Annotated in this window: 60 protein-coding genes, 3 tRNA genes and 1 pseudogene; 19 read left to right on the forward strand and 45 right to left on the reverse strand. The window is 29.6% G+C overall.

Annotated features, from left to right (window positions below):
* A partial coding sequence (locus BS62_RS12590; RefSeq protein ID WP_496491633.1) for a ferritin family protein occupies positions 1 to 501 on the forward strand: 501 nt, incomplete at its 5' end.
* Positions 502 to 658: 157 nt separating this feature from the next.
* Here the strand turns inward: BS62_RS12590 and BS62_RS12595 are convergent.
* The 13 genes from BS62_RS12595 to polA all read right to left on the reverse strand — a co-directional run bounded on the left by BS62_RS12595 (position 659) and on the right by polA (position 10907).
* Entirely contained in the window at positions 659 to 1168 is a 510-nt protein-coding gene (locus tag BS62_RS12595) for a fascin domain-containing protein (protein ID WP_496491634.1), read from the reverse strand.
* A gap of 119 nt (positions 1169 to 1287) precedes the next feature.
* Positions 1288 to 1791 carry a GNAT family N-acetyltransferase gene (locus BS62_RS12600; protein WP_496491635.1) on the reverse strand — a complete coding sequence of 168 codons (504 nt, stop codon included), beginning with the start codon at positions 1789 to 1791 and terminating at the stop codon, positions 1288 to 1290.
* Between the two features lie 5 nt (positions 1792 to 1796).
* On the reverse strand, positions 1797 to 2228 hold the full coding sequence (locus BS62_RS12605) for a MarR family winged helix-turn-helix transcriptional regulator (protein ID WP_496491636.1): 432 nt from the start codon (positions 2226 to 2228) through the stop codon (positions 1797 to 1799).
* A 133-nt stretch (positions 2229 to 2361) separates the two neighbouring features.
* Positions 2362 to 2622 (reverse strand): thioredoxin family protein, encoded by a 261-nt coding sequence (locus tag BS62_RS12610; RefSeq protein ID WP_496491637.1) that lies wholly within the window; start codon positions 2620 to 2622, stop codon positions 2362 to 2364.
* A 65-nt stretch (positions 2623 to 2687) separates the two neighbouring features.
* Positions 2688 to 2885, reverse strand: coding sequence for a hypothetical protein (locus BS62_RS12615; protein ID WP_496491638.1), 198 nt, complete (start codon positions 2883 to 2885; stop codon positions 2688 to 2690).
* A gap of 43 nt (positions 2886 to 2928) precedes the next feature.
* On the reverse strand, positions 2929 to 3222 hold the full coding sequence (locus tag BS62_RS12620; RefSeq protein ID WP_496491639.1) for a helix-turn-helix domain-containing protein: 294 nt from the start codon (positions 3220 to 3222) through the stop codon (positions 2929 to 2931).
* 214 nt (positions 3223 to 3436) lie between these two features.
* Positions 3437 to 3523 (reverse strand) — tRNA-Leu (locus BS62_RS12625).
* A gap of 107 nt (positions 3524 to 3630) precedes the next feature.
* Positions 3631 to 4542 (reverse strand): cysteine synthase A, encoded by a 912-nt coding sequence (gene cysK / locus BS62_RS12630; protein ID WP_496491640.1) that lies wholly within the window; start codon positions 4540 to 4542, stop codon positions 3631 to 3633.
* 170 nt (positions 4543 to 4712) lie between these two features.
* Entirely contained in the window at positions 4713 to 5432 is a 720-nt protein-coding gene (locus tag BS62_RS12635; protein WP_496491641.1) for an SIR2 family NAD-dependent protein deacylase, read from the reverse strand.
* A 29-nt stretch (positions 5433 to 5461) separates the two neighbouring features.
* The gene (locus BS62_RS12640; protein WP_496491642.1) at positions 5462 to 7081 is read right to left on the reverse strand and encodes an ABC transporter substrate-binding protein; all 1620 of its coding nucleotides are present in this window, start codon (positions 7079 to 7081) and stop codon (positions 5462 to 5464) included.
* A 28-nt stretch (positions 7082 to 7109) separates the two neighbouring features.
* A complete protein-coding gene (locus BS62_RS12645) occupies positions 7110 to 7649 on the reverse strand; it encodes a lytic transglycosylase domain-containing protein (RefSeq protein ID WP_496491643.1) in 540 nt (179 codons plus the stop codon).
* A gap of 1 nt (position 7650) precedes the next feature.
* Positions 7651 to 8271, reverse strand: a complete 621-nt coding sequence (gene coaE / locus BS62_RS12650; protein ID WP_496491644.1) for a dephospho-CoA kinase — start codon at positions 8269 to 8271, stop codon at positions 7651 to 7653.
* Positions 8253 to 10907, reverse strand: coding sequence for a DNA polymerase I (gene polA, locus BS62_RS12655; RefSeq protein WP_496491645.1), 2655 nt, complete (start codon positions 10905 to 10907; stop codon positions 8253 to 8255). The genes coaE and polA overlap by 19 nt, the downstream gene beginning before the upstream one ends.
* 129 nt (positions 10908 to 11036) lie before the next feature.
* On the opposite strand from polA, the gene BS62_RS12660 reads away from it, so the two are divergent.
* Positions 11037 to 11123, forward strand: a tRNA-Leu gene (locus tag BS62_RS12660).
* Between the two features lie 77 nt (positions 11124 to 11200).
* On the opposite strand, the gene BS62_RS12665 is transcribed toward BS62_RS12660, so the two are convergent.
* The 7 genes from BS62_RS12665 to BS62_RS12695 form a co-directional block, all read right to left on the reverse strand.
* On the reverse strand, positions 11201 to 12082 hold the full coding sequence (locus tag BS62_RS12665) for a toast rack family protein (RefSeq protein ID WP_496491646.1): 882 nt from the start codon (positions 12080 to 12082) through the stop codon (positions 11201 to 11203).
* A 45-nt stretch (positions 12083 to 12127) separates the two neighbouring features.
* Positions 12128 to 12502: a PspC domain-containing protein gene (locus BS62_RS12670; RefSeq protein WP_496491647.1), complete on the reverse strand. Its 375-nt coding sequence runs from the start codon at positions 12500 to 12502 to the stop codon at positions 12128 to 12130.
* A 145-nt stretch (positions 12503 to 12647) separates the two neighbouring features.
* Complete coding sequence (nhaC, locus tag BS62_RS12675) at positions 12648 to 14090, reverse strand: Na+/H+ antiporter NhaC (protein ID WP_496491648.1); 1443 nt, start codon at positions 14088 to 14090, stop codon at positions 12648 to 12650.
* An 806-nt stretch (positions 14091 to 14896) separates the two neighbouring features.
* Positions 14897 to 16285 carry an SLC13 family permease gene (locus BS62_RS12680; protein WP_496491649.1) on the reverse strand — a complete coding sequence of 463 codons (1389 nt, stop codon included), beginning with the start codon at positions 16283 to 16285 and terminating at the stop codon, positions 14897 to 14899.
* A 115-nt stretch (positions 16286 to 16400) separates the two neighbouring features.
* The gene (locus BS62_RS12685) at positions 16401 to 17798 is read right to left on the reverse strand and encodes an MFS transporter (RefSeq protein ID WP_496491650.1); all 1398 of its coding nucleotides are present in this window, start codon (positions 17796 to 17798) and stop codon (positions 16401 to 16403) included.
* A gap of 244 nt (positions 17799 to 18042) precedes the next feature.
* The gene (locus BS62_RS12690) at positions 18043 to 19407 is read right to left on the reverse strand and encodes a uroporphyrinogen decarboxylase family protein (RefSeq protein WP_496491651.1); all 1365 of its coding nucleotides are present in this window, start codon (positions 19405 to 19407) and stop codon (positions 18043 to 18045) included.
* A 1-nt stretch (position 19408) separates the two neighbouring features.
* Positions 19409 to 20047, reverse strand: a complete 639-nt coding sequence (locus tag BS62_RS12695; RefSeq protein WP_496491652.1) for a cobalamin B12-binding domain-containing protein — start codon at positions 20045 to 20047, stop codon at positions 19409 to 19411.
* Positions 20048 to 20332: 285 nt separating this feature from the next.
* On the opposite strand from BS62_RS12695, the gene BS62_RS12700 reads away from it, so the two are divergent.
* Positions 20333 to 20935, forward strand: coding sequence for a DUF4397 domain-containing protein (locus BS62_RS12700; RefSeq protein WP_496491653.1), 603 nt, complete (start codon positions 20333 to 20335; stop codon positions 20933 to 20935).
* Between the two features lie 53 nt (positions 20936 to 20988).
* On the opposite strand, the gene BS62_RS12705 is transcribed toward BS62_RS12700, so the two are convergent.
* The gene (locus BS62_RS12705) at positions 20989 to 21588 is read right to left on the reverse strand and encodes a DedA family protein (protein ID WP_496491654.1); all 600 of its coding nucleotides are present in this window, start codon (positions 21586 to 21588) and stop codon (positions 20989 to 20991) included.
* 209 nt (positions 21589 to 21797) lie between these two features.
* On the opposite strand from BS62_RS12705, the gene BS62_RS12710 reads away from it, so the two are divergent.
* Positions 21798 to 22457 (forward strand): cadmium resistance transporter, encoded by a 660-nt coding sequence (locus BS62_RS12710; protein ID WP_496491655.1) that lies wholly within the window; start codon positions 21798 to 21800, stop codon positions 22455 to 22457.
* Positions 22458 to 22573: 116 nt separating this feature from the next.
* Here BS62_RS12710 and BS62_RS12715 read toward each other — a convergent pair whose 3' ends face one another.
* Positions 22574 to 23395, reverse strand: coding sequence for an ATP-grasp domain-containing protein (locus BS62_RS12715; protein WP_496491656.1), 822 nt, complete (start codon positions 23393 to 23395; stop codon positions 22574 to 22576).
* A gap of 352 nt (positions 23396 to 23747) precedes the next feature.
* Here BS62_RS12715 and BS62_RS12720 point away from each other — a divergent pair, with 352 nt between their 5' ends.
* Entirely contained in the window at positions 23748 to 25106 is a 1359-nt protein-coding gene (locus tag BS62_RS12720; protein WP_496491657.1) for a nucleobase:cation symporter-2 family protein, read from the forward strand.
* A 228-nt stretch (positions 25107 to 25334) separates the two neighbouring features.
* On the forward strand, positions 25335 to 26546 hold the full coding sequence (locus BS62_RS12725; protein ID WP_496491658.1) for an MFS transporter: 1212 nt from the start codon (positions 25335 to 25337) through the stop codon (positions 26544 to 26546).
* A 59-nt stretch (positions 26547 to 26605) separates the two neighbouring features.
* On the opposite strand, the gene BS62_RS12730 is transcribed toward BS62_RS12725, so the two are convergent.
* The 10 genes and pseudogenes from BS62_RS12730 to BS62_RS12775 all read right to left on the reverse strand — a co-directional run bounded on the left by BS62_RS12730 (position 26606) and on the right by BS62_RS12775 (position 34334).
* Positions 26606 to 27139 (reverse strand): DUF4352 domain-containing protein, encoded by a 534-nt coding sequence (locus tag BS62_RS12730; RefSeq protein ID WP_496491659.1) that lies wholly within the window; start codon positions 27137 to 27139, stop codon positions 26606 to 26608.
* Positions 27140 to 27411: 272 nt separating this feature from the next.
* A complete protein-coding gene (locus BS62_RS12735) occupies positions 27412 to 29130 on the reverse strand; it encodes a type I restriction enzyme subunit R domain-containing protein (protein ID WP_496491660.1) in 1719 nt (572 codons plus the stop codon).
* The gene (locus BS62_RS12740) at positions 29081 to 29263 is read right to left on the reverse strand and encodes a hypothetical protein (RefSeq protein ID WP_496491661.1); all 183 of its coding nucleotides are present in this window, start codon (positions 29261 to 29263) and stop codon (positions 29081 to 29083) included. The genes BS62_RS12735 and BS62_RS12740 overlap by 50 nt, the downstream gene beginning before the upstream one ends.
* A 176-nt stretch (positions 29264 to 29439) precedes the next feature.
* Complete coding sequence (gene codY / locus BS62_RS12745; protein WP_496491662.1) at positions 29440 to 30225, reverse strand: GTP-sensing pleiotropic transcriptional regulator CodY; 786 nt, start codon at positions 30223 to 30225, stop codon at positions 29440 to 29442.
* Between the two features lie 257 nt (positions 30226 to 30482).
* Positions 30483 to 31394 (reverse strand): SH3 domain-containing protein, encoded by a 912-nt coding sequence (locus BS62_RS12750; protein WP_496491691.1) that lies wholly within the window; start codon positions 31392 to 31394, stop codon positions 30483 to 30485.
* A 294-nt stretch (positions 31395 to 31688) separates the two neighbouring features.
* Positions 31689 to 32261, reverse strand: a complete 573-nt coding sequence (locus BS62_RS12755) for a helix-turn-helix domain-containing protein (protein ID WP_496491663.1) — start codon at positions 32259 to 32261, stop codon at positions 31689 to 31691.
* 30 nt (positions 32262 to 32291) lie between these two features.
* A complete protein-coding gene (locus tag BS62_RS12760; protein ID WP_496491664.1) occupies positions 32292 to 32474 on the reverse strand; it encodes a hypothetical protein in 183 nt (60 codons plus the stop codon).
* 79 nt (positions 32475 to 32553) lie between these two features.
* A complete protein-coding gene (locus BS62_RS12765) occupies positions 32554 to 33015 on the reverse strand; it encodes a hypothetical protein (protein ID WP_496491665.1) in 462 nt (153 codons plus the stop codon).
* Positions 33016 to 33029: 14 nt separating this feature from the next.
* Positions 33030 to 33896, reverse strand: a pseudogene (locus tag BS62_RS12770) (HsdM family class I SAM-dependent methyltransferase).
* Between the two features lie 3 nt (positions 33897 to 33899).
* Positions 33900 to 34334, reverse strand: coding sequence for a type I restriction-modification system subunit M N-terminal domain-containing protein (locus BS62_RS12775; protein ID WP_496491666.1), 435 nt, complete (start codon positions 34332 to 34334; stop codon positions 33900 to 33902).
* A 148-nt stretch (positions 34335 to 34482) separates the two neighbouring features.
* Between BS62_RS12775 and BS62_RS12780 the strand changes: the two genes are divergently transcribed.
* Positions 34483 to 34557: transfer RNA gene (locus tag BS62_RS12780), tRNA-Asn, on the forward strand.
* 158 nt (positions 34558 to 34715) lie between these two features.
* Positions 34716 to 34871 carry a hypothetical protein gene (locus tag BS62_RS12785; protein WP_496491667.1) on the forward strand — a complete coding sequence of 52 codons (156 nt, stop codon included), beginning with the start codon at positions 34716 to 34718 and terminating at the stop codon, positions 34869 to 34871.
* An 83-nt stretch (positions 34872 to 34954) separates the two neighbouring features.
* On the opposite strand, the gene BS62_RS12790 is transcribed toward BS62_RS12785, so the two are convergent.
* From BS62_RS12790 to BS62_RS12820, 7 genes are all read right to left on the reverse strand, one after another.
* The gene (locus BS62_RS12790; RefSeq protein ID WP_496491668.1) at positions 34955 to 35215 is read right to left on the reverse strand and encodes a Mor transcription activator family protein; all 261 of its coding nucleotides are present in this window, start codon (positions 35213 to 35215) and stop codon (positions 34955 to 34957) included.
* Positions 35216 to 35238: 23 nt separating this feature from the next.
* On the reverse strand, positions 35239 to 36030 hold the full coding sequence (locus BS62_RS12795) for an ATP-binding protein (RefSeq protein ID WP_496491669.1): 792 nt from the start codon (positions 36028 to 36030) through the stop codon (positions 35239 to 35241).
* Entirely contained in the window at positions 35924 to 36787 is an 864-nt protein-coding gene (locus BS62_RS12800) for a DnaD domain protein (protein ID WP_496491670.1), read from the reverse strand. The genes BS62_RS12795 and BS62_RS12800 overlap by 107 nt, the downstream gene beginning before the upstream one ends.
* A gap of 11 nt (positions 36788 to 36798) precedes the next feature.
* Positions 36799 to 37533 (reverse strand): recombinase RecT, encoded by a 735-nt coding sequence (locus BS62_RS12805; protein WP_496491671.1) that lies wholly within the window; start codon positions 37531 to 37533, stop codon positions 36799 to 36801.
* 12 nt (positions 37534 to 37545) lie between these two features.
* Positions 37546 to 38307 (reverse strand): YqaJ viral recombinase family nuclease, encoded by a 762-nt coding sequence (locus tag BS62_RS12810; RefSeq protein WP_496491672.1) that lies wholly within the window; start codon positions 38305 to 38307, stop codon positions 37546 to 37548.
* 20 nt (positions 38308 to 38327) lie between these two features.
* Positions 38328 to 39116: a phage antirepressor KilAC domain-containing protein gene (locus BS62_RS12815; RefSeq protein ID WP_496491673.1), complete on the reverse strand. Its 789-nt coding sequence runs from the start codon at positions 39114 to 39116 to the stop codon at positions 38328 to 38330.
* Positions 39117 to 39195: 79 nt separating this feature from the next.
* Positions 39196 to 39387, reverse strand: a complete 192-nt coding sequence (locus tag BS62_RS12820; RefSeq protein ID WP_496491674.1) for a helix-turn-helix transcriptional regulator — start codon at positions 39385 to 39387, stop codon at positions 39196 to 39198.
* 163 nt (positions 39388 to 39550) lie between these two features.
* On the opposite strand from BS62_RS12820, the gene BS62_RS12825 reads away from it, so the two are divergent.
* Positions 39551 to 39937: a helix-turn-helix domain-containing protein gene (locus tag BS62_RS12825; RefSeq protein ID WP_496491675.1), complete on the forward strand. Its 387-nt coding sequence runs from the start codon at positions 39551 to 39553 to the stop codon at positions 39935 to 39937.
* Between the two features lie 20 nt (positions 39938 to 39957).
* On the forward strand, positions 39958 to 40386 hold the full coding sequence (locus tag BS62_RS12830; RefSeq protein WP_496491676.1) for an ImmA/IrrE family metallo-endopeptidase: 429 nt from the start codon (positions 39958 to 39960) through the stop codon (positions 40384 to 40386).
* 135 nt (positions 40387 to 40521) lie between these two features.
* Here BS62_RS12830 and hydG read toward each other — a convergent pair whose 3' ends face one another.
* Positions 40522 to 41940 carry a [FeFe] hydrogenase H-cluster radical SAM maturase HydG gene (hydG, locus tag BS62_RS12835; protein ID WP_496491677.1) on the reverse strand — a complete coding sequence of 473 codons (1419 nt, stop codon included), beginning with the start codon at positions 41938 to 41940 and terminating at the stop codon, positions 40522 to 40524.
* A 361-nt stretch (positions 41941 to 42301) separates the two neighbouring features.
* Here hydG and BS62_RS12840 point away from each other — a divergent pair, with 361 nt between their 5' ends.
* The 4 genes from BS62_RS12840 (at position 42302) to BS62_RS12855 (ending at position 43724) form a co-directional block, all read left to right on the forward strand.
* Positions 42302 to 42931 carry a DUF4397 domain-containing protein gene (locus BS62_RS12840; protein WP_496491692.1) on the forward strand — a complete coding sequence of 210 codons (630 nt, stop codon included), beginning with the start codon at positions 42302 to 42304 and terminating at the stop codon, positions 42929 to 42931.
* 117 nt (positions 42932 to 43048) lie between these two features.
* On the forward strand, positions 43049 to 43267 hold the full coding sequence (locus BS62_RS12845; protein WP_496491678.1) for a DUF1659 domain-containing protein: 219 nt from the start codon (positions 43049 to 43051) through the stop codon (positions 43265 to 43267).
* Between the two features lie 33 nt (positions 43268 to 43300).
* On the forward strand, positions 43301 to 43522 hold the full coding sequence (locus tag BS62_RS12850) for a DUF2922 domain-containing protein (protein WP_496491679.1): 222 nt from the start codon (positions 43301 to 43303) through the stop codon (positions 43520 to 43522).
* A 55-nt stretch (positions 43523 to 43577) separates the two neighbouring features.
* Positions 43578 to 43724, forward strand: a complete 147-nt coding sequence (locus BS62_RS12855; protein ID WP_496491680.1) for a YvrJ family protein — start codon at positions 43578 to 43580, stop codon at positions 43722 to 43724.
* A gap of 78 nt (positions 43725 to 43802) precedes the next feature.
* On the opposite strand, the gene BS62_RS12860 is transcribed toward BS62_RS12855, so the two are convergent.
* From BS62_RS12860 to BS62_RS12870, 3 genes are all read right to left on the reverse strand, one after another.
* A complete protein-coding gene (locus tag BS62_RS12860; RefSeq protein WP_496491681.1) occupies positions 43803 to 45464 on the reverse strand; it encodes a S8 family serine peptidase in 1662 nt (553 codons plus the stop codon).
* A gap of 80 nt (positions 45465 to 45544) precedes the next feature.
* A complete protein-coding gene (locus BS62_RS12865) occupies positions 45545 to 46951 on the reverse strand; it encodes an MATE family efflux transporter (protein WP_496491682.1) in 1407 nt (468 codons plus the stop codon).
* A 10-nt stretch (positions 46952 to 46961) separates the two neighbouring features.
* Positions 46962 to 47393, reverse strand: coding sequence for a MarR family winged helix-turn-helix transcriptional regulator (locus tag BS62_RS12870; RefSeq protein WP_496491683.1), 432 nt, complete (start codon positions 47391 to 47393; stop codon positions 46962 to 46964).
* A gap of 202 nt (positions 47394 to 47595) precedes the next feature.
* Here BS62_RS12870 and BS62_RS12875 point away from each other — a divergent pair, with 202 nt between their 5' ends.
* Positions 47596 to 48339, forward strand: coding sequence for a DUF4397 domain-containing protein (locus tag BS62_RS12875; protein ID WP_496491684.1), 744 nt, complete (start codon positions 47596 to 47598; stop codon positions 48337 to 48339).
* A 16-nt stretch (positions 48340 to 48355) separates the two neighbouring features.
* Here the strand turns inward: BS62_RS12875 and BS62_RS12880 are convergent, their stop codons facing one another.
* The gene (locus BS62_RS12880; RefSeq protein WP_496491685.1) at positions 48356 to 50029 is read right to left on the reverse strand and encodes a flavin monoamine oxidase family protein; all 1674 of its coding nucleotides are present in this window, start codon (positions 50027 to 50029) and stop codon (positions 48356 to 48358) included.
* A gap of 158 nt (positions 50030 to 50187) precedes the next feature.
* On the opposite strand from BS62_RS12880, the gene BS62_RS12885 reads away from it, so the two are divergent.
* The 4 genes from BS62_RS12885 to BS62_RS12900 are packed head-to-tail and all read left to right on the forward strand — an operon-like array spanning position 50188 to position 53169.
* Entirely contained in the window at positions 50188 to 50922 is a 735-nt protein-coding gene (locus BS62_RS12885; protein ID WP_496491686.1) for a DUF4397 domain-containing protein, read from the forward strand.
* An 18-nt stretch (positions 50923 to 50940) separates the two neighbouring features.
* Complete coding sequence (locus BS62_RS12890) at positions 50941 to 51669, forward strand: DUF4397 domain-containing protein (protein ID WP_496491687.1); 729 nt, start codon at positions 50941 to 50943, stop codon at positions 51667 to 51669.
* A gap of 20 nt (positions 51670 to 51689) precedes the next feature.
* A complete protein-coding gene (locus BS62_RS12895; protein ID WP_496491688.1) occupies positions 51690 to 52421 on the forward strand; it encodes a DUF4397 domain-containing protein in 732 nt (243 codons plus the stop codon).
* A gap of 13 nt (positions 52422 to 52434) precedes the next feature.
* Positions 52435 to 53169, forward strand: a complete 735-nt coding sequence (locus BS62_RS12900) for a DUF4397 domain-containing protein (RefSeq protein ID WP_496491689.1) — start codon at positions 52435 to 52437, stop codon at positions 53167 to 53169.
* 27 nt (positions 53170 to 53196) lie between these two features.
* Here the strand turns inward: BS62_RS12900 and BS62_RS12905 are convergent.
* On the reverse strand, positions 53197 to 54929 hold a 1733-nt coding region (locus BS62_RS12905), incomplete at its 5' end, for a PAS domain-containing sensor histidine kinase (RefSeq protein WP_496491690.1).

The raw sequence follows: 54929 nt of genomic DNA on the forward strand, positions 1-54929 counted from the left end.
GAAACTGCACCAGAAAAATGTCCAGTTTGTAAAGTTGGAGCTGAAAAGTTCATAGAAAAATCAGGGGATTTAGTTTGGGCTGATGAACATAGAATAGGTGTTGCTAAAGATGTAGATCCTGAAATAATAGAAGGTTTAAGAGCTAACTTCATAGGGGAATGTACTGAAGTTGGAATGTACTTAGCTATGTCTAGACAAGCAGATAGAGAAGGGTTCCCTGAAGTTGCTGAAGCTTATAAGAGAATAGCTTTTGAAGAAGCTGAACATGCTGCTAAATTTGCTGAATTATTAGGCGAAGTTGTTGTTGCCGATACTAAGGCTAACTTAACTGCTAGAGTTGATGCTGAATACGGTGCTTGTGATGGTAAGAAAAAATTAGCTACTCGTGCTAAAGAATTAAACTTAGATGCTATACATGATACTGTTCATGAAATGTGTAAAGATGAAGCTAGACATGGTATGGCTTTTAAAGGTTTATTAGAAAGACACTTTAATAAATAATATTATTTAGTTATTGCATAACTTACCATTTATTGGTTATAATCCTAATATATAGTTAATTAATCCACTATATAATTTGCTTTGCTACAGGAATAGGGCTAAGGTTAATACCTTAGCCCGCTTTTTTTATGTTAATTTTTAAAAAACATTTCAAATTCTATATTTGTGGAATTACTATTAATCTTGTTCTAGGGCCTGTTGCAACGCCATAAGCTGTTAAAAATCTAGGTTCATTGACTAATGCGAACATCAAAAGACCTTTTTCTGTAATAAAATTTGCCCTGTCAGGAGTTGCTCCTACTATCGTAAATTGTTCTTTTGAACCTATAGTTGTACCAGTAGCAGTTATTAAACCCTCTCCTCCATTTACAGCACTTAGATAATATCCTTTAGTTGTTCTTATAGCAACTTTGTCTCTATTCAATCCTTGTGGTATTAACAAAAAAGTCTCATTTGGGCCTATTGAAATAGCATTAACAAATACATATCCTCCTCCCCCATTTGCAGCAGATACGAAAAAACCACCATCAATTTTTAATGCTACTTTAACTATATTACCTGCTTTTAAAGTTTGGATTATTTTATATATAGGAAGTTCATATTGCTCTTGCAATTCGGTAGGCATTATAATTTGATCTAGCTGTTGTCTTTTATATATATTAAACATAATTACTCCCCTTTTAAATATCTCGTTTAATATAATATATGAATATAATATCTAATGTGAAATGTACAAATAAAAAACAACGCTATAAGCGTTGCTATTTATTTCTTATATTTTATTATTTATTCATTACCTAAAATTTTATCATAACAATAAAAAGGTTTTTCTTTTCCTAAAAAACTCATCTCCCCGATAAGTTTATATCCACATTTCTTAAATAATGAATTCATCTTTATATTTATTGAATAAGTATCTGTTTTTAAATATTTTACATTTTGTTCTCTTGCTAATTCTTCTGCAAATTTCATTAAATTTTTGGCAACTCCTTTATTCCTATGAGCATTATTAACTGCCATCCTATGAACTACCATAGATTTTTCATCTAAAGACCAATTTAATTCTTTATATTCATCTGGCTCTATGTAGTTAACACATATAAAGCCTGCAACCTCTTTATCTATATCTTCAACATATAATTCTTCTTTTTCTATATCATATGCGAAATTACTAGCTTGAGGATAGCTTTCATCCCACTGCGTATTATTATAAGAGCGCATTTCTTCTACTGTTTCTTTTATTATTTTCATAATACTATCTAAATCATTTACTGTTGCTTTTCTTATCATAATGATCACTCCTTATACTGTTTTGTTTTATACCATTCCTGTTCAATATTTTCTCTCATTTTTTTTACTAGTTCATACACAATTCTTTTTTCTTCTTCTGTAAATCCACAAAAGCAAGTTTCTATATTTCTATTTTCTTCTTCAACTACAAGATTGTAAATTTCAAGTGCTTTTTCTGTTGGATTTAATCTATATATTCTCTTATCTATTTCATCTTGTTCCTTGTTTATATATCCTTCTTTTATAAGCTTTTGTATAGCTTTTGTAGTTGTCGTTTTATCAACTTTTAAAATATTTGATAAACTAATTAGATTAATCCCCGGATTTTCACACACTCTGGTTAAAAATATAAACTGACCTTTTTGCAAATTTAATTCTTTGAACTTTAAATCACTTATTGAGTGTACTGTTCTAGATAACTGGCCTACTTCTCTCAAAATATTGCTTTTAAAATTATTAATGGCTATCACCCCTTATTTAGTTGAACATTCAACTATATTTATATTATCAAAATTTTGTTGAAAATTCAACTATATTTTTTCAAAAAAATAGCAACGCTTCTAAGCGTTACTATAAACTAGCTTCTTCAAAAACTTTATGTACAACATCTTTAGTGGTGCCACCTTCAAAAATTTTACGATTTTCTATATAGTAAGTTGGAACATAGTAGTAATCGTATTTACTCGCAATTTCAGGATTTTTTTCTTCATCAATTATTTCTACCTTAATGTCTTTATATTTGGGATTTTCTTGTTTCACTTCATCAATCCATTTAATTGCTTTTTTACAATGAGGGCACCAATCTGTTATAAGCACAGTAATATCTTTCATAAAATTACACCTTCCTATTAACTATTTTTCAAAAGTAATTAATCAAGCATTAGAATAAATTGAATTTAAATTACATAAATATCATTACTATTATCCTCTACAGTTTTTACATTATTATTTTTATGAAATCCTATTTTAATTAACTCATACATAGCCTCTGAAAAATCATCTATATTATTAGTTTCTTTATAATCTTCTACTTTCTCTATAATATCCCAAGGCATTATGAAGCTTTTATGTTTATTTATACTATTTTCTTCCATGCAATCACCTTTTTAATATGTAAATTTTTATATAAATATGATTTTACAGTGTTGTAGTTTCATATTTACCATTTTCATATGCTTCTCTATATTTATCAAAGGTACTTTTTCTACCTGATTTTCTTTTAATCTCCTGATTTTCTGTATTATCACTTAAAGGTATAAATCCAAACTCTCTAACTAAAGCTTCTTCTCTTATAAGCCAAGTCTTTCCAAACTTTTTTACATCTACACTATCAATAAATCTTTTACCTACATTTTGTCTAAAGGTAGATTGATCCATTTTATACATACTTGCTACATCTGCAAAGGTATATAATCCTTCAAAAGAACTCATAAAATCACTCCTTAAATTATATTTATATCGTGATTATTAACTTATATCGTGATTTTATACATTTATATAATATATAAATTTTTTTATATAGCTTTCTGGATGTCTTAAAAACATTATTTAATTTATTAGATTTCTTAGATTAGAAGGAGATTAGATAAACAGGTATTTTGATTTACTATAAAAAAATAGCAACGCCTATAAGCGTTGCTATTACTGGTGCGGAAAGGGGGACTTGAACCCCCACGAGAATACTCCCGCCACCCCCTCAAGATGGTGCGTCTGCCGATTCCGCCATTCCCGCATGTTTGATTTCATAACAATATTTTAAAGAATTTTCACAAAATAGTCAAGAAAAAGAGCTTATAAAAATTATAAGCTCTTTGATTTATATTTTATATTATCTATATATTATTGATATAATCCCATAGATAAATATTTTTCTCCTCCGTCTGGAGCTAATGTTACTACAGCTTTCCCTTTTCCTAATTCTTTAGCAACTTCAATTGCTGCAAATATAGCAGCCCCTGATGATATACCTACAAGCATACCTTCTTCACTTGCTACACGTCTAGCTGCATCAAAAGCATCTTCATCTTCAACAGTTATAATTTGATCAACTAAATCTGCTTTGTATATACCTGGTACAAATCCAGCACCTATACCTTGTATTTTGTGTGGTGATGGGTTACCACCTGATAATACTGGAGATTTCGCTGGTTCTACAGCTACAACTTTTATATCAGATTTTAATTCTTTTAATTTATTTCCAACTCCTACTACAGTTCCACCAGTTCCAACTCCTGCTACAAATGCATCTACATTTGGAACATCTTCTAATATTTCTTCTGCAGTAGTTGCATAGTGCTTTTCTGGATTTGCTATGTTTTCAAATTGTTGTGGTACGAAATACTCTTTTCCAGCTGATGCCATTTCTAAAGCTTTTGCTATAGCACCTTTCATTCCTAGTGCGCCTTCAGTTAATACTAATTCAGCTCCATAAGCTGATATCATATTTCTTCTTTCCACACTCATAGTTTCTGGCATTACTATTATAACTTTGTATCCTCTTAATTTTCCTATCATAGCTAAAGCTATACCAGTATTCCCACTAGTTGGCTCAACTATTACACTACCTTCTTTTAATAATCCCATTTCTTCAGCTTTTTCTATCATTCCAAGTGCTGCTCTATCTTTTACACTTCCGCCAGCATTGAATTTTTCTAATTTTACATATATATCAGCCATATTTTCATCAGCTATATTGCTTAATTTTAACATTGGTGTTTTACCTATCATTTCTAATACACTATTAAATATCATATTCTATTCCTCCTGTTTTTATCTATTTAATCCCTATCGATTTACTATGTTTTAATTATACATCTTAATACATTGTCCTGTCAATATAAAGAATAATAAATATATTATTTATTTTATACTATATCTAACAATAAAAATAGGGATTTATTTACATAAATCCCTACTTATATTTATATAGCTTCTTCAGTTAATTTATCTACATTACTAAGAATCTCGCCTATGTTTCCTTCTAAAAATAAATCGCAGTCTATATCATGACTTTTTACATCATCAATAACTACTAACTTACCTTTAGAAAGCTTTTTCACTTGATTTACAGGTGATATAAGTAAATTCGTCCCTATAACTACTACCAAGTCAGCCCCTTGTATATCCCCTATAGTTCTAAACCACTCAAATTCACGATAAGGATCTCCATATAAAACTATATCTGGTCTTAAATTAGATGAACACTCTCTACATTTTGATTTATTTAGAAAATCTTCAGAAGTGTGCTTAGTTTTACATGTTTTGCAGTATACATTATTTATTCTTCCATTTAAATGGTAAACTATATTACATCCAGCATATTCATGAAAATCATCTACAGCTTGTGTAGCTATTGAATGAACTAAACTATTTTCTTGCCACTTAGATAATATCTTATGCCCATTATTGAAATTACATTGTTGTAAATCAGCTACCCTTGTACTATAAAATTCATGGAATTTATCGTAATTATTATCCAAAGAATCTACTAAAGATGCTATTTTAGGGTCAGCGTCATTCCACCAACCTTCTTTCTCAAAGATATCAGGTATATTACTATCTTCATTTATTTTATAGCCTGTTATGACTACTGTATTTTTAGATTCCTTTAAATATTTAGCTAACAGTCTTTCATTAGTCATGATTATATCCCCCTTTAAAGTCTTTCATGTTATTTTTCTATATTGAGACTCTCTATTCCTTCATATATATCAAAATCATTTGAATTAAAATTACCTTTTATCCTTTTGTTTACAACTATATTGTCATTAGTTATAACTAATGGTATAAAAAGAATTTTATCTCTTACATACTTTTGGAGTTTGTGATAACTTTCTATGTCAGCTTGTTTTCCTTTATAAACCAAAGTATCTTGAAGATATTGACTTAATTTTTCATCTTGATAGTTTATTGAATTTATTATAAAGCTTGGATCTGGAACATGAGAAAGTTCCCATCCAATTAATGCTATGTCGTATTCCCCTTTTGATAAAGCTTCTGTCATTTCATCTTCGCTTAATTCCAGTGTAGTTACTTTTATACCTATATCAGCTAAATTATCTCTTATTGTATAAGAAGCTTTTATTCTTTCAAAGTTATCTTTATTTACTATAAGTTTTAGTTCTATTTTTTTCTTACTAGTAACTACATTTTTATTTTCATTATTATTTGTGTTATTTTCGTTATTTTTATTTTCTTCATTGTTTACATTATTTTGGGTACTTGTATTTTTTTCACTTACCTTTTTTAGAAATTCTTTTGCCTTTTTCTTATTATATGGATATGGTTTTAGATCTTTATTATAATATTTTGATGTTGGATATAGGGCAAAACCTGTTCTTTGGGCCTGTTCTATATAACCTTCTTTTACTATACTATCCCTGTCTATTGCATGAACTATAGCTCTCCTAAAGTTTATATCATTAATGTAGGGATTGTTAAAATTAAGAACCATATTTTCAAACCCTCTACCTTCATAGCTTATAGTTCTAAATTCATTATCTGTAAAACTAGCTAAGTCCTGTAGACTAACCTTTGTTATATCAGTTTCTAATGCCATAGTCATTGTAACCTGTGCTTCTTCATCAGGAACTATGCTAACCCTTATATCCCTTGCATCTTCTGGGATTTCATCGTAATAATCCTTATTTGGAGATAATAACATATAGCTTCTAGGTTCATACTTTTCTATTTTATAATGTCCACTTCCAATTAAATTACTTTTATCTGATTTCATTTTTTCATCATCTAATCCATCCAAAATATGCTTTGGAATTATAGGAAACGTAAGTGTTTCTACAGAAAATGCATATGAATCAGTAAAATTTATAGTTAAATCCTTTGAAGTACTTACTTGTACACTAGATATATTCTCTACCAAAGGCTTGTATGGACTTTCTTCAGATTGTTTTATTGTGTCTATAGTAAATTTAACGTCGCTTGCTACTAATTTTTGTCCGTCATGCCAACTACTGTCTTTCAAAGTTATATTAAGGGATGTTCCCCCATTACCAAAACTATAACTTTCAACAAGTTGTGGTACTACATTGTAATTTTTATCTATTTTGAATAAGCCTTCATACACCAATTTCATTACATAATCCACTGAAGTATAATTATTTAAAATAGGATTTAGTGTAGTCGGCTGAATCATAGACAAATTTATGTTTTCAGAGTTAATAGCACTTACAACTTCATTTTCTTTTTTATCATTATTTAATATATTTTTAGTACATCCGAAAAGTAGAGATGTTGTTAATATAATCATTAATATAACTCTAACCTTTTTCATTAGTTTCTCCCTTCAATTTCTTATCCTTCTAGCTATATAACTTTGTGTACATTTTGTAATTTTTTTGTACCTTTTCTAAATAGTTTTCCGTTTCTTTAAAAGGTATATAATCAATTACATTTCCGTCTCTGCTGTATTTTTTATTTTTAAGCCACTTAGCTACATTTCCAGAACCGCCGTTATATGCTGCTATTACTAGATTTGTATCTTTAAATTGAATATACAATCTATTTAAATACCAACATCCAATTTTTATATTTGTATTTGGGTCATATATATCTACATCTTTTAGCTTAAGCTCTTTTTGTGCCCATTTTTGAGTAATAGGACTTATTTGCATAAGTCCTTTTGCATCTTTATGAGATATGGCATCTTGGTCAAATTTACTTTCAGCCTTTATAATGCTAAAAACCAAATATGGATCTATATTATATTCATTTGCATACTTAAGTACATATTCATTGTATTTGGTTGGATATGCAGTTTTTAAAACTTCTTCATGTTCGTATAATACCCCCACTACCAAAGCTATGATTATAGCTATAATGACAAGGATTTTTTTCGTCACATCATATCCCCTCCATATTTTTTAAGAATTCCTCCACTTGCTTATTAAGTATTTCCAAGTCATATGAGTTATCTATTATATAATCTGCGTAAGTTTTTTTATCTTCTTGACTCATTTGAGATTTTATTCTAACAATAGCATCTTCCCTAGAACAATTATCTCTTTTTATTATTCTTTGTATTTGAACTTCTTCATCACAAATTATTAAAAGAATTTTATCCACTAAGTCATAAAACTTTGCTTCTATTAATAATGGTGCATCAACTATAACGATTTTTTCTTTATTATTTTTATATTCATTTATTCTGCCTTCAATAATTTTTTTAATTTTTGGATGAGTAATACTGTTTAATTTTATAAGTTTAACATCATCATTAAAAACTATATTACCTAGCTTTTTTCTATTTAAAGTTCCATCAGAGTTCTTAACTTCATCTCCAAAATAATCAAATATTTCATTTAAAGCAGTTGTATTATTAAGTATTTCTCTAGATATTTTATCAGCATCTATTATGTTAATATTTTTGGATTTAAGTACATTAGATACAGTGCTTTTTCCAGTTCCTATACTTCCAGTTAAGCCTACAACTAACATTTTTTCACCTACTTTGTATCGTACCATGATTTTCCTACATTTAAATCTACCTTTAATGTAACATCCATAGAAAATGCATTTTCCATTTCTTTTCTCATTATATCCTTTACTATATCTATTTCATCTTCATACGTTTCTATTATAAGCTCATCGTGTACTTGAAGTATAAGCTTAGATTTAAGGTTGTTTTCTTCAAGTTTGTTGTGAACATTTACCATAGCTATTTTTATTATATCTGCTGCACTACCTTGGATTGGAGCATTCATAGCAAGTCTTTTTCCTAAGTTTTTAAGAATATTATTTCTTGAATTTATCTCTGGTATATATCTTCTTCTATTTAATATCGTTCTTACATGGCCATCATTAATAGCTTCTTCTATTACGTTATCCATATACTCTTTTATTCTAGGATATTTTGCAAGGTAAGCATCTATATACCCCTTGGCCTTTTTTACTGGTATGTGTAGGTTTTGAGATAACCCAAAATCACTTATTCCATAAACTATACCAAAGTTTACTGCCTTTGCAGCACTTCTAAGCTCACTAGTAACTTCATCAAGTTCTACATCAAATACTTGAGATGCAGTTTTTGTATGTATATCTTCTTCATGTTTGAATGCATCTATCATACTTTCATCGCCACTAATACTAGCAAGTACTCTAAGTTCTATTTGAGAGTAATCTGCATCTACAAACTGACAGTTGTCATCTGCTATAAATACCTTTCTAAGGTTTCTACCAAGTTCAAGTCTTACAGGTATATTTTGAAGATTAGGCTCTGTAGATGATATTCTTCCTGTTGTAGTTATAGTTTGGTTAAAAGATGAATGAATTCTTTTACTTATTGGATTCATTATATTTAATAAGCCATCTACATATGTAGATTTTAGCTTAACTATTTGTCTATATTCTGATATTTTGTTTATTATAGGGTGCTTATCTTTTAATTTATCTAGTACTTCTGCATCAGTTGAATACCCTGTTTTTGTCTTTTTAACTACAGGTAACTCTAGTTTTTCAAATAATATAACTCCTAATTGCTTAGGTGAATTTATATTAAACTTATCACCAGCAAGTTCATATATATCTTTTTCTAAAGTTTGTATAGAAGCTGTAAATTCAACGTTTAACTCTTCTAATTTTTCTTTATCAACTTTAATTCCTTCATATTCCATAAATCCTAGTACTTCAACTAAAGGCATTTCTACATCATAAAAAAGACTATCCATATCCATTTCTTTTATTTTTTCTTCCATCATAGGCATTGTGTTATATACAACATATAATATATCACCTATGTGAATTTTAAGTGTTTCAAAGTCTAAGTCTACATATTTTTTTGCCTTTACACCTTTTCCTAGTAATTCTTCCTTTGATGTTAGCTTTTTGTTCAAATATTTAGCAGCTATATTGTCATATGAATAAGTAGAACTAGCTGAATCTATTAAATACTCAGATATAGTTATATCAAAATCCATGTTTTCAAGCTTTATACCATAAGATCTTAGTGCTATATAATCTTCTTTTAAGTTGTATCCATATTTTTTTATTTCTTTACTAGATAAAATTTCTTTGAAATCTTCTATATTTTCTTCATCAATATAGTATATGTTTTTGTCGTCTAAACTTAAAAACATATGTAATATATTTTTATTAAGTAAATTATCTGATTTAGTTACAGTTTTTAATAAAACATATTTTTTTTCATTTATTTCATTTATAAAATCATTTATATTTTCTAATTTATTTATACTTATATTTAATTCTTCTTGGACAGCTGGTGCGTTTTCATCACCTGATGCATTATTAGAAATCTTTGATATTAAGCTGTTAAATCCAAACTCACTAAACAACTTTATAACCTCATCAGTATCGTATTGTTCTAGTTTTAACTCATCTAAATCTATTTGTATTGGCATATCTCTAATTATAGTAGCTAGTCTTTTACTCATTATAGCTGATTCTTTATTTTCTTCTATTTTAGTTTTAACACTGCCCTTTAACTTATCTGTGTTTTCAATTAAGTTTTCTATACTTCCAAACTCTTTTATAAGTTTTATACCTGTTACTTCCCCTACACCTGGTACCCCTGGGATATTATCCGATTTATCTCCCATCAGTCCTTTTAGGTCTATAAATTGATTAGGAGTCATTTGATATTTTTCCATGACTTTATCAAAATCGTATTCTTCCACCTCAGCTATACCTTTTTTAGTTATAAGTGTTGTAGTGTTGTTTGATGCAAGTTGTATAGCATCTTTGTCCCCTGTAACTATGTATACTTTGTAGTCATTTTGTTCTGCTACCAATGATACTGTTCCTATTATATCGTCAGCTTCGAACCCTTCTAATTCAAGTCTATGTATTTTGAAAGAATCTAATAACTTCTTTAAAGGCTCCATTTGTACTCTTAGCTCGTCTGGCATTTTTTTTCGCCCTGCTTTGTAATCTTTATATTCTAAGTGTCTAAATGTAGGGGCTTTTTTGTCAAATGCAACACTTATATGTGTTGGCTTATATGTCTCTATTATTTTAAATAGCATTGTTGTAAATCCATATATTGCATTTGTATGTAATCCATCTTTGTTCATAAGTTCTGGAAGGGCATAAAATGCTCTGTTTATTATTGAGTTTCCATCTATTATAATTAATCTTTTGTTCAAAATTATCACTCCTAAAATTATTATGTACTTATTATAAACCAAAGTACTATATATTATATTATCATAATAATTACTATTATATTGCATAAAGTTTCCTGTAGTGCTATAATATATTTAGTTAATCGATAAGCCGGTTTGCTGGAATCGGCAGACGGGGCGGACTCAAAATCCGTTGTCAGCAATGACGTGTGGGTTCAAGTCCCACAACCGGCACCAATAAAGAAAAACTAGGTCATATGACCTAGTTTTTTTATGTTCAAATAATACAATATTAATAAAAAGTATTATATATGTTATTTCATTTTAAAATCTATTTTACCAGCACCCATATCAATATCAAATTCTAACTTTTTATTAGCTTCTTCATAATTAGAAGATAAATAATAATCTCCTGACTTATTTAAGTTTAAATCATCTATATTAGTTTTAGTTAAAGCAGCATCTAACTTTATTTTTATTCCTGCCTCTTTTGGAATTACTATAGTCAAGTTTGAAGCACCAGAATCAATCTTAATATTTGAATTATTATATTTATTCCCTAAAATCATATCTAAATCTCCTGCTCCGAAATCTAAGTCAATTGATTTAATGGGTATTTCTTCAAAATTAAGTTTTCCAGAAATAGCACCTAAGTCAAGGTCCAAATCCCATATTACGTCTTTATTCAAATTGAAGTTGTAATTACTACTTTTAGATTTATCCAAATTTGTTATACTATATTCTTTACCTTCAAATCTCAAATTTGCAGTTTCTTTACTATTTTTATATGCCTCATTATATAATAGTTCTCTTCCTTCTAAGTTTGCTCTTATAAGGCCTTCTTCTTCCGAATCTATATTAACTTTAGCAGCTCCTATATCTAAATCAAATTCTCCATAAGTAGTTTCTATAGGTTTTTTAACATTAATATTATTTCTAATTAACTCGTTTTTAACAATACCACCTTGATAAAAGACTCCATACAAAATTAGGATTACAAAAAATAGTGTCCAAGTTATAAAAGTGATAGATTTTTTCTTAAATAAAATATTAACTCCTACTACAATAAATATTAATGGCCACAAATCAAAAATCCCAAATAATATACTAAAACTAATATAACCTAGATTTACTAAAAAAAGAAAAATCCCTATGGTAATTAAAATAATACCATTAATCAACTTTCCATTATTCATATTTTCACCCCTTACAATAAGTATTACAGCACTTTGATATTATAGTTATTTTTTAAAATGCTTGCCTAGTACTACTACCCCTAATCCTATTAATAATATAGGAAATAAAAATCTAAAGTTTATCCAGTGAAAAACTGGAAATCTTTTAATAAATAATATTACTCCAATTAAAATAAATGAATATCCTAGGAATTTAGTATTTTTTTCTTCATTTATATTTACTGTACTTTCAAAATCTGTCCTCTCTGGAATTATTATTGAAGCAAGAATATATAATAATATTCCTGTACCTAAAGCAAATATACTAACTACGCAAAGTAATCTAACCATAGTTGAATCTACTTCAAAATATTCAGCTATTCCACCACATACCCCTGATATCTTTTTATCGTATCTTGAACGATATAAACGATTTTCCATTATCTTTTCCTCCATTAAAACTTAATATAATTTTATTATTCCTCTATATTAATAATACGCGAAATAGTTTTTATTGTGTATGAAAAATTGGCCATAAATAAACTCCTATACATAATGTATAGGAGTTTATTTAATAATTTATTGTTTATTCAGTAACCAAATTAAATTCTTTTTCAACTTCAGCAATTTCTTCAGGAGAAAGTTTTTCCATCGTTATTCCTGTAGCTCCATAAAGTAAAGAAATTAAAGGATTTATTAAGTTAAGGAATGCAAATGGTAAATAAGCTAGTGGAGAAACACCTAGTGTAGCAAACATATATGCACCACATGTATTCCATGGTATTAATGGTGATGTTAATGTACCACTATCTTCTAAACATCTCGATAAATTCTTAGGATGAAGTCCGCGTTTTCTAAACTCATCTTTATACATTCTTCCTGGAAGAACTATAGATAAATATTGATCCCCTGTAACTATATTAGTAAATGTACAAGTGAATAAAGTAGCAGCTACTAAGCCAAATGTACCTTTAGTAAATTTTAATATAGATGCTGCTATAGCTTCTAACATACCTGTTGCTTCTAATATCCCACCAAGAGTTAATGCACATAGTATAAGTGAAACTGTCCACATCATACTATCTAACCCACCACGAGTTAATAACTCATCAACAGCAGCAACTCCAGTTTCTGAAACGTATCCATAGTGTGCAGCATTTATTATATCTCCGAGTGATGCCCCTTGGAATACCCCAGCAAATACGGCACCTAATAATGCACCCGCTATAAGTCCAGGTATAGCTGGAACTTTAAGAACAACCATAGCTATAACACCTATAGGAGCTATAAATAAAATTGGAGAAAGAGTATTAAAGTTACTAGCTAGTGAATTTCTTATTAATTCTATTTGTGCAATATCAAGAGCTTGACCGGCATACTTCATGCCCATTACAGCGTATATAATCAATGCTATTAGTAAAGCTGGACCAGTAGTAAATACCATATGTTTTACGTGTTCAAACAGTGTAGTACCAGCCATTGCAGGAGCTAGGTTAGTTGTATCTGATAGTGGAGACATTTTATCTCCAAAATAAGCACCTGATATTATAGCACCAGCAACAACAGGAGCAGGTATTCCAAGGCCTTGCCCTATACCAATTAGTGCTATACCAACAGTACCAGCAGTTGTCCATGAAGAACCTGTAGCTAAAGCAACAATACCGCATATTATAGTTGTAGCAACTAAGAATATTCCCGGTGATAATATTTTAAGTCCCCAATAGATCATTGCAGGAACAACACCACTAAGTATCCAAGTTCCAATTAGTGCACCAACTACCATAAGTATAAGAATTGCCTGCATTGCCATATTAATTGTTTTAAGGATACCTTCTTCAAGCTCGCCCCATGAAAATCCTAATCTTGTTGTTGCAACTATTGCAGCTACTATTGCTCCAAGAATTAATGGGATATGAGGTGAAGCTTCATACTTAAAAATAGCAACTGATAAAAATACTATTAACGATAATATAGGAATAAGAGATTCTAATAAATTAGCTTTTCTTTTGATTTTTTGATTAGTACTCATAATTTACCCCCTAAGCTTTTGTTTATGTTTAGTCATTCTATAATTTAAGATTGTTATAAATATATTTTGTAAACGCTTTCCGAATTTACAACATTTCTTGCATTTATTTTTTTATTCCATAGTTTACAACCAATATTTGATTATCTTGTATTATCCCCTTCTAATGTAAACGTTGTGTTAAACAATAACACTATACTTTTACTTAGTTTCCTTAATATCATTTGTTCTTCCCCCTTTGAATTTAGTTTTGACATGATGGTTATAAATACCATCTATTTATAATGATACCATAATATAACACAAAAATCACATTTTTCGTTATTTTTTTATCATTGTTTTTTAGATTTTTTTTGGCTAGGCTCTTTAACTACCATCCCATCAACAAGAATATATGTTTATATTATAAACAACTTCATAATAATCTAGAGGTAATATTAGAAATCTATTACTTGTTATAAAATGATTAAATACTTTAATTAATATAATTTTTTTAATACACAATATTTTGTTATTATTCAGAATGTTATCCACTACATATTGTGGTTAATGTTGATAACAAAGTATATTTAGGATTTTTTTCATAAAAATGTATTGACTTATCCACAAAACATAGTAAATATTGGTTTTTTGCATAACAATACTCCTTAAAATAGAATTTCGAACATGTTTTTATCCACATTAAGAAGTTTAATTTATTTTCCATTTTATGTACTTTATTATAAACTTGTCTCTCTGATATTATCTATATAAACACTATAACTAAAAAGACCATATAGCCTAAACTATATGGTCCAAAACTAACTTTCCTACAAAATTCCCAACATCTTAAGAGCAAGTGGAGTCCACAAAGATGTCAACACTATCCAAGCTAAGGTAACGAAACTTCCGCTTTTGAACATATCCATCATAGAATAATATCCTGTAGAATATGTTAAAAGCGGAACAGAGTCAAGAGGTAGTAACATACAACATCCTGCATAAAATGCAGTAGGTACTCCTAAAAGAATTATACTTATACCCATATCATTAGCTATAGCCCCTAAAGGATATAACATTATCATAACAATAGCAGGTGCAATTGGTATTGGTAAATGAAGTAGAGCTATAAATATGCCTAAAAGAAGTAATAAGGTTACAGCATTAATATCAGTAGGTATATTAAAGAAGTTATTCAAAAGCCATTCCCCTACTCCAGTTGATATAACTGCACTACTTACAGAAATAACACTTCCTATCATAAGTATTACATTCCAACTTACACTATTAGAAAATTCCTTCCAGTCAAGTACATCAACACCTGGTAAAAACATAATAACAAGACCTAGAATAGATATTATAGTAACATCTAAAGCTGGAACCCATGAACTAAGTACCCAAAGTACCAACATTCCAATAATTATTGTACAAACCTTTTTATCTAAAGAATCCATATTGCCTCTCATTCTATAAGTTTCGATAAATCTATCTGTTTTTTGTACATTTATATCTTTAGGCTTACATAACTTAACCAAAACAAACCAAGTTATAGGTAATAAAACTAGTGCAATAGGAACTCCTACAACCATCCACTGAACAAAAGTAATAGTAGCATTGTTATATTCTTTCATTATACTAAGGGCAAGAATATTAATAGAACTACCTGCAGGTGTCATTATTCCACCTATCATACCTGCAAAGGGAATTGCAATCATAAAAGTCTTTCCTATATTTCTCTTGGTAATCTCATCCTCAGCAAGGTCTACTAATCCTAGAGCTAACCCCATAAACAAAGCTGTTGCTGGTACATTTGACATTATTGAAGAAATAAGACAAGTTGCACTCATAAAAGCAAACAATATTGACTTTATATTTGAGCCAAACTTTTTTAGCATAAAAAACAAAATTCTCTTTGCAATAGTAGATTTAGTTACTGAATATGATACACCAAAATTTGCTATAACAAAGAATATTACAGGACTTGAAAATGCAGCTATAGACTCTTTCAAAGTAACTATACCCATTATTGGCTGAAGTACCAATAAAAGCATACTTGTTATTCCAAGGGGAAGAGCTTCAGTTAACCAAAGAGTTAATGCAATTAACAATAATATAATTACATTTTTCCCTTCAATACTTAACCCACTTATTTCATTTATAAAAAAACTTGCTATAAAAATCAAAAGACTTATAACAATCCCCATACTTTTCTTATTCATAAAAACACCCCATTAATTTAAATTTAATAGCAGTATATATGAAGTCATAGATATTTAATGCAGTTTTAAAAATAAGCTGTGGCTTAATGCCACAGCTTATTTTTAAAATTGTATTTTATAAAGTTGGTGCTTTCTTTCTTTCATCTATTTCAACTTGATAAGCGTCAACCCTTTGCTTATTCAGTCTATAACAGAATGTCATTATTACTGCACTTACCAAAGCAAATATACCAGGTATGAATAAGAATACATTTATTACAGCATCTTTTAAATCTTGTGAAGCAGTTGTAGGGTCTGCTCCTGCAACAAATCCTGCTGCAGCCAATACTATAGGAATTACTGTACCCCTTGATATAATAGCTGATTTAAGAGATAAGTTCATTAGACCCATAATAAATGGATTTGCATTTTTTCCTGTTTTCCATTCTCCATATACAACAACATCTGAATAAAGTCCTACCATAACAGATGTTAATATACCAAGGAATGCTCTTGCAAAACAAACAACTACAAAGAACATAGTTACATTCATAGCTACAAATTTACAGAAAATAAGTGATCCAGCCAAACCAAATAAGCTAACAACTGCTGCAGTTCTTATAGATAATTTTTTTGCCATTGGTCCACTTATATATGCACCTACTACTTGAGCAATAGCTCCAACTAATAGATAAATCGGGAATAACTTCATATCTTGTGCAACGTATGTGAAATAATAAGCTGCTGCTGCTGTCATAATAAAGTTAACCATATATCTAAAGAAGTCTCCTAATAATAATGCAATAAGAGGTGGATTTTGGAAAACACTTTTTAACATGATTCCCATAGATAACTTTTCTGATTTAGTATTACTTAATATACCTCTTTCATCTTTTCCTTCTATTTCTTCATATCCATCAGTTATTTTAAATACAGTCCAGTAACCTAACATCATAAGAAAAGCCATTATTCCTGCTAACAATGTAAATCCTAATATTTCATTACCAGTAGTTCTACCAAGAAGTAACGCAAAAGGCATACCTATATAAGAGAAGAATACACCTGCTAAAGAAGTCCATGTAGCACGTCTTGAAGCAAGAAAACTACGTTCTTCAGGATTGTTTGCCATAACAGAAATTAAAGATACATTTCCAACCCATGCTATATTCCATATAATATGGCTTAAAATGAAGCCTGCACATACTATTGCTGCTGCAACTGGTTCTGGCCCAATTCTTGTATATTGGAACATATATAATATTACAACTATAGGAGGTGCTACTAACATCCATGAACGGTTTCTACCCCACTTCATAGCCTTAGTACCACTTATAATTCCACCATATATTGGAGATAAAATAGCATCAACTATACTTGTCACTGAACCTATTAATGCAACCATAGGAAGTGAAAACTTCGCTACATTTGTTAAGAAAAATACGAAACAGAACATTTCAACGCTGGTCATTAATGAAAAGCCAAGGTCTCCTACACCGTAAAATGTTTTTATAGACTTGCTCAATGGTTTTTTCATACATACACTCTCCCCAAAATTTATTTATAAAGGATAACCATTCAAAAGCTTTTGTAAATAAGCCTTAATTCAATAATAAGCGTCTATAAATTTCTCATCTTCAACTACTAATCTTGAGCAAGGTCCCATCTGGTCGCTGGCAGTTTATAACTATAGCATAGATTCTTAATTTAAAAATCTATGCTATATTATGTTTCCAAGAACCTTGAAAATACAGTCTTAGCTAACGTTTATCAGTTGTATATTATAACAATAAGAACATTAGGAATTGGAATAATCTATCTTCATAGTCTTGAAGTTTTACTTGACCAAAATCAGATACAGATGGATTGGAAGCTCTATATTGATCCCAAGTCTTGTAATATTTGCTTTCTAATTTTCTAGATGGCTCTACTTTGTAATCATCTTTATTAAATTGCATACCAGCAACTTCACCAGCATTATCATATACACCATAATCTCTAACAAATTCTGTAACAGCCTTTAAATTTTCCATGTTTATATCTTTTATAGAAAGTGGATTTTTATCAAATGAGAATATATACTTACCACCTGGAGCTAGGATATCTATTAATTCCTTAGCTTTATCAACACATTGCTCCTTAGTATGAGTTTTAAGCATCGTAACTGGATATAATCCTGTTATAATATGCTTTTTGCCTAACTTTTCTTTTATTAATTTTGGATCTCCATATTCAAACATCATTAATGTGTCTGTAGGAAGTTCATATAAATAATCTAAATATCTATCCCAGTTATCTTCACAGAATATTCTACAGTGAATTCCATGAGATGCGTATTCATCAATTAATCTCTTGAAACTAGGCCACCATAAATTTGCAAAATCTTTTTCTCTCATAAATGTAGGCATATGAAGTGGTAAGAATACATGAGAATAATTTGATACAACCTTTGGCATACCTTTTTTAAGAACTATTGGATAAAGAGCCTCACAAGCATCATAAACTTTCTTAGGCATTCTTCTTACATCCATACTTACGCCTTTGAAACTTCTAAGTTGATCTGCTAAGAAATCAAATGGAGCTTCTGTAAAACCACCTGACCCAAGAGGTCCTCCAGGATAATATCCATATTTCTCTGTTAACTTACCAACCAATGATCCACCTGTCATCATATCGTTGTTATATCCAAGAACACCCTTAGTAAAGCTCAACATCATATTTACAGGATCTTCTAAATTAAGTGCTTTATATTGTCTAGGGATAACGTTTTCTAATAGACAATCATAAGGCTTTTCAATTAAAAAATCATACTCCTCTGGTAACATACCAACTACTTCTGGATGTTGAAAAAATCCATTAGAACCCATTATAAATGATTGAGATTCTAATGCTTGATAATAAGATGGATATCGTAGTGAACTTCCACCAGGAGCTGCATCAGTATAAAACTCATGACAAAGTTTATCTAATGTCTCTTCTACTATCATAGGGTTCCATTGGGCTTCTACAATATCATGTCCTCCGTATTCAGCTACAAGCTCAAAAGGTACACTTATATTAACAGGAACTCTCTTTGGAATTTTATTATCAAAAACATCTTGGAATATACTTATTCTTTCTTCTTGTAAAGCTTTTACATCAGTCATATTATTTCACCCACCCTTGACATATTTTTATACCTTCTGCAGCGTTAGTTGTAAATGCATCTGCTCCTACAAATTCGCACGCTTCCTTTGTCACAGGGTTTCCACCGATTATTATCTTAACATCGTCTCTAAGGCCTGCTTCTTTTAGGCCTTCAATAGTATCTTTCATAGCATCTATAGCCAAAGTTAAAACTCCACTCATTCCTATAACTTGTGGTTTTACTTCCTTAACCTTCTCAACAAATGCATCTACACTTATATCTATACCAAGGTCATAAACTTCAAACCCTGCAGCCTCTGCCATACTTCTAAAAATATTTTTACCTATGTCGTGTAAGTCACCTTCTACAGTACCAAGGACTATAGTTCCTACTTTTTCAGTATCCCCTGATCCCATAACAGGTTTTAAAACATCTATTGCACTACTAAGTACTTCTCCTGCAAATATTAAATCACCAACAAAATACTCTCCTCTATCAAATAAATCCCCTACAACTGCCATTCCTTGTTGACATGCACTTACAACCTTTTGAGCGTCTTCTTCGCTAGGATTAGTTTCAACAAATTCATTTAACATATCTAGTACCACATCTTCTTCAAGATCTCCAACGGCTTGTTTTAATACATTTAAATCTAACATATTAAATCCCCCCCAATTTTACTATCTTGTACCTGTATATACATGGAATATGTATGTATATATTACATCTTATTATCTATAGTTTTATTTATTGCACGTCCCTGTAAAAATATTTTGAATTTTGTAAATTTAGTTAGTTTCATTAACAGTATTATATTTATATTCATATAAATATAATAGAACGAACTATCCTATTATGTAATTTAAGGTGGTGATATTATTAATCGTCAAGATATATATGATACATTAAATCCTTGCATAGATAATCAAGCTTCAGTAATTAGAATGTTTAATCTTGTTCCAGAATCATCAATAGATATTTATGTAAATAACAACCCTAGAATTGTAGGTCTAGAATATAGAGAACTTAGTGACTATATGCCAACTGTACCTGGAAAGCGTAATGTAAAAATATATCAATCCCAAACAGATAATCTTTTATTAGAAATCCAAGACTTTGAGATACCTCCTGGACAAATACTAACATATGCTTTCTTTGGTAGCTTAAGTAATATAAGAATGGTGACAATATTAGATGATATTAATGAAGATGTAATTCGTGATGGTACAAAAGTTAGATTTTATAATTTAGATGCCTTTGGTGTAACATTTAGTGCCAATCCAAGCATGGGATTCACATCTAAGGCTTTAGCCTCTGGTGAAGGTACTAATTATATTGAAGTAAACTCTGGGAATTATAACTTAGAAGTTCGTTCATCTAATCAACGTCCAAAAACTATAACAATTACCTTTAACCCAGGTAGGCTATACACAGTGTATTTTTTTGGAAGTGTAAGTCCAGATACTCCAAACTATGCTCAAAATAATATCTTACAAATTGCATTAGTTGTTGATGGAAATACTTTATTCAATAAATGTGTACAATAAAAAGACTAGGTTTATTAACCTAGTCTTTTTTAACAATGTAACTAAAAGTTTACTTATATATACTTTTTAAATTTCTTGTTTTTAATATAATATAAACCCAAACCTACAACACCAATAATAACAATTATAATATAATAAGTCTCCATAATATAAATTATTTTGTGCATATTATCACCTAATATATAGCCTAAATATATTAATATACAATTCCATATAGATATACCTATAGCTGAGTATAATGTAAAAACAAATATATTCATTTTTAATATTCCTGCTGGTATTGATATAAATGTTCTAACCAATGGAATTGTTCTAGATAATAAAACCGCAAATTTATCATATTTTTTTAATAAACCCATAGATGAACTAAGTGACTTTTTAGTTTTTGGAAATCTTTTTAGAATATACTCTACTACAGGCTTACCAAAATACAATCCAATATAATAGTTTATAACACTACCGACAATCCCACCTAAAATTGAAACTACAATAGCCGAAGATAAACTTATATTTCCGCTAGCAGCCATTATTCCTACAAAAGCCAAAACAATTTCACTAGGAAGTGGGATATTTGCATATTCTAACATAACAAAAATAAATACACTTATTAAACCATATTGATATATAAATTCTTGTATAACATTAATATCCATAACTACCTCCTTGAAAAATTTATTATTTATTAATTCTATATATTAATATTATTACAGATCTATAACACAATCTATTTATTAACATTTCATTTTCATTACATTTTTGTAATTTAATTAAATATTAGCTCTTATCATATTATAATTACCCTACAAACAAGTTATAATTTATCTAATACATATTATAACTTAGATATATGGAGGAAAAATTATTGATATCTACAGCACTAAAAGCTTTTATTTCATTTGTCAGTACCAATATTGATGATATATTTGTCCTTATGTTTTTCTTCTCCCAAATAAATAATGTTATGAAAAAATCAAGTATTATTATTGGGCAGTATTTGGGAATTATTTTTTTGACTACAATTAGCATTATAGGGGCTTTGGGTATAGAGTTAATTGCAAATGAATATATAGGTTTTTTTGGATTAATACCAATATATTTAGGAATAAAGGCATATACTGATTACATAAAAGCAAGTAAACTTAGTGATAGTTATAGTAACATTGAAGAAATATCTTATACTAAAGAAAATACTAGGATAAATTTTATTACTAAATTAATTAATCCTAGTATTTTAAAAGTATTCACTGTAACTTTTGCAAACGGTGGAGATAATATAGGAATTTATATACCTCTTTTTGCAAGTATGAATATGGTTGGCATTTTTGTAACTGTGATAATATTTTTACTTTTAACTGCTTTATGGTGCTTTATCGCCCTAAGGTTATTAGAGTATCCTTTTGTACAAAACAGTATAGAAAAATACAAGCATATCTTTGTTCCAATAGTATTTATAGGTTTGGGAATCTTTATATTAATTGAAAGTAAGACTATAAATTTAATTTATAATATATTTTATTTTTAGGGGGTAAAAATTATGAAGGGTGATAAAAGATTTGAAGTTGTTTCTTCTGAAGGATTGATACAAAAAATAAAGCTGCCTCAATGCATTGAGACAGTTTTATTTTTTATATATTATATTTATAAAAGCACTTTTTGAAGAGATGATTTTAAATCTTTAATAAATTTATCTCGTAACTTTGGAGAAATTTCCAAAAGTGAAAGATAAGGATTTAGATCTTCTAACTCAACTAATAAAAGTTTACCTTGTTCATCTCTACAAGCATCAATTCTTTGAATTCCATGATCTATATTATTCCACTCAATAAAACTTTGTGCAAATTCTAAGTCGTCACTAGTTGGTGTATACTCTTTAAGTTCCCATCTTCTTGACTTATCTGGAGCATAAAGTGCATATTGGAATTCTCTATCAATAAAATAGAAAGATACTTCATATTCAAAATTTATTAATGGCTGAATTAAAGTATTTTTATCATCTAAATCAACATTTTTAAAAATTTCTTCCTTTGATACAAATTCTATACCTATAGAATCTGCACCATCTTTTGGCTTTGTAACATATGTATCTACTTCTGGAAGCTTATTAAATAAACTCAAATTATCAATAGTTTTTATAACATCAAAATTTTTATTTGTTAATTCAATTAAATAATCTTTTCCCCTCATATCACCTTTACCATTAAAAGAATTATATGTTTTTAGATTATTAGATACTATTTTCTTATTAAATAATTCATATTCCTCTTTAAAATTAGCTGCTGGCCCTGCATTCCTAAATATAGTCAAATCAAAATCTTCATTGAAATTGTTCATATCCTTGGGATTACAGATAACTAAATTAAAATCTTTTCTCAACTCAGATGTAAGGAATAAATCTTCTTCATAATAAAGTCTGCCCTTTGCCTCATAATATAAGTCCGTTACAAATAATATTTTTTTCACTAAACCCATCTCCCCTTATGTATGTCCTACTAAAATCAAAATTTGAGAATTTATTGAATTTTAAATCAACAAAGTACCTTTGTCAACTTTTGTTAAATTTTTAATAATGAATTTCCTTTAATTCCTTAACACTTTTGTTTAATTAATAAGGTACTTTACTTAAAATCCCAGTTCTAACTTTATTTTAATAAATCATTTACTTTTTTATTTTAAATTTCAAAACCTTCTTAAATCTAACCTATATATATAATAAAAAATTTTTCATTTGAAAATTTAAAATTGTTGTTCAATTCGTGAAATTTTTTACATATATATTAAATAAATAATTTTAAATTTAAAGGAGGGAAACTTATTGGAAGACAAACAAATAATAGATAGGTCAAATGAAATGCTATCTATTCAAAAACTTATCCCACTAGGATTGCAGCATGTTCTTGCTATGTATGCAGCTGCTGTTGCAATTCCATTGTTAGTTGGGGCTGCTGTTAAGTTAACACCAGAACAAGTGGCAACACTTGTTGCACTTGACCTTTTTGCTTGTGGTATAGCTACACTTATCCAAACTATTGGCGTTGGTAATTTTGCAGGTATTAAACTACCGGCAGTCCTAGGCTGTTCATTTGCCGCTGTCAGCCCGCTGATAGCCATTGGTAGCACATCTGGAATGAGGACTGCCTTTGGAGCTATTATTGTAGCTGGTATTATTGTTGTTATAATTGCTCCACTTTATTGTAAAATATTACGTTTTTTCCCACCAGTTGTTACTGGAACTACACTAACAATGATTGGACTATCTTTAATACCCGTTGGAATCACTAACATGGGTGGTGGCTATGTAAATGATTTCGGAAATCCAAAATATTTAGCATTAGCATTTTTCACCGTTTTAGTTGTTATTGTATGTAATAACTTTTTCAAAGGCTTTATTCAATCTTTATCTGTTCTTATTGGTCTAGTTGTTGGAACAATAGTTGCTGTACCAATGGGACTTGTTGATATGAAAATCGTAGCTGAGGCTAATTGGTTTGGATTACCAAAATTATTTTATCTTGGAGCTCCACAATTTGATTTAACAAGTATTGGTCTGATGCTTTTAGTTATGCTTATAATTATGGTTGAATCAACAGGAAGTTTAATTGGTATTGGTAAAATGTGTGGAAAAGATGTTGGAGAAAAAGAATTAGTCAAAGGATTTAGAGCTGAAGGACTAGCTACTGTAGTTGGTGGGATATTTAATTCTTTCCCTTACACAACTTTTGCTCAAAATATTGGTCTTGTTGCAATGTCCAAAATTTATAGCCGTTGGGTTGTTGTTGCAGCTGGTGGAATATTAATGCTTCTTGGATTATGTCCAAAATTTGCAGCATTAGCTACAATAATTCCTGCTCCAGTATTTGGTGGAGCAACAGCAATAATGTTTGCAACTGTTGCTATAGCTGGATTCCAATCATTAGCTCATGTGGATTTCTCTAAATCTAGCAATATGTTAACAACTGCTATTTCTCTTGCATTAGGTATTGGTATTACTGTAAATCCTAATATATTAAGTCAGATGCCTCAAATGGTTCAAACTATATTTGGAAGTGCTATAACTACTTCAGCAGTAGTTGCAATAGTACTAAATGCAGTTTTAAATTGGGGAGATAAATCTACATATGGTAGCCTAGATGATGCTGCAAATTCAGCTGATGCAGCTTCAGCACATATGTAATAAATAAAAATCTTATATACTAGCCTCTTCTGCCACACTTAAGGAGAGGCTACTACTATGTCTACCAAAAATACACATCTCTTTTAAGTTAAGTAAGTCAAATGAAAGTTAATATAATATCAAATAATAGTGTTTTGCAAATTATATGTTATCATATATAAGTGAGCAAAACTCCGATCTTATCTTAATTATTATTTTACTTAACAGTCATACAAAGGAGAAAAAAAATTGAATACACCTAAATTATGGACAAAGAATTTTATCAGTGTTTGTATTGCTAACTTTCTTGTATTTACAATGTTCTATTATTTATTAGTTACATTGCCTATATATGCATTACAAGACTTAAAGGTAAACCCATCTGCAGTTGGCCTTATTACAACAGTGTTTTTAATATCAGCAATTATAGTTCGTCCTTTTTCTGGAAATTGGATGGTAACGCTCGGAAAACGTACGATTTTCTTAACTTCACTACTTATCTTATTTGTATCTTCAACTCTTTACTTTGTGCCTCGATCTATTACAGGACTTCTTATTCTTAGACTTTTCAATGGAATTGGTTTTGGTATGGCTACAACAGCTATGGGTGCTATAGTTGCAGACCTTATACCTAAGTCTCGTCAAGGTGAAGGTATGGGGTATTACGGTTTGACAACCAATTTAGCTATGGTTGTAGGCCCATTTTTAGGACTAGTAGTTATTCAAAATCAAGGAGCAAATACAGTATTTATAGTTCATACTATTGGATGTTTAGTTGCATTACTATCAGGATTACTTGTTAAATTTCCAAAAATAACATTGGCAAATGTAAAAGCTAAACAAAGTACAGGGTTTAAGGATATGTTTGTAATTCCTGCCATTCCTATATCATTAGTTGCGGCATTTTTTGCAATAATTTATTCCGCTATTATAGCCTTTGTTTCTGTATATGCTAAGGAAATTGGTTTGGAATCGGCTTCAAGTTATTTCTTCGCTGTATATGCTTCAGTTCTTTTAGTTTCAAGACCTTTTACTGGAAGATGGTTTGATAAATACGGAGCAAACAAAATTATTTATCCTTCTATTTTATGTTTTGCAGTTGGAGTTTATATACTTAGTATATCCACTACTCCACTTCTTTTCCTTACATCAGCAGGCCTTATTGGTCTTGGTTGGGGAACTGCAGCTCCAAGTCTTCAAACAATAGCTATTCAAGTAGCATCTCCAAAACAAAGACCTTTGGCTACTGCAACTTATCTTTCTATATTTGATACTGGGTTTGGACTTGGTTCATTTGTATTCGGATTAGCAGCAGCAAGTATAAAATATAGTTCGTTGTATTTTTATGGTTCATTCTTTATAATAGCTGGTATTGGAGTATATTACTTACTTCATGGAAAACTTGTTTCTATTAATTCAAGTGAACCTGATACAGTAGAAACTTTGGAATACGAAGCCTAAAATTATTTTAAATATTAAAAGCGCTGATATATAAAATCAGCGCTTTTTTTATAATATAATTAATTTAAATTTATAATTGCTTCATCATTTGATAACATTCCACCAGTTACTATTAAATCATATTCTACATTAGGGTTAGCTATATCAAATGCTATATACCCTGTCTTAGTTAATTTAGGACTTATCTTATCATAAAAAAACATACTATCATCATTTACATATGTATCAACTTCAGCATCTGGTTCATATATAATTCCATCTTTATCTACTAATTGAAATATTGAATTATCAATTACTCTATCATCTTTATCATTGTTTGTAACACTAACTTTTACTACAAGATATTGCCCTTTGGCTTTTTTATTTATATATTTGTCGCCAACAGTATGTCTTACATCTGTACCCTCTACTTCGTAGATCAAATTGCCAATTTGCATTGCATCCCCTATTTTGTAAGCCTCAGCTGACACTTCTTCTTGTTTAATATCTTTATTAACCGTTTGTATATTGACTACTTCTCCGTTGTCTAGTACTGTACTTATAATACCTAATGCAATAACACTTATAATACCCCATTTGAACAGTTCCTGCATCCGCTTCTCCTTTCTTTTGAATTTAAAATCCTTATGATATATTTCGTTGTATAATAATTCTATACCTTTCAATAATATCCAATTTTTTCTAGATTATACTAGATTTAGTATGACAATATAAAACAAAAATTCGCTTAGCTCAAAAAAAAAGAAGTGATTTCTCACTTCCTTACTTAGCCCCACTATAAATATGCTCAGCTATATAATTAACCATAAAATTCTTAAAACTAGGATTAGTAAATATTTCCCTAACCAACCTATCACTTCTGTTCTTAGAACTTACAATACCTCTGGTAAAATAATCCTTCTTTAACCCTAGCTACAGCAGTTTCAGATATACCAGGAAGCTCACCTTCACCATAAGACAAAGATATATTTTGACCTTTCTTATCATCACTACCAAATTTTTTAAGCTTATAATAATCAAGACTTAATATATCATCTAAATCTAATCTATTACTTCCACCATCTTTGGGAAGCTTCTTTAAAAGTGCCACCAAATATATTTGAAGCCTCAAAAGATTTAAATTCTTAAGAGGATATATTTGAAGTAAAAAATTATAAAAAGTTATATACTTAGAAGCCTTTTTCTTAAATTCATCAGCTTTTTTCTCATAATTTGTTTCTCCATCATGACCATTATCTTCTTCTCTTAAAATACAATATCTCTCCACAGCTTTATCAATTATATTATTCATCTTAGCATCTTGAGAGGCAGTTTTTTTATCTTTATAAAAAAGTACCGCAAAATCCTCTACCTCTTCATCAGTATAAATCCCATAGCCTTTGAGCTGATACCAAAGATCATTTACAACATTAGGGTCTGTAACCTTATCAATATTAGTTACCTCAAAATATGGCTTATATGCCTCTTGAATATCTTCTACAGAGTTTTGAAAATCTAATATAAAAGTATTTTTATTAGCATAAGTTCTATTAAGCCTACTTAAAGTTTGAACAGTTTTCACACCATCTAGTTTTTTGTCAACATACATAGCACATAACTTTGGTTGGTCAAAACCTGTTTGATATTTCTCTGCAACTATAAGCAACTTATGTTTATGCTTTTCATTATCAAAGGCCTTTGCAATATCAGTTTCATTAGGCAAATTATTCATATTTTCTTCTGTATATTCATTATCATCGTCATTTACCTTACCCGAAAAAGCCACAAGAGTTTTTATATCATAACCCTTTTCTTTTATATACTTATCTATAGCCAACTTATATCTAACAGCATGAAGACGACTTGATGTTACTACCATCCCCTTAGCCTTCCCATCTAACCACATAACCCTATTGTCCATAAAGTCATCAACTATAGTTTCAACCTTTTGTCTTATATTGTGTTCATTTAAGCTAACAAACTTATTTATAGCCCTTTTGGCTTCCCCTTTTTCAAACTCAGGATTATCAGCTATTTTCTTGCCAACTTTGTAATACACACTTACTGGCATATAATTTTTCAAAACATCTAATATAAATCCCTCTTCTATAGCTTGTTTCATAGAATATAAATGAAACTCATGAGGTAATCCATCATCACCTATTCTACCGAATATATGCATAGTTTTATTTTTTGGAGTAGCAGTAAAAGCAAAGAAACTTATATTATTTAAATCAGTTCTTTTGGATATAATATCATTCATTTTATCCATACTAGACTTTTCGTTTCTTTCTTCTTCTTGCTCTAACCTAGCAGCTTCCTCTAAAGTCTTTCCTGCCAAAGTTTCCTTTAATGCTCCCATGTTTTCACCAGCAGTTGAAGAATGAGCCTCATCTATTATTACAGCGTACTTTCTCTTACCTAAATTATCTATCTTTTCAAGTGCATAAGGGAACTTTTGTATAGTAGTTATAATTATCTTTATACCGTTTTCTATAGCCAAAGCTAAATCACTAGATTTTTTCTTATCATCTATTTTTTCAACTAATCCCTTTTTATGCTCTAGTTGATATATAGCATCTTGTAACTGCTTGTGTATTTTCAAGAAATCTAAATAAATCTTCTTTTAAGATACAATATATATAATCAAATTCATGAGATGTCCCCTGCTCATATCCTATTGATACTAAGTGATTTTCAATAGCTACTTCTAAATCTATCTCTCTTTGAGTTCCCATTACTCTCCCTCCAATATAAGTATAGTTAGGTTATAACACAAAAAACACAACTGATATCTATGTGATTCCAATACTAAAATATAACTCAAAATATCAATCAAAGATGCAATAGAGATTATGCAAAAAGGTGTGTTTTTAGTTAAAAACACACCTTTTTTTAAATAACCTATAAATATTTATCTTTTGTTTTTTAGTTCTTCTAATTCATCCATTAGATTATCATTTAATATCCTTATGTGAGTCCCTTTCATTCCTAGAGACCTTGACTCTATAATTCCTGCACTTTCGAATTTTCTTAATGCATTTACTATAACTGATCTTGTTATACCTACTCTATCAGCTATTTTACTCGCAACAACTAATCCATCTTTTCCGTTTAATACTTCAAATATATTTTTAACTGCCTCAAGTTCTGAATAAGATAATGTATCCATTGCTATTTGAACAACAGCTTTTTTTCTCATTTCATCTTCTAATTCTTCACCTTTAGCTCTTAATATTTCAAGACCTACAATCGTAGCACTATATTCTGCTAGTACTAAATCTTCATCACTAAATTTTTCATCAAATCTAGCTAATACTAATGTACCTAATCTTTGTCCGCTACCTAGTATAGGTACTATAGTAGTATATTTCTCATATCCTGATATATCATCTGGGAAAACTTTTAATAATTCGTCTCCTGTAAGATTATCTACAGTTTCATTTATCTTCATTGCATTTATTGTATATTCTAAAGGATACGTCTTTTTATGAGTCTCTGAATCTTCTATGAGCGCACTACTTTTTTCATGGAATAAATGAAGTCCTAATAATTTCCCCTTAGAACTTAATATATATATGTTAGAATTTAATACATCTCCTAATACATTTGCTAGTTGGTCAAAAGATACATTGGTACCTCCAATAGCCTGTAGTGCCCTATTTATAGTTCTTGTTCTTTCTAGTATTTGACTTGCCAAACATAATCATCTCCCAATAATATTTATATAAAATCCTTATAGCATAGTTAAATAAAGTTTTTATATTTGTATATACATTTGTATATGTTTGAAATATTACCACAATTACGAAGTATATTCAATAGGTGAACAAATAAAACAAAATTGATTATTTCAAATCTATAATGAAACTGTGCTATATATTCTATATATATAATATCAATAGGCGTAAGTTAGTAAAAAATAATCCCTAGCAAATATATGCTAGGGATTATTTTTTAGTTTACTTCTTCCAAAACTCCTGATATAAAGTATACTGTGTCAGTATTAGTTTCACTATTATGATATACATATACTCTTTGATAATCTCGTCTTATACCGTGCTTTATTCTTATTTCGCCTGCAATATCTTCTGGTTTTGAAAGTTTTGTTTCATAAAGACCTCTAGTTATAAAGCGAAACCTTAAGTTAACCTCATATTTTGATACACCGTCTGGAGCATCTATTTCATAAGGAATGTATTTTTCAAATTCCTTATCTAAATAATATATGTGTAAATTTCCAAGGGCCCACTGCTCAACAACTTTATCAAGTTCAGCATCTTTATTGTGTTTGTATACTCTTGTGTTAGTATAGCTACGTCTAATCAAATTTGTAATTTCATTAGAAAGTTCATAATCTATTCCAGTTTGTTTTTTGGTAGGTGTAGCAGTATCAGTACTTACATAAGCCTTAGACACCCAACCTGAATGTCCATTAGATAAGTTTACTTTATACCAATCACCCTTAGTTTCAACTATTGTGACAATATTATTTTTATAGGCTTTAGTTACAATTTTTTGAGTAGTAGAAGGTCCACTTCGTACATTCAAAGTATTAGCAGTAACTATCCCTGTTTTTGTTATTATTGGGGCTTGAGTAGACGTATTCGTAGTACTTACAAAAGCCTTAGATACCCAACCTAGTTTTCCATTAGCTAGTTTTATTTTATACCAATCACCTTTAGTTTCAAGTATCGTTACAGTATTGTTTTTATAAACCTTAGTTACGATACTCTGAGTAGTAGATGGTCCACTTCTTACGTTTAAAGTAGTAGCAGTAACTTTCCCTGATGATAAAGCAGATGCACTTATGGTTAATCCAAAAGTTAATGCTGCTATAAAAATAGCTGATGAAGTTTTTTTAAACATCAATTAGGTACCCCCTTAATTATACTAGTTGAGACTATTATAATTAGTTTGTACATTAATATAAATAGATTTAACTACATTCCATAATATACCTTGGTTTATTTAGGCTATGTTTTAATATAGTGTTGAAATTAAGTATATATTGAGAAAGAGGAGAATAAGTTCTCCTCTTTTTAATTGCATAGTATATAAAAAATGCGACGCATTTTTGTAAAATAGAAAAGTGGAGAAGCTTGATTTCAAATCGCCATAAAACTTATAATTTGACAATCTGCTTTACCTGATAAAAAAAATTTAGATTGTATAGTTTGCCTTAGTAAAGGTGTTTTCATCAATAACACATTTCTTTCCTTCAAATTTGCAATTCAGTTCTTTTCCTTCAATTTGTTCTTTTGTAACTTTTACTAATACCTGCTTCTTGTTCATTTCCACTAAATAATATGAACTGGTATCTTTTAATGAATCTGCTGCAAGTAAAACACCAGGCTGCACAATAAAATCAATGACTGCTTCCGCTTTCGTCATTTTTTTTCTCCTAATCAAAGGATAAATTGTCTTTGCTGCCGAGAACTTCTCCTTGACAATAGCATCATATATCGATCTGCAAGTTCCTGTCTTCTTATATTGTGTCAAATTAATCTGTTCTCTAATAACAATTGTGGAATCTGCAACATTACGTTCCAACAGATGATCAACACTTACGCCAAATAAATCGGCAATATTTTTCAGATTGTTAATGTCTGGCATACCTCCATCTGTTTCCCACTTTGTAATTGCCTGTCGAGAAACACATAGTTTTTCTGCCAATTGTTCTTGAGATATGCCTACGTTTTTTCTAAATGCTTTTAATTTTTCACCAAATGTCATATCCGATAAGACCTCCATATGTTCGATTTACTATATAAATATATCCTCTATATCAAAAAAAGCCCAGAAACTTTTATTTACATCGATGCTATTTTCCGTAGCATCTTGATAATTATCACATCTAAGCCACAAATTCCAGTTATTAGCGGTTTTCCCTATCCACTCAACTCCACTATACTTTAACTCGTGGTCTTCTCTATATCTGAACTTCATTACTCTAACACCTTCTTTATCTCTGATGCTATTTCAAATTCAAGTTCTTCAACTTCCTTCATAACATCTGTGAAGCTTCTTAGACTTTCATACTTATAAAATGTCTAGTAAATGGTATTTCATATCCAACATTACCTAAGGTACTTTCATCGATATAAGCATCACTAACATAAGGTTTTACCTCTTTATTAAAATATTCATATATATCATCTTTAAGAGGTATACTTTCGCTATCTCTTAAAGAGCTATCACTTTCTATATTTCCTTTGGCATCTTCACAAACATCAGCATCTTCATTTCTCTCACCAATACTTGCCCAAATAGTCTTTATAAGTACAGAAGACATAGCCAAATCAACATCTTTTGCTTTTTTCTTAAGTTCTTTTATAAATAATTCTCTATTCATATAAATTTTATCACTATCAAAGCTTTCAAGAACTTTAATTAACTTTTCTTGTTTTTCATCATCTAACTTTACAAATTGAGTTGTTTCTTTAACTTTTTCTATAGCTTCACTATCTACCTCAAAACTTAACTTCAAAGGCCTTTCAATAGTTACTTTTCTATAACCAAACTCTTTCTCATAGGTTTATACATATCAGTAGCATTTACAAGCTGTATCTTACCTTTTCTATTATTACTTTTCCTATTAGATAATACCCATATATACGTTGCTATTCCAGTATTGTAGAACATATCTGTCGGCAGAGCAATAATTCCTTCTAGTAAATCATTTTCTATTATCCATCTTCTTATATTACTTTCTCCACTTCCTGCATCTCCTGTAAAAAGTGGAGAGCCATTGAATATTATAGCTATTCTACTTCCATCTTCATCATCATACATTTTGCTTATCATGTTTTGAAGGAATAACAAAGATCCATCACTTACCCTTGGTGTACCTGCCCCAAATCTACCATCAAAACCAAGTTCGGATTCTTCTTACACTACCTTTTGCTCATCTTTCCAAGTAACACCAAATGGAGGATTAGATATCAAAAATCTAAAATTCTCCCCTCTAAATCTATCTTCACTTAATGTATTTCCAAGTCTTATATTATCAGGATTTCGACCTTTTATAAGCATATCAGGCTGACATATTGCAAATGATTCATCAAGTAACTCTTGTCCGTATACATTTACAATTGCATTTGTATTTTTCTCAGCTACATATTTTTGCCCTACTGATAACATACCACCAGTACCACAACAGAAGTCTCCTATAGATATAACTTTACCATCTTGTGTTATGCAGTCTTCTTTTCCTAAGAACAACATCTCCATACAAAGTCTAACTACTTCCCTTGGAGTATACTGTTCCCCTGCTGCTGAGTTTTCTGTAAATCTTCTTAGTATTTCTTCATATATATATCCCATTTGGTTATTAGATACTTTGTCTATGTGTAAATCTACTTCATACATCTTTTATACTATTGCATAAAGTTTGTTTTTCTTATCTAAATGATTTATTTCTGTTTTGAAGTTGAATTTACTTATTATTTCTCTTACATTTTGAGAAAATCCATTTAGATATTCTTCAAAATTTGTTTTTATGTTTTCACTATCATCCAAAAGTTTTTTCCATGTAAAATCTGATGTATTATAAAATTGTAAATTCATGTTGTGGTTTTCTCTTAATTCAGCTATAACTATTTCATCACGCTCATCTTCTGGTATAAAGTCATAGTTTTTATATACTCCTTTTATAATTTCTCTATTATATTCATCTAATAAACAATCAAATCTTCTTATTACTATCATAGGAAGCATTACTTTTCTATAGTCTTCTTCTTTGTATGTTCCTCTTAGACTTTCTGCTATGTTCCATAAAAAGCCTACGAAATTAAAGTTATCTTGCATTTTATTCCCTCTACTTTGTCTTTGATATACAGTAACTAAATACCTTATTTATATAGTTTAATTATATCATTATTTAAGACAAAAAATTTTTAATTAATAATGTATAATATCAAAAAATGATAATAATAATTTATGTAAAATAAATTATTCCAAGATAGCTCAACGGTAGAGCACTCGGCTGTTAACCGATAGGTTGAGGGTTCGAATCCCTCTTTTGGAGCCAATATGTAAAAGAGTTGTCATATGACAGCTCTTTTTTTATGTACAAAATAATATTTAATTACCAATTTTTGTAGGTATGATACCTCTTTCGTTTGAACATAATAACCTTGTAAGCAATAGACTTACAAAATAAAATAAAAAATTTATGGAGGTAATACCATGGCAAAAAACAGAAATAACAAAGAAAGAAATAACAAGAATAATAGGAACAATGAATTAAACAACAATAGCAACAACAACGATAACAACAATGAATTAAATAACAACAAAAATAACGAATTCAACAACAGAAACAACAATAACAAACAAAGATAATAATACATAAAAGCTACTTCATGGCGGTTAATAAATCATCATGAAGTAGCATTTTTACTGGTATTACCAAACAATAATATTTTTTAAAATTTCTCAGCTATTATTTTTCGTATTTGTACCTCACTTACATTGAACTTCCTTGCAAGCTCCTTGTAATTACCTCCATCAAAACTTTCTCTAATAACTCTATTTCTAATAGGTTTGACAAGTGAATTTTCTGTAGGTATGTATATAGAAGTCCCCCCACATAACTTACATAACTTAATAAAACCAACAATTCCTATTTCATCAACTATATCTGTAAATGAAACTGGTATATCTTCTTTGGTCAAATATTTTAGCATATTATCCCCCTACATAAAACTAATTAACTACCATAAATTCTATAATTTAATTTATTTCCTTTAAGCTCTACTATATAGTCCTTACTCATTTCAAGTAGCCTACTGCCTATAGCTTCGTCTATTTGTAACAGTTCATCTAACAATTTTTCAGTGCTCACTATAAGCGGTTTATTTTTTAGATATCTATAATTAACAAGTTCAAAGATAATATTAATATCTGACTTAGTAATACTTCCTTTGAACAAATCATCAATTAAAAGCACCTTAGCTTCTTTGTATCTCTTTAGCTCTCTATTGTAATTTTCTTCATCCATAATACTCTGTTTTATCCTAGTTATAGTATCTCTATATGGCATATACACAACCCCTACAGATTCTTTCATAAGATTATTAGCAATAGCAGTACATAAATGTGTTTTTCCACTACCTACTTGCCCCATAAGCATTATAGAGTTTCTTCTAGTATCTTTTATATTTTGAAAGCTAGTATAATAGTCCTTTGCTTTTGAATAAGCTTGGGTTAACTGCAAGCTAATACTATAGTCAAAATTATCAAATGTTTTTTTGCTAAATTCCTCATTGATTCCACTATTTTTCAAAATATTTTCAGATAATCTCAACTCCCTACATTCACAGGGAGTTGCTATATTATCTACTAATAAAAATGTCATGTCTCTACACTTAGCACACTTATAATTATCTTGCTTATTATAATCTTCTTGCTTCTTCAAGTTGTTCTTTTGTTGGCTTTTTATAAAGTTCATCTTCGTCTTCAACATCTCTTCTTTTTGCATTGGTGTTATTATATGTTCCATAACTACTACCCCCAGTATTTTTAACACTTACTTCATAAGCTTTTAGATCTTCATAACTTTTTATATTGTTACTTTCCCATTGTTTTAAGATGCCACTTACATAACCTTTGTTGCACCTTCCATTATTAGATGCAATTTCAATAGCTTTCTTAAATAATCTTATATCTACATACTTACTTATATCTATTAGCCATTCACTAATTACTCCATTAACTAATCCAATATTTTGTTCATAAAGTTTGGCAAACTCTTTTATTGTTTCTTTTTGTTTTTCTTTTTCTTTTTCTTCCCCATAGTGGTTCTCAAATTTGTTTTCATCTTTGTTATGGGTATCCCTACTGTATTTATAGTCTATAGATACAGTATCTATACTGTATCCATACCTATTACACTCTTTTATAAATAACTTTACAAAGTAATTGCTTTTTACATATGTAAGCTCTTTTTCTATACACTTTTTTACCTTTGGACTTGACCCCTTGTTATACTTAATCCAATTTTTAATAAATATTTCATTAGTCTCTCTATCATAAAATATCTTTTTATACTCCTCAAATCTCATAAGTAGTTTCTCTACTGTCTCCCTGTTATAGCCCGTTTCCGTTTCTATAATTCTTTTAGGTAGTTCATATATTCCACATTGGCTTGTCTTACTATTTGTCATAAGGTAAAGATAAAAATATTTTTCCTCTGGAGTAAGGTCTAATACAAAACCATCTTGCCAAAAATCTATATGGACTTGCCTATATACTGCCATCTTAATACCCCCTAGTTACTTATTTGTGAATTTATACTTTCGTCAAAACTAATTGCCCTTTGCATATATGAACTTAGTGGAGCATCTTTTAGAAGATTTTTTATAACTGTCTTCTTAGCCATAAAGTCAAAATCATTTTTCCAAAGTCCAATGTCAAAACTATTTTCATATTTCTTGGAATGACTTTTTATTTCATCCTTAGTCATAAATACAAAATTATATCCACTAGGTTCTAGATGATAAACTCCATAATATCCTATAACATCTCCCCTATCCCCTTTTAAAAGTGGCTTATGTGTTAGCTTTTGTTCTAGACCATAATCTATATCAAACTCATCATTTTCCCTAACTTCATTTGAATACAGTATCTTTAATTTTTCGTCTTTATGTGAAAGCTCAATTAATCCCTTATAACTTAATTGAAGCTTCACCTTATCTACGCCATCTAAATTACATGGTGTTATGTAATATTGTTCAAATTTATTATTTAAGTCAAATCCTAATTGCAAACACCTAATAAGTGCAGTAACAAAACTCATAGCTTCACAACTTTGAAGCTCTATTTTTGATTCAAATACATTAAGTGCCCCTTCTTGAAATTTATCAATATCTACTTCTGACCCAATTGCAGACTTTATTTCCTTTTTCATTTTTATCATAAGTTGTTTCATTGCATATGCTGGCTTTATTTCTAGCACCGATCCTCTATCTTCTTGCTTTTGAAGTGTTTCCTTTAAAATACTCATAATATCCCCCTATTAATAAACTTTGAACACCCTTGTATTAGTAGTTTTCATGTAATTATCTATTAGCTGTGGTTGTTCTTCTTTTAATTTTTTGGTATCCAAACTACTTCTACTTTGACTTTTCCAAGTTATTTTTCTATCTCCAATATAAGCAATTTCATATTCTTTCATTTCATTTTGAATAAACTGTTCTATGGCATTTTTCTCTAATTGCAGTTCTTTAATAAGTCCAACTACATCATCATAACGACTAAGCTTGTCTTCTTTCATAAAAAGTATCAAACTTTCATTTTTAGTTTCTTTGTACTTGCTTTTTAGATACTTTGAGTACTTCTCACTACCATCAGGTGATGGTGCTTTGTCACCTAATATACACTCATTCCAAAATGTTTCTTCTTGTTTCATAAGAGAATTTATTATTTCTTCATCCCTATCTATTTTGTGAATTATTATATCCTCAAAACCTAATAGTGCTGCTATGTAACAGTGGGTAGCACCAGTTATAGCCATATAGTGGTGACATTGTATTTGATAATGTAGTGGAGGTTCTTTTTTCCACTCTTTCTTTGAATAAAAGTTATTTACCTTACATTCTAAAAATGCCTTTTCACCTACTACCCCTTTGTCTATGTTGGCTATGGCAAATGGATATTTATCATTTTTGAGAATTCCATTAATATTTCTAACTTGCTTGCCTGTTATAATTGAAAACTCCTTAGCAATAAAATTCTTAAATTCCCTACCTATTTTAAGCTTCAGCTCTTTTTCATCCATAGTTTCATCACTTACTTTTTCTATATATACATTTGCCCCTTACCACTTACCAAAGTTGTGGTAGATATTTTGTCTCCGTCTATAGTTTTATATGTTTGTTCAATTAGTTGAAGTATTCCTTGTTCTATGTAAACTTGCTTTGGCTTGTTTTTTTCTTTTCCACCTTTGATAAGGTACCCGTTGTCCCTTAACCATCTAAGTAATCTATTTCTACCTATTTCTATTCCATGATTGTTTAGTAGTTTTGCAAACTCACCAATACCTATAGAATCACTACTTGCTGCAATACTTTTGGCAAAGTTGGTATATGGTTTATCTAGTGTTATAGTAGCTTCTAATTCTTCAGCCCTTTGATTTGCTATTTTTGTTTTTTCTCTTTCTTTATTTAATTTTGTAGCAAGTCTTGTAATATAATCTGAATCTTCAAGTGATTTTTTTATAACTTCATCAGTCATATATACTCCGCTTTTTCTTATACTAGGTAGTACTTCATCAAATATCCATCTTTCAAATTTTTGAGCACTTGGAAGCTTAGATTTAATAATTAATCTGTATAAATTACCTTCATCAATAAACTTCTTAGTAACTGTTTGAAAAATATCGCTTCCATCTGATCTTTTTGCTCTTACCGTCACCACGTCACTGGTAGTTACCCCGTGATTTTTACAATTATCTAATATAGCCTTTCTAGGATTTGAGTATCCAAGTATACTAGCGACTTTAACAGCTTCTATATACTCTTTGTTATTTTCAACTATTACTGAAACTTCTCCGAATTCATTGTTATTAAAGATTTTTAAGTTATTCATAATACTACCCCCCCATTTTTATTTGAGTTACCGCTTTGCATGCATTGAAGCATTTTAATCACCTCATCGGTAACTTAATTTACAAAAAAATATCCTCCACTTTTAACCCAAATACTTTCGATATCTCAAAAGCTTCTTGTATGTTAAATAAGCTTTGTTGATTTTCTTTCTTTATATACGTTGATCTTGGCATGTCTATAAGTTTTGATATATCAGTTTGAGTTAATCCCATCTGAACTCTAAGCCCTTTTAATCTCCTACTATAATTCATAGCATCACCTCCTTATTACCTTACAGGTTACTTGGTATGCTTTTATTTTATAACCTGAAAGGTTACATGTCAATAGTATTTTATAATTTTTTTATTATTTTCGGTAACATAAGTTTACTTTAAGGTAACAATATGTATAATTGAATTAAAGGAAGGTGAAGAAATGGGAACTTTAGCAACTAGATTAAAACAATTAAGACTTGAAAGAGGAATAACACTTGAACAAGTAGCAAAGGATCTCAATACCACTAAGGTTACTATTTCTAGGTATGAAAACTCAGTGAGAGAACCTAAAAGTGATACTTTAAGACAATTAGCAAATTACTTTGATGTTTCTATAGATTATTTATTAGGGGAAAGCGATGAGAGAAAACATATTACTGATGATGAAAGAGAAGTCCAGGTAATATTAGAAGAAACTAGAAAAAAACTAGAGAATAATGAGGGTTTAATGTTTGATGGGGAGCCAATGTCTAAAGAAGCCATAGAAAGTTTACTTCAAGCAATGGAAATAGGTATTGCTATGGTTCAAAAGAAAATGAAGAAATAGATTTATTAGGGGGATTTTTAATGAGTATAAAAAATTTAGTACTTAATCTTAGAAAGAAATATAAAACTAACGATCCTTTGGAGATAATACGGGCAATGGGCATAACTTATTTTGAATGTCCATTGGTCGATTTTAATGGTTATTATGATGGCAGATTTAGTATACCTTATATATGTGTTAATAGTAATTTGTCAGATGAAGAGAAACTTATTACTGCTGCCCATGAGTTAGGTCATGCTCTGCTTCATCCTAAGTTAAATACTTTCTTTTTGTCTAGACATACATTGGCTGTTAAAGGTAGATATGAAAGACAGGCGAATACTTTTGCTGCTGAACTTTTGTTAGATAATAATATTTTTGAAAAGTATTATGGTCATACTATAGAATACATAGCTAAGTGTGAAGGGGTATCTCAAGAACTTGTTGAGTACAAATTTAATAATTTATAGGGTTATTTTTTTTGATTTATTATCGAACATACATTCTCTTTTTTAAGTAGTATGTTTTCATTTAAGCTTGACCATGAAAAAAGAGGCAGTTCATCGCCTTAACTGCCTCTTTTAATTCCTTATCCAGAAACTATACTAAAATCTAAAATCTCGTTTCCCATCCTTTAGTTCTGTAAGATGCTCTTTTGTCATCTCTTTAACTTTTTCATTAGGTATATTTTCAACTTCATCAGCAATTAATGCTTCCCCATTCACCTTTGTGCCATTAGAAGCATAGTCCTCTAAATATTCTTTAAGAGTCATCAAAGCATTTGGCTGACAACAATTTGCAATTTGTCCTGATTTAACAAGCTGCATGAATCGGTCACCAGTTCTTCCTTCACGATAACAAGCAGTACAGAAGCTTGGGATATAATTCATTTCTAAAAGCCAGTTCACTATTTCGTCCAGTGTACGATTATCATTAACATCAAACTGTGCAGAATTATCATCTTTTAATTCAGGTTCAACATAACCACCAACGCTAGTTCTAGAACCACCACTAATTTGTGATATACCTAATTCAAGTACACGCTCACGTGTTTTCTGAGATTCACGAGTAGATACAATCATACCTGCATATGGTGCTGCAATACGAAGTATCGCTACAATTTTTGCAAAAACATCGTCTGATATTGCATTGGAAAAGTTTTCAGGATCAATATCATCTGCAGGGCGGATACGAGGGACACTAATAGTATGGGGGCCAACTCCCATTGTAGCTTCTAAATGTTCAGCATGCATTAGTAATCCAACAAAATCATATTTGTACATATTAAGACCAAATAAAACTCCAATACCCACATCATCGATACCAGCTTCCATAGCACGATCCATTGCCTCAGTGTGATATGCATAATCATGTTTTGGACCTGTAGGATGCAGTTCCTCATAAGCATTCTTATTGTATGTTTCTTGAAAAAGTATATATGTTCCTATACCTGCATCTTTTAATTTTTTATAATTTTCTATTGTTGTAGCAGCGATATTTACATTTACACGTCGTATTTCTCCATTTTTATGTTTTATACTATATATTGTTTTGATACTTTCAAGAATATATTCAATAGGATTGTTTATAGGATCTTCTCCCGCTTCTAATGCTAAACGCTTGTGTCCCATATCTTGAAGTGCAATTGTCTCTCTCTTAATTTCTTCTTGAGTCAATTTTTTTCTTGTTATGTTCTTATTTTTATAATGATATGGACAGTAAACACATCCATTTACGCAGTAATTTGAAAGATACAAAGGAACAAACATTACAATACGATTGCCGTAATTTCTCTGTTTAATTTCCTTTGCAAGTTTAAACATTTTTTCATTTTCATCTTCTAAGTCACATTCTAACAATATAGCAGCTTCTCTATGAGTTAAACCCTTACAATCCTTTGCCCTTTCAATAAGGCTACTTATAATCTTTCGGTTGTTTTTGTTTTCTCTAGCATAGTTAAGAGTGTCCATAATTTCTTTATCACTAATAAATTCAGTTGCAACTTTAGACTTACTGTTATACATTAAAAACCCCTCCAATAGACACCTTAAAAGCAACTCTCGCCTTCTAATTTGAGATTAACCCTCATTTAGTACGATACTTTTATAGTTAAATCTTAGATATTATACTAATACTATTTGTTATATAGAAATATACCTCAAAAGCTCTATATAAATAGTTTTTATCGCACATAACTATAAAACTTTTAAATAAATCATAGTTTGATTGTACCTAAATATAAAAATAAATGTATCTATGCCTTAGATAACAAAATACTATCATTATGAATATACTATTATATGGCAAAAGTAAACTTAAGGGGATGATCTTATTCGCCAAATAATATACGATTCATTAAGCCAATGTATAGACTATCAAGCTTCAATAAGCAGGACATTTGATGCTGTTTCAGGACTATTACTAAATGTATATGTAGATGATGTTCTTAGATATAGAAATTTAAGATATTCACAGCTTACTAATTATATTCCAACTGTGCCAGGTCCAAGAAATGTAAAAATATACAACGCTCAAAACAATGAACTTTTGCTAGAAATTCCAGATATTGAAATGCCTCCTGAACAAATAATAACAAGTGCAATATACGGAGGTACAAATAGCTTAAAATTTTTACAAATAATAGATGACGTAAATCTAAAGATAGCACCTGATGAAACAAAAATTAGATTTTACAATTTAAATTCTATTCCTATAACATTTACAATTACTCCAACTATAGGGCTTCAAGATGAGCTCTTACAATCTGGCCAAGGTACTGAATACTACAATATGCCACCTGGTGATTATAATATTCAAATTTCATGGACTAATCAAACACCTAATCAAAAATCTAAAAATGTAAGTATTAGGTTTAATCCAGGTAGAATATACACATTGTATTTTATCAATAGCATAAATCCAGATGATTTAAATTATTCTATAGCAAATATCCCACAAGTAGTACTAATGGTTGATGGAAATACATTATACGATAAATGCAGTTTGCTATATTAAAAACCTCCTTGTTATAGGAGGTTTTTTTATTAAACTTATTTTCAAAACTTCTTTTCTATTTGTAGAATTTAATTCTATATATAATTAAATTAACCTAAAGGAAAGGAGGTAGATAGTATGGCTATAGAAATAAACAATCTTTCTTCATTAAAGATAAAATTATCTTTGGGACTTGATGAGCATGGCAAGGCCTTAGTTAGGTCTAAGACATTTGGTGCCCTAAAGCACGATGCAGTAGCTGATGATGTTTTAGCTGTTGCAAATGCTTTTGTAGGTCTTCAGCCACACGACTTAATGGATGTTGTAAAAGTAGATAACACATCTATATCTGAGTAGTAATTTTAAAATTTTTAGATAGGAGGTGATTTTATGGTAAAAACTAGATTGGTTATGACTTTTGTGGATGCACTTGGTCAAAATATATCTATGTCTTTAGATGATCCTAGAGCTGATATAACACAGGCTGAAATAACATCTGCTATGAACTTAATAGTTTCAAAGAATGTATTTAAGCCCAAAGGTGCTGATTTGGTGGGGATTGTAGAAGCTAAAATAATAGCTACTGATACTACTGAATTTGAATTAGCATAGATAAAAGCCCTTTTAATAAGGGCTTTTTTAGTACAATTAAAAGGAGGTAAATAACATGGACTACATAAAAACTCTTATAGCCGATGTTGGCTTTCCCATTGCTGTATCAATGTATCTTCTGGTACGCATAGAACAAAAGCTTCAAGTGCTATCTGATAGTATTAATGATTTATCCAACAATATAATATCTCTAAAAAAATAATTACAGATAAATACTGGCTTTTACTCCTAGGTAAAAAATATATCTATGGGTAAAAGCCTTAAATTCAAATCTCTTCCTTTATCTAAATTGGTCAAACATTCCTCTTATGTCTAAAAGTCCATAACCATAAGACACATTTGGATATGTTATATCTGGAAACTTTCTAGCTCCTTGCATCATATATGATTTTATCATTTGAACATATGATACAATAGGATTAGCTCCATTGACTAATATATATTGCAAAAACAATGCTACAGCTCCAGATGCATGTGCTCCTGCTGCACTACTTCCTGTTATATTGCCATATCCACCACCTGGGTAAGTAGATATTATATTAACTCCTGGAGCTACAATATCTGGCTTTAACTTTTCGAGTCTTGTTGGGCCTCTAGATGAAGATTGCCATATACTATTATTTACAGTATTATATGTTCCAACCGTAATCATTTCATTTGACGATGACGGATAGTTTAGAGTTCCAAATGGGTCTGCTTCTGAAAACTTAGTTCCTGGTTGTAGTAAGGACCTATTTGGTAAATACATGTCATAATGTCCATCAACTATATAGTCTCCATTTAATCTAATTGTCCATATTCCTGGCTTCACATCTCTTAATGTTATTATTGTTAGTTGATCGCCAGAATAAAAATCTGGATAGCTATAAAAAATTTCATATGGTGTAAGCTCATAATCAAATATACCTGTAACTGTAGTCAAGTCCCTAACTGTTGATGTTTCGCTTAACTCTCCTGATGGTGATATTATTAATACTGATACTTTATCAGGTCTTTTCCCCCAAAACTGAATCTGTAGATCTCTTTCATTTGCCCCTACTTCTATTAATACATTTCTACTTTCTCCTTGTATTATAGTACCTGAATAATGGGTTTGTGTATTACCTTCATTCCCAGCTGCAGCAACAGTAGCTACACCTCTATCTTCATAAAAAATTAAGTTCTCAAATATAGTTGTTCCTGATACTCCCCCAAAATTACTTCCTAAAGATATATTTATAACTAATGGTCTCCCCAGTTCTAATGCTTTAAAGTATGCATAGTATACTCCTGCCATTAAATCAACCTTACTATAATAACCATTTGTTTCTGTTAATTTTACTACTATAAGTTCTGCACCAGGCGCTACACCTACATATTGAGGATTTACCCTCCCTCTTCCAGCTGCTATTCCAGCTACTAATGTTCCATGTCCATTTGTATCTTGTGATAATGATGAATTATTATTTGCTATAGCTTGATTTATTTCATCATTATTATATTCAACTCCAAACAAAAATGGTTCTGGAGAATTTCCAGCTATGGTTTGGTCCCAAAGGTAGACTATTTTAGATGTTCCATCTTCATATATAAAATCTGGATGTAGATAATCTATTCCTGTATCTATAACAGCTATTAACACTCCCTCACCAGTTAAAGGGTTGTATGGATTATTATGAAAGAACAATCCACCTATTTCTCCTACAGCACTAACACCTGTAACGGTCGGTTCTTGTCTTTCTGAAAGCAAGGCCATAGGTATATCATAATCTATAAAGTCTATCTCTGGTATTTGCAGTAAATCCTTAGTACTAACTGTTGTTTCAGTATAAAGTATACCTACCTTTGTACTTAATCTAACAAATCTATGATTAACTCCAAGATTAGAAAGTCCGGCTTCTATATCCCCATTGTAAGCTATGAAATACTTTGTTGTATTAGGCACTATGTATCTAGGTACCACTTTATCATCCCTTTCTATATGTATCATATATTATATATATGTTTTTTGAGGCACTTTAATAATAAAAAAAGCTCAGTATTTTATACTGAGCTTTTTGGGCATGAATTTATATAAACTTCTTTTTCATCTATTTTCTCTTTTTCTTCTTCTTTATAAGACTTAAATTCATTTCTTATTACAACTACAGTTATTATAGTAGCTATTAAATCAGCTACTGGTTGTGCTATCCAAACTCCGTCTAATTGTAAGAATCTAGGTAATATCATTATCATAGGTATTAACAATATTACTTGTCTTAATAAACTTAACATCATAGATTTCTTAGGCTTACCTACCGCTTGAACATATGTTGAACCTACAATTGATATAGCTACTATAGGTAGTGCAAATGAATATTTCCTAATCCCATTTACAGTTATATCCATAAGTTCTTTATCTTTACCGAAAAGACTAACTAAGACTTCTGGTGAAAATTGTATTACAATCCATCCTAGTATTAACATAATAGTTGAAGCTATTACAGATAATTTATATGTTTCTTTTGCTCTATTATAATTTTTCGCTCCATAATTATATCCTATTATAGGTTGAGCTCCTTGAGTTATACCAAATATAGGCATTAAAAATACCATCATTATTGAAAATATTGTAGCCATAGCTCCTATAGCCAAATCTCCACCATATGTTTTTAAAGCGTTGTTACTTATAACTTGAACCAAACTTGCAGCTATTTGAATAACAAATGGCGCAGCCCCTATTACAACTATACTTTTAACTGATTCTGTTTTTAATTTTAGACTTGATATTCTAAATTTCAAATTAGATTTTCCTCTAAAGAAATATGAAAGACCCCATATAGCTGAAAATGTTTGACATATTATAGTTGCTAAGGCAGCCCCTTTTATTCCCATATTTAATACATTTATAAATAAAAATACTAATATTACGTCTATTATACATGCAACAACCATTATCATTGCTGAAAGTCTAGGATTTCCATCTGCTCTTATCATATGGCTTAATGATAAAGAAAGAACAGCACATACTGTACCTAATAACAGTACATTTACATAAGCTTTGGCATATGGTAGAGACCCTTCACTTGCTCCAAATAACCCTAATATGCTATCTGCAAACAAAAGTCCTATTACTGTCAGTATTATTCCTATAATTACTGATAACGTAAATGTATTTCCTAATATCTGTTCTGCCTCTTCTTTTTTTCCTTGACCTAATTTTATAGATATATTAGTGGCTGCCCCTATACCTACAAGTACTGCAAATGCTAATATTATAGTTGTAACTGGCATAGTTACACCAATTCCTGTTATTGCAAGTGGCCCAACCCCTGGTATATTTGCTATAAATATTCTAGCTATTATGTTATATAGAGAGTTTACCATCATTCCAACTATTGCTGGTATTGAATATTTTAAAAGTAGTTTTCCTATCGATTCTGTTCCTAACATTTCTTGACTTTTATCCATTTACACCCTCCTATTTTACACTTGTATTAATACATACTTTTTTAAGTAACATTATAATAGTTTCTTTTTCTTCGTCAGTAAGGCTTTGTGTCATTGTGTTTTCTAGTTCATCAAAAACCTTGTAAACACTAGATTTTACTTCTTTCCCTTTATCTGTTAAATATACGTTATGTGCTCTTTTGTCACGTTCATCTTTTAGTCTTACTATAAAGTTTTCTTCTTCAAGTTTTTTTAAGGCTCTAGCAGTTGTTCCTTTATCTATATTTAGAGCACACGATATATCATCTTGAGTTCTTCCATCTTTTTTATAAAGTTCTATGAGAAACATTACTTGCCCCGAACCTATTCCCTCTTTGGCAAGGGCCTTTGTAATAAATGTTCCACCTTTTCTGTAAATGTGTGATATATATCTTCCTATGTTTTCAGTTCTATTCTTTTCCAATTTATTCACTCCCACTTATATACGTCAAATAACATTAAAGCCGACTTATATATTGTATGCTAATTAGTTGTGTTTGCAACTATATTATTTTATATCATATTAGTTGTGTTTGCAACTATATTTTTAATAGTTTATTTTTTAACCCTTAAGCTCCAAAATTCATATATTAATACTATGTCAGATTAATAAAGGAGATATTAGATTGATTAATAATAGACAACTCATACAACCAAGTCCAACTTTATTTACTTTTTTAAATAATGAATTATCTCTGCCTTGTTTGGATAATTCAAGTGGATTTATTAGAGTTTTTAACGCCCTACCTTCAGATGCCAAGTTTGATGTATATGTAGACGATACATTGTTAGCAGAAGAATTAGCATACAAACAATTTAGTTACTATATACCTAGACCAGCACTCAAAGCTTATAATATTAAGGTTTTTAATTCTCTAGACCATAACACACCTATAATAGATACACAAATAGAAATAACCCCTGGAAATGTAGAAACATTGTGTATAAATGGAACTGTACAAAACCCTAAACTAGTAAAAATAACAGGTGACCCTACACAACAGACTTATCGCGATAAGGCATCTATTAGATATGCTAATTTAACAAAAGATAGTATTATAATTAATGTATCTACTACAAATAATATTGTGTCATATATAAATTTGAAGCCAGATGAATATACTAGATATATAGTTATAGACCCAGGAACATATAAATTTAGATTTATTCAAGTAGGTTCTCCAGATAATAACTCTCCTACTGTATCTCATACCATAAACCCAACTAGAATATATACATTTTATCTTGTAGGAGAATTAGATTCTAATTCAAAATACCCATTAGAACTTGTAATATCAGTAGATATGACAACAATTATAAAAACATGCCCACCTGATATGATAAGGCATCCAAAAAACGGTCTTATATAAATATAAGACCGTTTTTTCACTTTGATATATGAACTTTTGAAAATCTAGCTATATTATTTGCAGCTTCCATACCAGTTTTTAGCGCGCCTTGTGTCCAAGCATGAGTACCTGCTATATGCTCTCCTGCAAATACTACCCTACCATTATATTCTGGTAATGTTGATACATAAGAAAATAATCTTTTTTGATTTGGAGCAAGATAATGGAATCCTCCTTGGAATGAAAATTCCCTATCCCACTGAACAGTTTTGTAATTAATTAATATTTTGTCCAAATACCCACTTGGAAGGTTATGAACCATTTCTATATTTCTTTTGATTATACTTATTCTTATTTTATCTGGTAAGTTTCCTAATCTTATTGCATCTAATGTATAACTATATGTCCATAATACTCCAGAATTATATGAGTTTTCATTACATTTTTCATCTAAATCATAAGATGGATACCAAAGAGATGCTATAGGCAAATCGGTATAAGAACTTCCTCCATATATAGGCCCATACATTCTATTTTTTTCCCAAAATCGTTCTTCAAAATGCATACCTGTTTTGTGTGCTGTTTCATAATTCAAATCCCTTATAGCTTGCATTTTTTGTGTAGAAAACTGAGGATATATATCTACAGTTCTAAGAGATGAAAAAGGAATAGCACATACAACATAATCAAATGTAGAACAACTTATATGCTCTTCTTGGTTGTATCTATAATGTAGCGTTACAGGACCGTTATTTTTAGATTGAGTAATTCTCGTTACATAATGATTATCTTTAAATGTTATATTCCCTAGTAAATTATTTTCTATATTATATTCTCTAGGATATTTGCTATTTAATGATTTACGAAATGCTAGTGGTAAATTTACCATTCCACCTTCAATTTGATATACAGTTTCAAAGTCAGCAGTATATTGTTCTTGAAGAAATTCTAATATATTTGTGTATGCAACTCCTCCTGCAAGGGAATTAACACTAGATAACATATACATTGCCTCTCTACTTAATCCATATCTAGTTGCTGCTTCACGTAAATCTATAGAATCAAGATACAAAATATTAGGACTATAATGTGGTTTTACTTGAATTAATTCTTTTCTTTCTTCTGGGGTTAATCTGAATAAATAATAATTTAAAAAATTATTTACCATTTGATTCCAGGGTGTAGCTCTTTCTCTAGGAGTTAAATTATAAAAAGGATATATATTTCTCATAACACTTATTCCATTGGAATCATTTTGTGCATGTATGTTTTTTACATATCTAATTGCATTTTCGTTAGAATATATAAATGGCTTTGTTTTTAGGTTAAATAAATCTATATAATGCCAAGATGTTTCATGGGCAATTGGTATTCTCATAGCCCCTAATTCAGCATATAATTTTTTATCTTTATCAAAGTAATTGGTATATATTCTGCCTCCAATTCTATCTTTTAGGGCATCAAATATTGTTATATTAAATCCTAGTTTTCTAAGTTCAAAGGCAGCAGCAAGGCCAGAAGCTCCCCCACCAATTATCCCTACATTTATATTTTTAAAAGAACCGGGCTTAGCTATATTTGTAATATCAATAGGAGGGCTTAATATATTTAATATATTTTCATAGTCTTCTGGTCTGTTTTGACTTTTTAATAATTCATAATATATTTCATGTCTTTGAGCTTTTGTTGGACTATTTATTAATTTATTCATTATATACTCTCCTTAAATTCAATATATTTATATATATGCTTAAGAAGAGTTATGTGGTTCCACATATAACTATAGATTAAATCTAATTTTTAATAACCATAAATTACGATATTCATATATTAACATTAAGATAAATTATATAGAAAGGAGACATTATTTTGTATTATAAAAGACAACAGCAGTATCCAGATTTTACAACATTGTTTCAGTTTTTAACTAACGAAATATCTTCTCTACCTTGTTTGAGTTATAAAACAGGTTTTGTTAGAATGTTTAACGCATTGCCATCAGATGTTAAATTTGATGTATATATAGATGGAATACTATTGGCAAAAGAACTAGCATATAAGCAATTTAGTTATTCTATAGCTGCATCAGCATATAAAGTCCATAATTTAAAGGTTTTTATTTCAGATAAATTAGATACACCTATAATAGATACAACAGTACAAGTAAATGCAGCAAATGTGGAGACATTAGCTATAGTTGGCAGTGTTGAAAATCCTAGAATATCTATAATAGTAGGCGAGCCAGGACAACCAATTTATCAAGATAAGTCATTAATTAGGTATGCAAATTTAACTGACAAAGATATTACAGCTAATGTACTAATTGGCAATAGACTTATTTCATCTAAAACAATTAAAAGTAATGAATACAATAAATACGACACTGCAAATCCAAACACATATAAATTTGAATTTGTTTTAGCTGATTCACCAGTAGATACCTTCAAGTCTTCTACTATTCATAGTTTAAGACCTACAAGGATATATACATTTTATCTTGTAGGAGATACAGATGCTAATTCCAACTATCCACTAGAACTTGTAATAGCAGTAGACGTTGTATCGTTAATAAAGCAATGTCCACCTAATATGCCTGGATTTTAATATAAAGGAGATGACAATTTGAAAAGACAGCTAGATAATCCAAGTTTATTTCAATTCTTAACTGAAGAGTTGAATTTACCTTGTGTATCTTACAACACTACCCTTGTTAGAGTTTTTAATGCCTTGCCTAGTGAAGATAAAATAGATGTGTATTTGGATGGCGATTTATTAGCAAAGGAACTAAACTACAAACAATTTAGTCATTATATACCTGTATTAGAAGGTGATACTCATAATATAAAAGTTTTTGTCTCTAGTTCAAGTGGTGAGCCTATACTAGATACTCCAGTAAAAATACATCAATCAAATATAGAGACACTAGCTATAGTTGGTACTATACAAAATCCTAGCGTGATAAATGTAGTAGGAGAACCTACTCAACCATCATATCCTAATAAGGCATTAGTTAGATACGCTAATTTATCACAAAATAATCTTAATATTAATGTATTACTTAATGACAACATTATTCAATCTGGACCTTTGAGTATTAATGAATATACTAGCTACTCACTTCTAAACCCTATAATGTATACATTCCAGTTTGCATTAAATGATAACTCAAACAATAATTTCCAAACTTCTGCCACACACATTTTAAAACCTACTAGAATATATACCTTTTATCTTGTAGGAAGTTTGGATACTAAATCACAAACACATTTAAATTTTCCATTAGAGCTTGTAATATCAGTAGATATAACTACAATAATAAAAAAATGCCCAGAAGATATGAAAAGACTATAATTGAAAAAGGAGATATTATTTTGTATTATAAAAGACAACAATATCCAGATTTTACAACATTGTTTCAATTTTTAAATAACGAGTTAGGTGATATTTGCTTGCCTTATAATATAGGTCTTATTAGGGCATTTAATGCTATACCTTCAGATGCTAAACTTGATGTATATGTAGATGAAATCTTATTAGCACATGAACTAAAATACAAACAATTTAGTTACACAATAGCTACATCAACACTTACAAGCCATAATATAAGAGTTTTTGATTCTAGCAAACCAGATACTCCTATAGCACAAACACAAATACAAATACCTCAAGGCCATGTAGCAACAATTAATATAGTTGGCACTATACAAAATCCTAGAATATTATTGTTAACAGCTAGTTCTAATCAGCCAACTTATAGTGATAGGGCCTTAGTTAGATATGGCAATTTGTATGATAGTGACATTACAGTTAATATAATAAAAAGTAAGAATGTTATTTCATCCAAAACAGTTAGAGCAAATGATAATACTCAATATGAAGTTATAGCCCCAGGAGTATACCAGTTTCAATTTAAACTAACAGATTCTGTAGGAAATACTGGTTTAGGTTCTGTTATATATGAAATAAAACCTACTAGATTATATAAGTTATATCTTGTAGGAAGTCCAACTAATGATCCAAATTATCCATTGGAGCTTATATTAACAGTTGATATTATGACAGCAATGAAGCAGTGCCCACCTATGATGAAGAGATTTATATAAAGGAGGGGATACTTTGAATAGACAAGATAGTAATATAAATTTATATGAGTTTTTGACTAAGGAATTGATTCTTCCTTGTTTATCCTCTAATACTTCAATTATTAGAGCTTTTAATGCATTGCCATCTGATACTAAATTAAATGTATATCTAGATAATGAATTGTTAGCTAGTGAACTAGAATACAAACAATTTGGATTTTATATACCTATAATAGAATCAAATATTCACAATATAAGAGTTTTTGTTTCAGGTGAAAAAAACACTCCAATAATAGATACACAAGTAGAAATATACCAATCACGAATTGAGACATTGGCCATAGTTGGTACATTACAAAACCCTAGTATATTAAAGATATCAGGAGATCCTAATCAAGAGATTTTTCTTGACAAATCAGTAATTAGATATGCTAATTTATCCCAAAGTAATGTTGTAATTAATGTAATATCTAATAACAAAGTTATTCAATCAGGTCCCCTTAATATAAATGAATATAATAAATACTCACTTTTAAATCCAGGATTGTATGAATTTGAGTTTGTAAATCCAGTAGATAATTTCAAAACTTCATCTACTCATATTTTAAAATCTACTAGAGTATATACTTTTTATCTTGTAGGAACTTTGGATTCTAATTCTCCAATGTATTTAAGTTATCCCTTAGAGCTTGTAATATCAGTAGATATATCTACAATGGTAAAAGAATGTCCAGAAGATATGAAAAGACTATATACTAAAAAAGACTAGGCTTTTATCCAAAACCTAGTCTTACTATTATGCATATATATCAGAAAACTCAATATGTATACTTTCTACATTGCTACTTCTTATTATTTCTTCTTCTTTTTCTTCTTCTTCAAATTGGATAACAGGCAATTTTATAATAAATTCACTTCCCTTGCCAAATTCACTTTTTACATTAATTTGCCCTTCGTGATGTTCAACTATAGACTTTACTAAAGATAATCCTATTCCACTTCCTTCTTTATTCCTTTTTATAGTCTCATCTACTTGTCCAAATCTATCAAATATCAAATCAAGCTTTTCTTTTGGAATACCTACTCCAGTATCTTTTATGGATATTTCTATATTGTCATCTTTATCATATATGTCTACACTAATTTTACCATATGGATTTGTAAACTTTATAGCATTAGATAATAAGTTTAATATAACTCTTTCCATTTTATCTGGGTCTATAGCTATAATTTTTTCTTCTATTTCTGTATCAAATACAAGCTCTATATTCTTTTGAGCTGTATAGTCAGTAATTGATAATGTAATGTCTTCTATTATGTTTACTATATTGTGATTTTCTCTTTTTATATCATAAAATCCTGATTCCATCTTTGTTACATCTATTATGTTATTAATAAGTCTAATTAATCTAAAGCAGTTTTGGTTTATAGTAGCTGTATGTTTATATAAATTTTCTTCTTTTAAATTATTCTTTTTGCCTTGTGATTGTAAAAGCTGGCTAGAGCCATAAATAACGTTTAATGGAGTTTTTAGTTCATGGGACATATTTGCAAAAAACTCTGTTTTTATTTTATCGTAATAAACTTTTTCATTATATTTTTGCTTTAGTTCTTCAGTTTTCTTTTTTTCAGTTACATCTCTAACAATAGCTAGAATATGTCCATCGCCCATAACTTCAAAAGGCATGGCACAAATTTCAGCATCTAATACTTCATTATTATGAAGTATTATCTTTTGCTCTAAAAATTCTACATTTTTGCCTTCTAAAACATCATTCATTCTATTAAATATAACTTCTTCATATTCAGAAGAAACATTTGAAAAATTACTTTCATGATTTCCTATTAAATCAGTCTTACTACTTACATTTAAAATTTTAGCCATAGCGTCATTAGCATAAACATATTTTCCATTATGTAAAATACAAATACCCTCAGGCAAAAGTTCTATTAATTTTCTATAAGTTCTCTCACTTTGTCTTAACTGTTTTTCTGCATGTTTACGTTTTGTAATATCTTTAAACATTGTTAAAATTCTTTTGTTTCCGTTTTCATGAATGATAGTTGATGTTAATTCTACGTATTTAGTAATTCCTTTATTGTCTCTCATAACATACTCAAAGTTAGAATCAATTTCATTTCCTTTTAATATATCATTTTTTCTGCCTAGGTTACTTAATTTATGTTCAGGATGAATAAATTCTTCTGAATTTCTTCCTATTAAATCTTCTATATTTTCTATATTCAAAATCTTAAGCGCTTCTTCATTTGCATATAATATTTTTTCTTCATCTTGTACTAGTATACCATTAGGAGTATTTTCAACTAGCTTTGTATATCTTTCATTGCTTTCTTCTAACTCCTCTATTTTATTATTTAACTTTATATTTGCTAAGTTCAATGATATATATGGATTTTTTAAGTTAGTTTGAGCAATAGCTTTATATATTAAATAATAAGATAAAAAGTTTAAAATATGGCCTATCATGTTTGACTGTCCATATACACTTGCATATGTAGTAAACATAG

This window comes from Sporacetigenium mesophilum DSM 16796, assembly GCF_059569055.1.

What these genes read in the sequence shown, in the direction of transcription:
- BS62_RS12850 (WP_496491679.1), top strand. Translation starts at nt 43,301, where the DNA reads ATGGTAAAAACTAGATTGGTTATGACTTTTGTGGATGCACTTGGTCAA.
- BS62_RS12740 (WP_496491661.1), bottom strand. Translation starts at nt 29,263, where the DNA reads ATGGGAACTCAAAGAGAGATAGATTTAGAAGTAGCTATTGAAAATCAC.
- BS62_RS12760 (WP_496491664.1), bottom strand. Translation starts at nt 32,474, where the DNA reads ATGAAGTTCAGATATAGAGAAGACCACGAGTTAAAGTATAGTGGAGTT.
- nhaC (WP_496491648.1), bottom strand. Translation starts at nt 14,090, where the DNA reads ATGAGTACTAATCAAAAAATCAAAAGAAAAGCTAATTTATTAGAATCT.
- BS62_RS12775 (WP_496491666.1), bottom strand. Translation starts at nt 34,334, where the DNA reads ATGCAAGATAACTTTAATTTCGTAGGCTTTTTATGGAACATAGCAGAA.
- BS62_RS12665 (WP_496491646.1), bottom strand. Translation starts at nt 12,082, where the DNA reads ATGAATAATGGAAAGTTGATTAATGGTATTATTTTAATTACCATAGGG.
- BS62_RS12700 (WP_496491653.1), top strand. Translation starts at nt 20,333, where the DNA reads ATGTTTAATCTTGTTCCAGAATCATCAATAGATATTTATGTAAATAAC.
- BS62_RS12600 (WP_496491635.1), bottom strand. Translation starts at nt 1,791, where the DNA reads ATGATAAGAAAAGCAACAGTAAATGATTTAGATAGTATTATGAAAATA.
- BS62_RS12865 (WP_496491682.1), bottom strand. Translation starts at nt 46,951, where the DNA reads ATGGATAAAAGTCAAGAAATGTTAGGAACAGAATCGATAGGAAAACTA.
- BS62_RS12635 (WP_496491641.1), bottom strand. Translation starts at nt 5,432, where the DNA reads ATGACTAATGAAAGACTGTTAGCTAAATATTTAAAGGAATCTAAAAAT.
- BS62_RS12845 (WP_496491678.1), top strand. Translation starts at nt 43,049, where the DNA reads ATGGCTATAGAAATAAACAATCTTTCTTCATTAAAGATAAAATTATCT.
- hydG (WP_496491677.1), bottom strand. Translation starts at nt 41,940, where the DNA reads ATGTATAACAGTAAGTCTAAAGTTGCAACTGAATTTATTAGTGATAAA.
- BS62_RS12880 (WP_496491685.1), bottom strand. Translation starts at nt 50,029, where the DNA reads ATGAATAAATTAATAAATAGTCCAACAAAAGCTCAAAGACATGAAATA.
- BS62_RS12805 (WP_496491671.1), bottom strand. Translation starts at nt 37,533, where the DNA reads ATGAGTATTTTAAAGGAAACACTTCAAAAGCAAGAAGATAGAGGATCG.
- BS62_RS12810 (WP_496491672.1), bottom strand. Translation starts at nt 38,307, where the DNA reads ATGGATGAAAAAGAGCTGAAGCTTAAAATAGGTAGGGAATTTAAGAAT.
- BS62_RS12615 (WP_496491638.1), bottom strand. Translation starts at nt 2,885, where the DNA reads ATGGAAGAAAATAGTATAAATAAACATAAAAGCTTCATAATGCCTTGG.
- BS62_RS12820 (WP_496491674.1), bottom strand. Translation starts at nt 39,387, where the DNA reads ATGAATTATAGTAGGAGATTAAAAGGGCTTAGAGTTCAGATGGGATTA.
- BS62_RS12785 (WP_496491667.1), top strand. Translation starts at nt 34,716, where the DNA reads ATGGCAAAAAACAGAAATAACAAAGAAAGAAATAACAAGAATAATAGG.
- BS62_RS12750 (WP_496491691.1), bottom strand. Translation starts at nt 31,394, where the DNA reads ATGTTTAAAAAAACTTCATCAGCTATTTTTATAGCAGCATTAACTTTT.
- BS62_RS12855 (WP_496491680.1), top strand. Translation starts at nt 43,578, where the DNA reads ATGGACTACATAAAAACTCTTATAGCCGATGTTGGCTTTCCCATTGCT.
- BS62_RS12705 (WP_496491654.1), bottom strand. Translation starts at nt 21,588, where the DNA reads ATGGATATTAATGTTATACAAGAATTTATATATCAATATGGTTTAATA.
- BS62_RS12815 (WP_496491673.1), bottom strand. Translation starts at nt 39,116, where the DNA reads ATGAATAACTTAAAAATCTTTAATAACAATGAATTCGGAGAAGTTTCA.
- BS62_RS12800 (WP_496491670.1), bottom strand. Translation starts at nt 36,787, where the DNA reads ATGGCAGTATATAGGCAAGTCCATATAGATTTTTGGCAAGATGGTTTT.
- BS62_RS12825 (WP_496491675.1), top strand. Translation starts at nt 39,551, where the DNA reads ATGGGAACTTTAGCAACTAGATTAAAACAATTAAGACTTGAAAGAGGA.
- BS62_RS12670 (WP_496491647.1), bottom strand. Translation starts at nt 12,502, where the DNA reads ATGGAAAATCGTTTATATCGTTCAAGATACGATAAAAAGATATCAGGG.
- BS62_RS12610 (WP_496491637.1), bottom strand. Translation starts at nt 2,622, where the DNA reads ATGAAAGATATTACTGTGCTTATAACAGATTGGTGCCCTCATTGTAAA.
- BS62_RS12695 (WP_496491652.1), bottom strand. Translation starts at nt 20,047, where the DNA reads ATGTTAGATTTAAATGTATTAAAACAAGCCGTTGGAGATCTTGAAGAA.
- BS62_RS12790 (WP_496491668.1), bottom strand. Translation starts at nt 35,215, where the DNA reads ATGCTAAAATATTTGACCAAAGAAGATATACCAGTTTCATTTACAGAT.
- cysK (WP_496491640.1), bottom strand. Translation starts at nt 4,542, where the DNA reads ATGATATTTAATAGTGTATTAGAAATGATAGGTAAAACACCAATGTTA.
- BS62_RS12795 (WP_496491669.1), bottom strand. Translation starts at nt 36,030, where the DNA reads ATGGAACATATAATAACACCAATGCAAAAAGAAGAGATGTTGAAGACG.
- BS62_RS12730 (WP_496491659.1), bottom strand. Translation starts at nt 27,139, where the DNA reads ATGCAGGAACTGTTCAAATGGGGTATTATAAGTGTTATTGCATTAGGT.
- BS62_RS12595 (WP_496491634.1), bottom strand. Translation starts at nt 1,168, where the DNA reads ATGTTTAATATATATAAAAGACAACAGCTAGATCAAATTATAATGCCT.
- coaE (WP_496491644.1), bottom strand. Translation starts at nt 8,271, where the DNA reads ATGGTACGATACAAAGTAGGTGAAAAAATGTTAGTTGTAGGCTTAACT.
- BS62_RS12830 (WP_496491676.1), top strand. Translation starts at nt 39,958, where the DNA reads ATGAGTATAAAAAATTTAGTACTTAATCTTAGAAAGAAATATAAAACT.
- BS62_RS12680 (WP_496491649.1), bottom strand. Translation starts at nt 16,285, where the DNA reads ATGAATAAGAAAAGTATGGGGATTGTTATAAGTCTTTTGATTTTTATA.
- BS62_RS12755 (WP_496491663.1), bottom strand. Translation starts at nt 32,261, where the DNA reads ATGACATTTGGTGAAAAATTAAAAGCATTTAGAAAAAACGTAGGCATA.
- BS62_RS12620 (WP_496491639.1), bottom strand. Translation starts at nt 3,222, where the DNA reads ATGAGTTCTTTTGAAGGATTATATACCTTTGCAGATGTAGCAAGTATG.
- BS62_RS12640 (WP_496491642.1), bottom strand. Translation starts at nt 7,081, where the DNA reads ATGAAAAAGGTTAGAGTTATATTAATGATTATATTAACAACATCTCTA.
- BS62_RS12685 (WP_496491650.1), bottom strand. Translation starts at nt 17,798, where the DNA reads ATGAAAAAACCATTGAGCAAGTCTATAAAAACATTTTACGGTGTAGGA.
- BS62_RS12690 (WP_496491651.1), bottom strand. Translation starts at nt 19,407, where the DNA reads ATGACTGATGTAAAAGCTTTACAAGAAGAAAGAATAAGTATATTCCAA.